Raw genomic sequence first — 46,039 nt, 5'->3', positions numbered from 1 at the left:
AGGCGCGCCCGCCGGCTCGGTCAGCGGTAGCGGTTGAGGGTCAGGGTGTACTCGCGGCCGTCGGTCAGCCGGATCACGACGCCGTTGTGGAGCGTCATGAAGCCCGCGTCGGCCAGCGTCTGGACCTCGCGGACCTCGACCGGCTCGCGGTCGTCGTCGGTCAGCGGCTGCTCGCCGATCGTTTCGGCGGCCTGCTCCAGCGCCAGCTCCTCGGCGGCGACCAGCAGGGCGCGCTCCAGGATCTCCTCGTAGCTCAGCATCTTGCTCACTCCTTCACACAGGGAATGGGGGCGGTGTGTACATAGTCATTGTATGCAGACAGCACTCTTGCGTACAGGTTTTATGTACGATGTGTCCGTGTAGCAGGTCACACAGGATCTGCTATGCCGGCCACCGCTCCCCCAGCCGGCGCGCGTCCAGCTCGGCCGACGCCTCCAGCACCCACGCCGGCGGCGTCGGCCGCCGGTCGGCCGGGCGGGGCCGGTACCGGCCGCCCGGCGCGGTGCGCTCCGCGCCGCACGCCCGGCACCTAGTCGTCAACCACACCAGGCCGCCGCCGTCATGCGTCGACCCGTCGAGCAGCCCTCCGCAGCCGTCACACACGCCCACCGGGCCGGCCTCGGCGGCTGCGGTAAACGCCTTGACGTCGACCACGCCGTCACGCACGAGCCTCGCGTCGATCGCCACCGCTCACTTCCTTGCGGCTCCGATGTGGAGCGGGGCCGGTCGAAGGTCGCCCTTCACCCGGCCCCGCACCCGCTCACTCCTGCGGGCTCGCCGGCAGCGCCAGCAGCTCGGGCAGCGACAGCCGGCCATCCCGGTACGCCGCCGCCACCTCCTCACGGCCGCCCTTCTTGAAGGTCAGCGTCGTCGACGGCGGCGGCGGCTCCGCGACCCGGACGAACTCCAGGATCCGGCCCGTCTCGCCGTCGACCACCGTGCCGTCCGGCTCGACCCGCATCCGGGCGAGCAGCGCCTTCCGCCACCCGGGCCGCACCTGCTCGACCGGCTCCGCGACAACCGTCTGCACCTCAGTCGGGTGCTTCTGCTTGCACCAGTCCAGGAACCCGGCCTCGTCGACCACGAAGCCCGCCTTCGGCTCGGAGAGCGTCACCTGCGCCACCGGCTCGTCGTGGCCCGGCAGCTTCACCTCTATCGTCTTCACGCCGAGCGCGCCGTTCAGCTCGACCAGACGACCATCAGCCTCGGCCCGGGCCGCGTCGTAGACCTTCTTCACTTCGTCCATCAGGGCCTTGAGCACCGCCGCTCGCATCACCGCCTGCTGCACGGTCATCGGCCCGCTCCTGCCGCCTCGGTCTGCCGGCCGTTACCCTGGGCCATTCGCCCGACGTCGCGGGCCTGCTGCGCGCTGGATTCCTCCGAGGCGTCAGGATCGGAAGCCCGTGCCGTCTCGGTCAGCGCGCCGTCGAGCTGCGCGCCCGGGACCTGCGGCGCGTTCCGCGCCGCCGCGATCTCCGCGCCCCGCTCGTTGAAGGCGGGCCGCAGCTTCTGCGTCATGCCGAGGCGCTGCGCCCGCTGCCACAGCACGGCCAGGTCCTCCCGCGAGGCGCACGCCGCGAGCGCCTTCGGCCAGTCCGGGGCCTTCGGCGGCTCGCCGTTCTCCAGCCAGTCGAGCAGCTGGTGGCCCAGCTCCGCGCCCGGCTTGTGGATCACCTGGTCGGCCAGGGCATCGCACCGGCTCTTGGTCACCCGCAGGTAGTGGTCCTGGTCGAGGTCGCCCACCATGTCGAACTCGAACTCCAAGCCGTCGCGCTGGTCGGGCTGCATGCCCAGCTTGGACACCTGCTTCTTGCCGTCGCTGCCCTCGGTGATTTCGTACTTCTGCTTCGACCGCAGGCACACCACGACGTGCCCCGGGAAGCTCATCAGGGCCTCGATGTACGCCCGCTCGATTGGGCGCACGTCCTTCCAGCCGTCCATCGACCTGCCGCCATGGTTGCGGGCGAACAGGTCGACCAGCTCCAGGATGCCGCCCGGCCCGAACCAGTAGTGCGACGCCGAGTCGAGCATGAAGCCGGTGAAGCCGGCCAGCGCCGCCTCATCGATTAGCTCAACGAGCTGCCGCGGGTCGTACTTGACCGGGGAGAACTTCTGGAAGCCGTAGCCGCCGGCCTCCTCGGGCGTCATGTCGCCGACGCCAGGCAGCTCCGGGTTGACCGCGTACTTGTCGGCCGAGTCCCGCTCGGTGTCGACGACCGCGATCCGCTCCAGGCCGTCCCCGATCGTCTTCGAGCCGGTCAGCGTATACAGCAGCTTGAGGCCGGTCAGGGTCTTGCCCGCCCCGCTCGGCCCGGCGAGCGCGACCCGCGCCTTCGCCTTCTTCCGGGTGGCCGGCATGAACCGTGAACTCATCCTTCGTTCCTTTCCACGTGAACGAACCTACATAGACTTTATACGGTCGCGCTGGACGACTGTAGCCGTACACCATGGGGCGACGAAAAAGCGCCCGCGTGGTCCAGGCAGACCAGGCTTCCGACGGCAGCCGGCATGGCGCAGTCGTCGTGCCGGCAGATCACCGGCGTGCCGAACTCGGTGCAGCCGCCCGGCATCCTGTGCCGCCAGTCATCCCCGGCGGCGATCAGCTCGCCGCTGCACGTCTCGCACTGCGCGACGTCGCCTGGCGCGAGGGGCATCCTCATTCTCCGATCACTCTCCTCTCCTGTTCGGGCACAGCCCGCAGGCTTGGGCCGTGCAGCGGGGCCGACCGGTTGCACCCGGGTTGGGCGCATCGGCCGTTGGGCCCCTCGACGTACCGGTGATCGCCGCTCGCGGTACGGCGCCCAACCGGTTCTTGTTCCCTGTATGTCTTGTGTCCGTCTGGCGGACCAACTCGGTCCGCCTCGCGGACTAGAGCTAGTCCGCTCCGCGGACCACTACCAGCCTTCACTGGTCCGCCTCCCGGACCAACAGACCGGGGAGATTCGGACGCGGCTGGTCCGGCACGCGGACCAACCACGCCCAGTTCCGTGAGCCTCCGCAACAGGTCCGGCGGCACCCCCATGCGGTACACCGTCCGGGCCTTCTTGCGCCGGGCGTCCGCAACGGTCGGCCGCTCGCGCCACACCCACTTGTTCTCCGTGCGCTCCTCGCCGTCCTCGCCGTCCTTGCCCTCCAGGACGTTGAGCCACTTCGCGACCGACGACCGCGCGAGCCCGGTCGCCTTCTGCAAGTCGGTCAGGCTTGGCGTGAACTGCGCGGGGATCACCGCTGTGGCCGCGTCGGACCACGTGAGTAGCGTCAGGACGAGCTGTCGGCCGGGAGGGTCGAGCGTGCAGAGCTCGTGCCTCACCGCGCGCTCGACCGTCCACCGGTCCACCATGCAGGCGGCCTCTCTGTGCAGCGCCGCCAGCGCACCGTCGCCCGAGCTGGCGTACGATGCGCGTGCGACCCGTTCTCTGTTCCGGGTTACTCCTCGGCCCCGCCAGATGACCGCCTGGCGGGGTCGACGCGTTTTCCGGCACCCTACACCCGATCTGTACGGTCGCAATCCCTCCGAACATGCTCATTACTAGGCCGCCTCGGTGTCTTCTTCGAGCACGTCCCACGGGTCCCACACGATCTTCCGGCCCGTCTCCTCGGCCCAGGCGTAGATCGTGGCTAGCTTCCACTGTGGGTTGTTGCTGGCACCCCCGTCCTCCTTCGGGAGAATCTGCTTCGACCGCCACTGGTAGGGCGTGTTCTCCTTCACGCCGAACATCCGCACCAGCTCCTTGGGCCCCACCACAACGGGCAGCTCCAGCGGGCCCGGCTTCATCAGGTCGGCCGCGATACGCCGCGTAACCGCTTTGAGTTTCGCCTGGTTCACCTTCACGTTCCCTCTCCTCCCACGGCCTGACGCCATACAACGTCAATGTACGGCACCAGCCGGGGACGATCAGGCCGCCACCTGGGCGACGACGGTGGGACCGCGACGCACCACGTCGCGGGCCATTTCCAGCAGGCGGCATTGTCCGATCAGGTACACCCGACCGTCCGAGAAGATCGAGGCCGGGTCCAGTGGCATTTTGTCCATGACTGGCACGGCGAACTCCTCGGTCAGCGCCAGCGCCACGTTGTCGTGCCGCCATGACGGCACCAGGCCGAACCGCACGCCCGCGCAGGCGAGCCGGACTGCGACACGCCTGCTGGCCATCGCATTGCGCTGCACATTGCCCACCAGCAACACCAGGTCGCACAGCCGCGCCGCGTCAACCTGCGCATCATGCAGCGTCCGATCCAGGTCGACGACCTTCACCTCGGCCGCGATCCGCTCCACCTCGACCGCCGGGTAGTCCGGCGCGTCGACAACCCGCAGCGACGCGACCGGCGTACCGAGCCGATCATCAACGCCGCCGCACCTGACCGCGTCGACCAGCAGCGTGCGCATGCCCTCGTCGGCGGCGACCAGCGCCAGAGCCACCGCCAGGGTGGTCGCCCCGGCGCCACCGTGGCCACCGACCACACCGATCCGCACCTCGGCGGGCCCCCCACTAGCAGCCGCCGTAGCGACGAGGTCCCGGAGGCCATGCGCGGCGCGCGGCAGCGCATAGACGGCCGCGTCCGGGTAATCGGCCTGCCAGGCGTCGATGGCGGCAGCCAGCCGGTCGCCGTACAGCTCAGCCGGCGCGACGACCTCCACCCGCGGGTGTGCCGGCATTCCGGCCATCAACGCCCGACACCGCGCGTCGACTAACACGAGCGGCGAAGTTCGCCACCGGTCGACGGCCGGCTTCCCAACCACAACCTCCAACTCGACGTCCCCGAGGGCATCCAGCACCTCGTCGACGAACTCATGACCCCAGGCCACGAGCAGGGGCTTTCCCATTCATTCCTCCTTTACAAGCAGAGCAAGACGTACATAAACATTGTACACAACGGGGACTAGGGTGTCAATGTTTTATGTACAGCCGGTCGGTCGCTTTGCCCTCTCTGAAGCTCGCCGCTATGCTGGTGTCTCCACGTGAACGCAGCGCAGCCCCGGATTTCGCGATCCGGGGCTGCGCTGTCTTCGTCGGGCCGTCACACGACCGGCAAAAGGTAGTCGACACTCAGCCGCACGGTGTCGTTCGTTGAGATCGACGACGTCGGGTGCATGTCCAGCAGGATCACCTGACCGCTCGTCGACAGCAGCGCAGCACCAGACGTGACCGACGACCGGAACATGAAGTTCTTCGTGATCGACGGCCTGAACGCCCGATTCGACAAGGTCACGATCAAGGTGTCCGTGATGTTGCCCAGCGCGCTCGCCGTGATAGCCGCGCCTGTCCGGGTCAGATTGATGCTCAACTCGATCCGCGAACCGACGATCCGGTACGAGTTACCGGCCGCCGCCCAGCCCGCCTCGTACAACAGGGCCAGCTTGTCAACCACTACCCCCGTGTCGGCCAAGTACGCCGACTGCGGCGGCACCCCCAGGAACCCGACCACGTGGTTGCCGGCCGGCGGCGTCATCAGCACCATCACCCGGGACTTCTTCGGCAATGCTCCCACCAGCGACCCGACCCGCATCGGCACGGTGTCCCCGTCCACCACTACCCGGAAGCCGCTGCCGCTCGCCGCGCCCACCACCGTCGCCGGCCGCAGCCGGCTCGTCAGGCCCATCTGTAACACCCGATCCAGGACCGCCTCGGCGATCGCCTTCACCGGCACCCCCACCAGCGGAGCCCTCACAGCTCACCCCCATCCGTGTTCGGGTACGCCCGCCTCAGCGTGTGCCGCATCTCCCCGCCCGGCACCAGCGGCATCGTCCAACCCGTCTCCAGCCACAGCACCCCGTCCCACCGCACCACGTCGTAGCCGTCGTGCCGCGGATCCGCCGGGGTGCTCAGCTCCACCGACTCGTAAACCGTCTGCTGGATGCCCAGCGTCCGCGCGTACGCCGTCGCCGCCGCCTGCGACGGCAGCTGCGCCTCCACTACCTTCGGCAGCACAAAGCGTCGCCGCGCGATCGAGTGCGGCGCCGACGCCGGCACGTCATACACACCCACGATCGGAGCGGCTCCCGCCCCCGGATCATTGCTAATTACCACGAACCGGTTCGGCGCGGTCAGCAAATCCGACCCGCGCGCCACTGAACCGCGGATCACCCGCTGCGACGCGTCCAAGTCGATCGTCGGTTTCTGGTTGGCCGGCTCGAACGCGCGCATCAGACGCAGCCGACCGGCGTGGTTAAACCACGGCAGGAAGTACCCGCCCTGCCGCGACAGGTCCCGCAGGGCCATCCCCCTGGTGTTGCCCGGCGACCAGGCGCTCACCGACGTCAACTCGGTTGAGTCCACCAGGATCTCACCGATCGGCAGCCCCGCCAGTAGTCGCTGGACCGCCTGGTCCACCAACTGCCCGTTAGCGTCGAACCCCATCTCCAGCTCCTGGTCGACGATGAACATCTCGTCGAACAGGATCAGCGGGGCCGTCGACCCAGCCGACGTCTGCAACTGAGTGGCATCGCCCACCATGTACCTGCCCAGCGGATACGCCCGTGGCCGCCAGCCCCCGATCACCATCGAGATCACCACCCGGTCGGTCAGCGGGTTCAGCCGCTGCGCGTCTGCCACGCCGAGGGTCAACCCCTCCACCCGGCGTGTGATGATCCCCGTCAGGTCATGCGTCAAGCTCGGCGCCGTATCCCGCAGCGGCGTCAACGGGCCCCGCCGGATCTCGGTCCTTCCATCAACCAGGTCGAACCGGTACGACACCGACCTCTGCCCGGCGCCGGCCATCAGGTCAAGCGGGTCAGGCAGCACCGCAGATCCCAACGCCGTCCACCTTCCACGACACGCCGCGCGCGTCGACGAACACTTTTGTGGCCTTCGGCTGCGCCTCGAAGTCCGGCACCACAATCAGCGGTCCGTCGATGTCGCGCCGCACCTCCACCCGCGACACCGTGACGTCATCGCTCACACTGATCTCGAAGTAGCCCGCATGCAGGTCCAACGGCTCCGGGTGGCCCAGGACCGAGGTGCCACCGCTCCACGTCATCCCGTCCAGCGACGTGTAGAACGTCACCCGGCCAAAGCCGCCACCGTTGTCCTGCTCGTAGACAGCCCGGAGCCAGCGCCGCTGGTTGCGCACCATCCCCAACTGGTCGATCGGCACGCAGCTGTAGAACACATCCTTTTCCCACACCTCGAAACATGCGTCCGCGTCCGACCATTGAGCGTTCCAGCCAGACGAACTGAACCGCGGGTTCGTCTTGGAGTAGTGATCCACCCGCACTCTCCACAGGTCGCCGGTGACGCGCAGCTCCACTCGGATGTCGACGTTCGCCATCGGCTCGCGTACTTGGTAACTGTCGAACTCCACCCGAGCCCCGATCGTCCGGTTCCCGGACGTGATGCTGGCTCGCACCCCGGTCATGCCGGCGGCCGGCAGCGTTCCGTCCTTTGCCTGCACCGTCCAGGCCGGCCGGTAGCTGCCCGGCTCGTCCTTCCAGGCCACGGCGCGCACTACCTGGCCGCGGACCTGCAACCGGAACCAGTACCAGGCGCCGGCGACCAGCGGCACCGGATTCATTTGCCAGTCGTGCGCCGTGGTCAGGGTCACGATGGTGCTGAACCCACCCTGGTGCAGCCGCTCCAAAGCGACGCCGAGCGTGCCGTCGGCCCGGAACGCCAAGCGCGCCGCGTAGAGGTTTCCTCCGTCGAGGTAGCGACCGTGCAGGTACGCGTTGATCGGCTGAGTGTCTGGGAGCTTGGTGATCCGCACCCGCGTCAGCACGTCAACGTCCCGCACGGCTGGGCCGGTAACCAGCCGCTTGTCGACCGGCGTCGGCATGATGCCCGCCCCGTCGATGTAGACCCGGTGTGACGCGGATGGCGTCCCCATCAGCCACACGTCGCCGGTGACCTTCGCCGCCCCGGCGGGGGCCGTCGCGGTGTGCGGCAGCCACACCCACGTGTTCGCCGGGACCGCGTTCGCCGGGCTGACGGACGTAGTCAGGTACTGACCGTTCGCGTCGTACCAGTTGATCGACAGGTGGATGTTTCGGGTCACCTCGCACCGAACCCACGCCACCATTCGCCACGTCGCGCCCTCAACCACTCCACTCACGGGCTCGCATTCGACGAACACGTCACTGGCGACGCCGCTCGGGGTCAGCAGCCCCGACGCGTTTCCTTCCTGCCGTTGCGCCGTCGACCGTTCGAACGTTCCACCGTCCGGGGTCCAGCCAGACGTGTCCGTCTCGAAGTACGGGTTCCCGTTCCAGGGCTTGGCCAGTTCGATGACGCCGACGCCGCCGGTCACCGCCACTTCGTCTGATGGGCCCAGCGTCAACACCCACGGCGAGCCTGGCGTATCCGTCGCACCCCACCCGCCCGGGGGCACCTCTCGGGCGAACTGGTCGTCGACGACGAGCGGGTTCCAGGCGACGTCGGCTGGTGTCTGTGCCTCGGCGTGCACGGCCCCGGTGGTGCCCTCCGGGCGAAGGCCCTCGCAGGGCGGCGGTCCCCCGCCGATTGGTGCCGGCGTACCGGTCGCTTCCACCACTGTCACCTGCGCCAGGTGCAGGTGCCCGCGCCTTCGGTTACGGCGCACCGATCCGGACGGCACGAGCAGCGTGGACAGCCACCGGTTGTCGAGTTCGTCGCGCACGCATACGTACGGAACCGTGTCCCAGGCCAGATCGCGCAGGTCGCGAAACCCCTTGTCCAGGGTCTGCGCCGGCACGGCGACGGCGTTGACCAGCAGCGTCCGCGTGAACTCGACACCGCCGCGCTCCAGCGGCCGGAACGCCGCCTGATAGTCCCGGCCGTACATCGACTGGAGCTCGACCTGTCCCGCCTCGGGGAAGCTGAAGTCCTCGCCGCCGCTGCGGTCCCGGTTCGTGACGTACGCCAGGTTCCCGGCAGGGTTGTGGTTGCTGGTCAGGATCAGCACACCGACGTCGACCCGGGTCCCGGTCACGCCGGGCGCGGGGATCGTCGCCGTCACGGGCTCCGACCAGGGGCCGGCGATGCCGATGCGGTGCACCATTCGGATTCGGTACCGCGTCTCGACGCCCACCCGCGCTTCGTAGTCGTCCACCGCTGTGATGTTCGGCGCGGCGACCAGGGCGATTGTCTCCCACTCGTCGGCGTCCATTGTGTCGTCCTGGCGCTGCACCTCGTACGAGCCCCACCCGGCGACGACATCGCTGTTCACCGCGTCCCAGGTCAGCTGGTGGTAGTGGATGCCGGTCGGGACTCCGCCGGATGGCCGGGCGCACTGCTCGTCGACGACGGCTAGCGGCTGCACGGCCGGCTGCACGGTCAGCCCGGTCACATCGTCCATCTCCCGGGCAAGCATCAGCGTCAGATCCGCTGACGGGTCGTCTACGCCGTCGATCCTGGCGAACGCCGTGAACCCGCCGTACGTCGTACCGCTGATGGTGCTCGACGCTGCCCCCCGGTACGGCTCGGCGTCCGCGCCGAGGATTTGCCACGGCACCTCGTCGCCGGCGCTGCTGTCGAACGCCCACCAGGTCACCCCGCCGCCAATGGCCTTCAGCGGCGGGTCCAGCCGCAGGGTGATCTCCTTCCACCCGCCGGCCACCTCCGGCAGAGCGTCGAACTCGTCCACCGTGATGGACGCTCGGGGACCGAGCCTGTTAAGGGGGTCCGCCGGATCGGCCTGGTAAAGCTCCAGCGGGTTTTGCGTGCCGGGCAGGTGCCGGGCGTAGAACCGCACCCAGACGTAGGTGCCGGCCCCGTTGTCGAGGATCCGCTGTACCAGGCCCCCGGACGCGTAGCGGCTGGACATCGTGCCGATCGCTTGCTGGAGATAGGCATGCGACCGGCTGTCGGCGAGGGGCAGCGGCCCGTTCCGGTACATCACGATTGCCGGCAGCTCGTTGACGGTTTCCGCGGTCGGTACGGAGCCCTCGCGGATCGTCTTACGCAGCTGCACCCCGCGCAGACTGGGCAACGGGGCGACGGTCCCGAGCCGGTCGACGGGGATCGGCACGGGAGATGCCACGGACAGCTGCCCGGAGTACGCCTGGCCGACGGTTACCGCGTATCGGACGCCCTCCCGGATGGACACTTCCCACCCGAAGTTCACCATCTGAAGCATCGGGATCTCGTAGTACGGGCCGCTCACCCCGCCAGCGCCGTCGGAGACGTCCAGCCCTCCGCCGCCGGCTCGGTTTTCCACCCCGTAGGTCACCTCTAACGCCAAGTAGTGCAGCTGAAACTGCGTGCCGGCCGGCACCGACCCGGCGACCTGAAGCCGCACGTTGATGTTCATGCCGCCCGGCGCCGCCCATGCCGTCAAGCCCGACGTGGGTGCCATCCCTCCCGCGTACGCGTACGGCATCCGCCACTTCGTCGTCAGCGGGGTCGCCGCCGTGCTCCACCACGGGTTCAGCTCCCCCAGCCGGGACCGGCGTATCTCAGCCACGCTGCTGTGCTGCGTCGGCCCTGTCAGCGTCTCGTCCATCGGCCAGTTGACACCCGCCGACGGCCGCTCCAGCCCGAGGGTTACCGCCGGTGAGAAGTCGGCGAAGGGCCCTGACATCACGTACAGCACCGTCACGTCGAGGATCCGCCGCCGGAGCAGGGCCGCCTGCAGCCTGGGCGAGGACGTCTGGAACCAGAACCGGCAGGCCGCGTTCGGCCCGGTCAGCGTGACGTACTGCGGGTCGGACGGGTTCGCCACCGCGTCCGCCGTCAACGCCGGGGCGCCAACCACCTCCGCGCCGTTCAGCAGCTCGCCTGACGCGCAGGGAATGACCACCGTCCGCACTGGGCCGGTGCCGGCCGCCACCTCCGCCCGGTACAGGTTGACCAGCAGCTCCTTCCGCGTCGGCCGGCCGGGCGGCGGCGACGTCGACCGCAGCCACACCCGATCCACCCTCGTGGACGCTGACCGGAACACGTATCCGACCTCACTGGCGGTGTCCAGCACGAGCGGGTCCTTCACCAGTGGCGCCCACTGCATCCCCAGCACATACGGCCGGTCCGGGTTGTACTCGCCCATCAGATCGTCCTCACCGTCGTGGCCACGGAACGCCGGGCCAACGTCTCCCACACCCCGTCGCCGACCGCGCGACCCGTCCGCCACGCCTCCTGCTCGGTCGGCACGACACCCTCGAACACCACAGAGATCGCCCCGCGGTTGAACACCACCGGCCGGCCGCTGCCGGCCTCGCCGGCAAGCAGCGACAGCAGCCCCGACTCCTCGGCGAGCTGGCGGGCCCGGCGCGGCCGGGTCAGCGGGATAACCACCTCGGCACCGGCCTCACCGACCATGGCCAGCGTCGGCCGGCGCAGGATCGCACCGTTCGCCAGGTGCGGAATCCTCGGCAGGGAGCCAGGCAGCAGCGCGTCGACCCGTGCGATGCCCGCGTTGATCGACCCGATGATGTTGTTCAGCTGCCGCTTGATGGTGCCCGAGATCGCGTCGGCGATGCTGCCCAGCGACGGCACCTTCCGCAGCCCGTCAACGAGCTTCTTGATCAGCCCCGACCCGGCCGACAGGAACCGGCCGGCGTAGCCGGATATCCGGCCGGGGATACCGGCGATGAACGACACGATGCTGTTGAAACCGTTCACCGCCGCTGCTCGTCCGGCGGTCACCGCGCTGGTGAACGTCGACCGCAGCCGGGACGCGAGGCTCGACAGCCCGGAGATCACCCGGCCGGGCAGCGCGACCGCGAAGCCGACCACCGCAGTGACGCCAGCCAGGAACACCTGCCGGCCGAGGTTCCACGCTGCGGCGAACAGGGTGCCCAGCATCGACGGCAGTTTCGCCAGGAACCCAATGATTTGCCCCGGCAGGATCGTGACCGAGTAGAGGATCAGACCGATGCCGACGCCCACGGCCTGCAACGCCATGTTCGCCGCCGCGGTGAACAGGTTCCACAGCATCTGCGGAAGGCTGGACAGGAACGCGCCGATCTTGCCGAGCAGCTCGGCGAACCACGTACCGATCGACTGGAAGAACCCGACCACCGCGTTCCAGGCGGCGGTGAACGCCCCGCCGATGGCGGACCCGACACCGGCCCAATCGATCGCGTTCAGCCAGGCGGCGACCCGGCCCAACCAGTCGGCGACGCCGGACAACGGAGACAGCAGCCACGCCAGCGCGGAGGCGATCGCCGACACCAGCGGGGCGACCGCCTCCGCCGCGAGGAACGCCACCAGCATCGCCACGACCTTGAGCAGCGGCGCGACCAGGGCGACCGCGACGGCCGCCAGCTGCGCCACGAGTTCGATCAGCGGCGTCAGCGCCACGATGATCTCCACCACGGGCGGCAGCAGGGACACCAGCGCCGGGATCAACGGCATCAACGCCTGCACCACCTGGACGATCAGCGGGCCAAGGGCGTCCAGGACGGGGGCGAGCGCGGTGCCGAGAGCCGCGACGATCTCGCCGAGTGGCGGACCGAGCTGCGTGAACAGCTCGGCGAGGAGCCCGGCGATCGGGGCGAGGACCGCGGTGAGCGTCTGCCCGATCTGGAGCAGCACCGGCCCGAGCGCCGTCACGATCGGGCCGAGCAGCGGCCCCAGGGCGGCCAGGGCCTGCGCCAGCGGACCGACCAACATGCTGATGAGCTGGGCGACGACCGGCAGGACCGGAGCGATGGCTACCGCGAGGGACGCGATCACCTGGCCGATCGGGGCCAGCGCCGGGACGAGGGCCTGCAACGCCGGTGCGAGGGCCTGAGCAACAGGCATCAGCGCCGGCACCAGGGTTTCGCCGATGGCACGGAACAGGCCCAGCAGCAGCGGCGACAGGCCCGATGCGACGACCCCCAGCGCCTCGAAGATCCCCGTCAGGGCAGCGCCGCCCTCAGCCGAGGCGAAGAACTCGCGGACTGCGCCGGTGAGCACGACCAGGCTGCCGAGCAGCCCGCCGCTGGCCGACGCGGACGCCGCACTCAGGACCTCGCTGAGGATGCCGCCGACGTTGGCCGCCATCTGCCCCAGCTGCGACAGCACACCCAGCGCAGTCTGGATCGACGCGACGGCCGCCCCGCTCTGCGCCATCGCCGACAGCCACTCGCCGAACTGGGCGGCCGCTCCCCCGGCATCGAGGGACAGCTGCCCGATCGTCGGCAGCGCCACCACGGCCAGGTCGCGGAACCCGGTCAGGAGTGGTTTCAGCGAGACGGTCAGGTTCGCCACTGCCCCCTGCGCGGACATCAGCACACCGCGCAGCACCGACACGGTTGTGCCGTCCCGGGCGAAGGTGAGCGCCTCCCGCGCCGCTCTGCCGTACTCGGCGGCGATGCCGGCCAGGCCCGACCGCAGTGGCCCGGCGAGCACCGAGGCGGTCTGTCTGATTTGGCCGACGATCGGCGCCGCGAACGCGCCCTGCGCCGCGGAGCGGATGCCGTCGAGGGCCGGCTTCACCGCCCGGAACTCGGTGGCCAGCCGCTGCGCCTGGGGAGACAGGTTCTCGATCGCCTTTTGGAAGGCGGCGGCGTCACCGGTCGCCGCTGCCTTGAAGGCGTCGCCGAGTCCGGTGGTGGCCACTCGCAGCGCGCCGATGGCGGCCACACCCACCGCGAGCGCGCCGGGGATGGCGAACGCGGCACCGCCGACCGACGACAGCGCCCCGACGAGGCCGAGCAGTTGGCTGGTCGCGGACGCGGCGACTGTCCCGACTGCGCCGATCTTGAGGGCCTTCGTCAGGCCCCGGCGAAGATCCGGCGCGAACTTCCTGACATCGCCGACAATCTCGATGTACGCACGTCCCAGTGCCACACCCTCAGCGTAAGCCGTTTGATACGGTCACTATCTCTCATTGCGACCGTATAGATTTGGATACGGCGAGCCCTCGCACCAGACACCCCTCGCCCGGCCAGCACCCGCTACCGTAAAGACCTGTCCCCCGACAGTCGATCAACGCTGCCGGGAGGACAACCAGTGCACATCATCAGCCGGGCCGGTTGGGGCGCCCGACCGCCTGAGGGCCGCGACACCACCACCTGGTCGAGGCGGACCCACTTCATGGGCCACTACTCGGCTGCCAGCGCCACCCAGACGCCTCGCCAGATCCAGGACTACCACATGCGGGTCAGGGGCTGGTCCGACGTCGGCTACAACTTCCTCATCAACTCGATCACCGGCGACATCTACGAGGGCCGGGGTTGGCTGACCATCGGCGCGCACTGCGCCGGCCACAACACCGAGGCCATCGGCGTCTGCATCATCGGCTCCGACAAGGCCGGCCGGCAGGACGTCTCCGACGCTGCCCGCCGCGCCTTCAAGTGGCTCTACGAGGAGGCCAACGACCGCAAGGGCAAGCGACTGACCCTGCTGGGCCACCGGGACCGCGGGGCGACCGCCTGCCCCGGCGACGAGATCTACTCGTGGCTCAAGGCGGGCCTGCCCATCGTTGGGCAGCCCCCGAACCCGACGCCGAAGCCGCCGCCCGGCAAGCCCGCTCCGGGTACGCCGATTGCCTTCCCGTTGCCCGCCGGCTGGTACTTCGGTCCGGCGTCTGGCCCGGACTACTCGGTGTCCGGCAAGTACGAGCGCTACTTCCGGGGCCGCACCGACCGGGCCTGGCTCAAGGAGTGGGCCACCCAGCTCGCCCGCCGGGGCTGGTCGATCGGCAAGGGCAAGCGGTGGCTCGGCCGGTACGGCAACGACGGCATCTACGGCCCGGAGTACGCCGCGCTGGCCGTTGCCTTCCAGGGCGACCAGGGCCTCCGCGAGGACGGGCTGATCGGCGTCAACACCTGGAATGCCGCCTTCCGGAACCCGCTCACCTGAGGGAGCTTCGGTGAAGCCCGAGTTGATCGTCGCGCTGCTCGGCGGCGGGTCGATCGCGGGCGCCATCATCGACCGTCTCGTGACGTGGCTGCTCGGCCGGCGCAAGGAGCGCATCACGCTGGCCGACCAGTCCACGCAGATGGCCGAGCGTCTGCTGGTCCGCATGGACGCTCAGCTGGCCGGGGCAGAAACCAAGCTCCAGCTCGCCGAGACGCAGATGGCGGCCGCGAACCTCACCATCGCCCAGCTCCGGGAGGAGCTGGCCCGCACCAAGGGCGAGGTCGCCCAGCTGCGGGCCGAGCTACGCATCCGTGAAGCCGTCGCCGCTGAGCGTGACCGATTGCTGGTCGAGAACGCCCAGCTCAAAGCCAAGGTCATCCAACTTGGAGGGGATCCATGACCGAAACCACCCAGACCCGCCACCCGTGGCGGGCCACCGTCCGCACCACCTTCGCCGCCGTGGTGGCGCTGCTGTCGCTGCTGCCGGTCGTCGCCGTAACCGCCGGCATCGACACCGTGCCCGCCGTCGCGCAGATCATCGGCGTGGCCGCCGCCGTGACCCGGATCCTCGCCCTGCCCAGCGTGGACAACTTCCTCAAGCAGTTCCTGCCATGGCTGGCCAGCGCGCCGGCCGGCGAGGAGCTGCCGGCACTGACGCAGCGGACCGAGCTGCCGCCGCCGCGCACCACCTTCCGGGACAGCGACTTCCGCTGACCCCCGGGTACGACGGAGGGCGACCCCGCTCGGGATCGCCCTCCGCTGCTATCCGCGGCCGGCGCGCTGCATCCCGCCCAGCGCCCGGGCGAACGACTCGTCCGTCTCCTCGTCGGACCACTCGGCGCGGCCTTCCAGCTCCTCGCCGGACGGCAGCGCCTCCAGTGCCTGCCGGAACCGGGTGACGTCCTTCTCCGTGCCGCCCTCCACCCACCAGGCGTAGATCACGTCCAGCAGCGATGGCAGCGGCAGGTCCAGCGGTTCCCGGCCGGTCCGCAGCAGCATCGTCCCGTGGAACTCGGGCCAGCGCTTGACCGCCAGGGTCAGGAGTCGCTGCCCGACCCAGTAGGGCGGCCGGACCACTCCTCACACACATACTCGAAGATCGCCATTGCGTCGGAGAAGTCGAACTCGTCCCCGGTGTCCAGCAGCCGCTTCCGGAAGACCCGCAGGCTGCCCGGGTCCAGGACCTGCTCGAAGAAGTCGAGCACCGCCGCTACCTGGTCCGCCTCCGTGCGGCTCGACGAGGCCGCCGCCATCAGGTACGCCAACTGCGCGTCCTTCGGCGCCCGACAGACCATTTTCACCTTGTCCAGCTTGAACTTGACGTCCGGCAGCTTCTTGCCGTCGCTCGTCGCCTCCGCCGTCTTGGCGCTGGTCGTGAACTCCCTCATCGCTTCCTCCCCTACGAGCGGACGAGTCGGAACCCCGCCGACGCCGCTACCTCTTCCATCGCCTCACGCAGCCACGGCTGCGCCCGCGTGCCCGGGTGGTTCACCAGCGTCGTGAACACCACCTGGCCGCCCGTCTCGAACCGCAGCACGCCGCCCGGCCGCCGGGGCCGGATGACGTGCGCACCCGTGCCGTCATGCACGGCCGCGGCGTACTCGACGTCGTTCACCACGAACCCGTACACCTGGCCGCGGCGCACCCCGACCTCTTCGCGGTGCGCCGACCGGAGCCGGCCGGTGTCCACCGGGCACTTGAGCACCGCCCGGGTTCGCACCTGCCGGGCCACCGACCGGACGAACCGCAGCACCGGCCCGACCGGGCCGGTGAGTAGCTTCCGCATCTCGCCGGCGAACAGGTCGACCCGCGCGTTAACCCGGACCGCCATCAGCGCCGCCGGCTACGTTTCTCCGGCGGCGGCTCCTCGCCATCGACGTCGCCGGCCACCGCGGTGGCCGGCTCGGCGGCCGCCGTCTCCGGCTGGTCGACGTCGCCGCCGTCCAAGACCTCGTACCGGCCGGCGTCGACCAGCGTCGCCAGCCGCGGCGTCCACTCCACGCCGTGCCGCACCTCGCCGTCGGTGACGCCCGGCATCGCCGCCAACGCCCGCACCGTCACCAGCTGGCCGTCCCGCATCGCTCACGCCTCCTCGTCCGCACACACGCACACGTTGGTCATCACCGCGACCAGGACCTCCTGGCCGACACAACCCCCGGACGGGCCGACGCTGGACTGCTCACCGATCCACACCGACTCGACCGTCTCGGCCTTCGGCAGGTCGCACAGCACCTTCCGGCGGATCCGGCCGGCGTCGTCGGCCAGTTCCGCCGCCGATCGCTCGAGTTCGGCGGCGCTCGGCGGGTTCCCGCCGTCGTCGAACGTCGGCGCGCACCGAGCGGAGCCGGCACCCAGCTCCACCGCCCAGAACGCGCCCAGGTCGGCGCCATCGTCGAGCGGCGTGCCCCGCCCATTCGGGAACTCCTCAGCCAGCACCGGGTACGTCCGCACGATGCGCACCCACGCCTGCCCGTCGCAGCACGAGTCGATCGCCACATCCCGGCCGGGCACCACGGCGCACACCGCGGGCGTGCCGCCGAGCGCGCCGGTCAGCGCCCTCTCGACGAGTTCGCGCAGCGTCACCGCGACTGGCCAGGCCACGTCGTCGACGACGGTCAGCTCCGGGTGTGTCATGACGTCCTCTTCCTGCCCCGGTCCAGGTCCGGGGACCACACCACCGAGTCACGGGGCAGCCGGTTCGGGTTCACCACCCGCAGCCACTGGTCGACCTCCGGCAGGCCCGTCATGCCGTCCTTGGCAAGCTGCGCCGGGTCGATGAACGTCGCCTGCACACCCTGCCGCGCGAGCGACTGCACCCGGCGGGGCAGCCGGCACGCGCTGTCACCCGTGAGGGCTTTCGCCACCTCGCAGGCGTACTGACCGGCGGCGATCTGCCCCCCGAGCGGCACCTGCACGCCCCGCCGGTACGTGATCGCCCACGTGCCCGGCTGGTTGTCGGAGAGCGTGAGGTCCTGCGTCCACGGCCAGCAGTCCCCGTCGACGCGCACCAGCCACCGCCGGTCCTGCACCACGTACGCGTCGGCCGGCACCACCACTCCGTCGACCAGTACCTGGGTGACGTCGTGGACCGGGCCGGCCAGCGACACCTCACACGCTGCCGGCACGCATCCACAGTTGCCGTACCAGGCGCAGCCGCACCAGGTGATCGCCAGGCTGCCGTACGGCAGGGTCAGCCACGGCTCCCACCGCAACCAGGCGTCCTGGTCGCGACGGCGACACGGCCGCACCCTCGTCGAACACAGGCCGAACCGGCGGCCGGACAGCGCCCACAGCACCTCGACGGCGAGGTGCGTGGCCGCCATCCTGACCGCCTCGTCGATCGTGTCCCAGCCCTTGCAGGCCGCCGTGTTCAACGGCCAGTTGCACGGGCCGGTCCGCGCCGGCTGCGTCATCGCCGCCTCAGACTGGCGTCGCGACGAACGACTTGAAGCGCTGCGCGCCCGTCGCCGAGTGCGTCACCGTGATGAGGTACGTCCCGGCGGTCGCGTACTGGTGGTTCACCTTCGCCGCCACCGCCGGGCCGGCGGTCGACGCCCCGTCGCCCCAATCCACCGTGTAGGTGCCGTTCGGCGCGGCCGGCACGTACGTCGCGGTGAACTCCGCGGTCATGTTCGTCGCGTCGGTGGCCAGCTTCGCCACGGTGCCGTCCGGCGGCCGCGGGGTCACCCCGCACGTCGGCGCCGGCGGCGGCAGCCGCGTCCAGTCCATGTGGAGCAGGTCGGCATCGCCCATCGGATCTTCCAGCGGCGCGACGCCGGTCGACCGCAGGTAGACGTCGTACGGGCCGACGCCCCACCCCGGGTTCTCGATCGCCTTGCCGGTCAGCGTGAAGTTCGCCGCCCCGTTCTCGATCGTGAAGTCCCCGATCATCCCGTCGATGATCTGCGGCAGCAGGAAGTACCCGAACCGGGGCCGCTGCACCGACCCGGGCGGGCACTTCTTGAGCTGGGTGCCCGACCACAGCTCCAGGGCCACCGCCGAGTCGAGGTTGAGCCGGCTCGTGATGCGCAGGCCGGACGCGTTGCCGTCCTCGTCAAGCACCACCGGCATACCGGTGAACAGCGTGTACAGCTCCGGGTCGACCCGCCCGCAGGTGACCGTCACGTTGTACAGCTTGATCCGGCGGCGGGCCGGCTCGTACACCAGCGGATCGCCGTTGGCGTCCTTCTGCTCGATCTCCTCGCCCTCGTCGACCTCACCGGCGTACTCGACGCTGATGAAGCCCTTCGACGTGACGTGGATTGGCCAACCTCCGGCGCCCAGCACCGGGTCGCCGCACACCCCGAGCTTCGTGGCCCGGACCATCTTCCCCTTCACGGGGGTGTCGCACACCGCGGACATCGGCACATCCTCGACAGGAGAGTCCCATGCCCGGCCCGCAGCCAGCGGCGAATACCCCGCCAGCGTAGCCGAGAGTGCGCCGGCCCCAGGGGACACAGCGCCCCTCTCGGCCTCGTCTGCGGGCGGCGCCTGCACGGCAAAATGCATGCCGAGCATGATCCTGACGGTTTGATCCGGCCCCACCTGGACGGCTTCAACCGTCCCGGCCCGCCTCTACATTCGGGAAGGGGTTTGGCTTCAGCGTGGATGCAGCAGGGCGGGCGGGGGCCACATGCGCAGGCGTGCGGTTGTGACGGAGGTATCCGTTCCGGTGACCATGATCAACGACGCACCAATTCGCCCACCGCAGGCGACGAGGTGCTGCCCTGTGGTCAAGTCGGGGAAGGTGAGGTAGATCCAGTCGCTGGATTCGCCGTCGACGAGCATGGCGCGGGTGCCGGCGGGCTCGTGCGGAAGGTCGACTTCGAGGCGCTCGAAGAACTCGGGTGGAGGATGTCCAGCGCCCCAGGGACGCGCGTCCAGCCGTCCGAGTTGCCCAAGCTGGTAGTTGGTAAGGCTTTGACGTAGCCGGGTGCCGAGTGAGGTGCCGTCGGTGTCGTCCCTTCCCGTGGTGACCTCGATGCTGGTGTCATCGTCCAACTCGTGGACGAGCCGCACCTCGGCGTATCGGAGATCACCTTGGTCGCCAGCGGTCTCCCAGCTGCGGCCCACGAGGCGACTGCGGTAGAGCGGAGCCTCCAGCGTGGCGAACCTGACCCCGAGCCAGCGGTAGATCTCCTCGAGCGTCGGCTGTGTCAGCCAACCCCGATCGTGCTGGTCCAACTGTCCATGTACGCGCATGCTGGAGGCTCCCTCGATCTCTACTTGACGCCATCTACCGCTGAGGCATCTCCCTCAGCGCGATCGTTACAGATAGGCGCTGGCCTCAGGTCCATGGGAGTAGCAGATGGTGCCGTTGGACAGGGTAGCGATGCTACCCGGCAGGACATCGGCGTAGGCCCAGCCGGGGCCGCTTGAGGTGAAGGGGTGGGTCTTCACCCAGAAGTGCGTTGGCGTGGACGGATCATCCCAGGGCTTGGTGCTCGCACCGTAGTTGTCGACGACGCCGACGCGCCACCTCGTGAAAATCGCCCCCGGCCAGTTCGCGTGGATGGAGTAGCCGGTGTAGATGGAGGAGTAGTGCTTCTTCGTGTCCACGGCGGTGAAGTACACCCATGACTTTCCGCATTCACCGGCGACCTCGTTTTGGGTAGTGATCTCCCCCTTCTTTACGGCGTACTCGACACCGTTGGAGTCGAGGCGAACTTCGTAGCCGTTCGCCTCGGCGATCTCGTTGTCCACGCCGATTCGCTTCATGGGCGAGACGATGTAGGTGCCCGCCGGGTCGGGCTGCGGGGTGGGCTTCGCCGCGTGAGCGGCGGCTGGCGACAGGCCGGCTGCGATCCCCAGGGCACCGATCGCCACGACGGCGCGTAAACTTGCTCTGAAACGCATAGGTCCTCCTTCTGGACGGAGCTGGACTTGCGGCGGAAATCAGTGGCTGCGGTGCCGAATCACCGCAGCCACTGCCATTTCCGTGCACGTCGTTCCTATCAGACCATCGATCAGGCCCGCTTCAGCCAGAGTGGATATCCCGGCGATCCGGCGTGCGGCCGCGACGATGAAGATCACTCACCGTGAGCGGCAAGGCCGTCCGACCTTGCCCGTCCGCAACCCTCCGGTCACGCTATGCGATCAAGCGAACCCCCTCACCGGAAGCCTGTGATCTGAGTCACGGCCTTTCGATGGTCGTCCTTCGCGTTTCTGAGCGATAGGCAGCTGCACGCGATCGGGGTAGCCGCGCTGCCCACGGCTGCCTCGGCGGATCCCACGCTGCGCAGCCGGGCCAGAAAGCTTGGAGCCAGAGGTCTGGCGCCTACCCCAACCAGGATCGATGCCATCGCTAAATGACCTTCTCGCGATCGTGCTGGCGAGCGACACGGACGACGGCGGAATCTTGAGCCGTCGGGGTGAGGTGGGAGTCAGCCGAGCACAAGATCCCGGATCAACGCCTCGATGCGGGGCGCGTCGGCGTGCGGCACCCGGAACGCGATCGTCGTCGCGCCGGCCACCACCGCGACCGCGGTGTGCAGCCCGTCCCGCTGCGCGGCCACCGACTGGACGGCCTTCATGGCGAGCATCTGCCGGCTGCGCTCCTTGAACCGGGGCCGCAATGCCGGCACGAGCAGTGCCAACCCGACCGTGTAGACCGCGAGGATCACCAGCAGGACGTTGGCCACCATCGTGCGGCCGGGCTGGCTCCACTCGATCCGGTCCGGCCAGATCGCGACCCGCGCGTTCCGCCCGGCGACGTGGCTCTCGAACCGCGCCAACGGCTCCATGCCTTCCCTCCACAGTGAACAGGGCCGCACCCAACGTGAGTGCGGCCCCGATCCTAGAACGGCCGGCAGGGTGCCGGCGGCCCCGTCACAGCTTGCGGCCGTCGATCACCTCCAGGTCCATGCTCAGCTCAGCGGCCTTTGCCCTCAGCTCCGGCTCTACCTCGTCGAAGGCAGGGCCATCGAGCACGTAGGCGCTGCGGTTGTCGCCCTTCACCGTTGTCACCATCACCGCCCGGTCGACGTCGAGGACCACACCGGACCGCATGCAGGTGATCGCCCGCATCACGCCGTGCCGCAGGATTTCGCGGTTGACGAACCGCTCTCGCTCCTCGTCGGTGTCGGCCATCAGCGCCCGAAGGATGTCGTTCGACATCAGTGCCTCCCGGTAGGGGTCAGCCACGGGCCCGCAGGCCCGGCGCGGCGAGCGCGGCAGCCGACGCACAGCGGCTGCTCGCACATACCCACGGTTACGTCGATGTGCTGCGGCGTCAACGCCTGGCAGCCGGCGCACCGCAGCTGGAGCGTCCGGGGCAGCTTCATCCCCAGCAGCAGCATGTCGCGGGGCACCAGGGTCTCCCTCGGCGTGCCGCCACCGATCGGGATGATGACCAGGTTGACGCACGGCGGGAAGTCCCGCACCATCTGGGCGTCCGCGATCTCGACCAGCCGCCCGAACAGCAGCACCTGGTCCCGGCGTTGCAACTCGTCGACCCGGATCGGCTGCCCGTGTGGCTTCGTCGGCCCCCTCATGTCACCTTTCCTCTCGCGCGAGCCAGCACCAGCGGGCCTCGACGTCCACCACCAGTTGCGGCGTCAGGCCGGTCCATACGCCGTCCGGCAGCGTCGCCAGGTGGTGCCACCGGCCGTGGTGCGCCGCCCAGACGTGCAGCGTCTCCATCTGGTGCTCCCACAGGTACGCCCAGCACTCGTCGTCAAACCGCTCGTCGTTACGCATCAGCCCGACGACCGCCCGGCCGCACATCGAGTCGTGCAGGCCGCGGCCAACGCCGGCCACGTACCGCCAGCGCATCCGCCCCACGTCGACGACGTCCGCCGGCCACTCGGTGGCCGCCAGTACCGACCAGTCCCGGCGCAGCAGCGCCGTCACCATCCGCTCCGTGTCCCGCTGGAACCGGCCGTCCCACATCGCCCGCAGCTGCGGGAGCGTCCAGGTCGGCTGGCCCTCCAACTCGACGGGCCGCGCCCGGTACCAGCCGGCCCCCGGGGCGAACCTGCCCACCAACGCCCTCATCGCGCTCCCTCCTTGACGTGCTCGCGCACGGCCTCCATGTACTTGCGGCGGTCGGACGCCCGCCACTGCGTCGAATAGCCCGCCTTCTGCACCGTCAGCACCTCGTCGAGCGGCAGGGTCGGCAGCTCGTGCACCGACCAGGACGCCCACGGCTGCCACCGCTTCGGCCCGACCTCGGGAAACACCCCGAGGTAGACCTGCAGCCGGTTACCGCCGAACAGGTACGCCCACTCCCGGTCGCCGGCGTTGGCCGTGGCGAGGTGCCCGGCCTCCGGCTCCGGGCCGCCGTGACTGAGCACGCCGACGAGGTGCCCGGCGGTGCCGGTGCCTGGCACGGCGTACAGCCGCGACCAGTCGGAGCGCAGCAGCTCGTCGACGGCCGCCCGCACGTCGTGCCCCATCAGGTCGTGCACCAGCACGGACAGGGCGGGCACGATCATCGTCGGGCAGGCGTCGTGCTGGACGTGCCTCGCCCGGTAGAACCCGCCGGCACCCTCGGTGCCGATGAGCGCTCTCAGACCCACGTTGACCTCCACGTGAACTTGGGTCGAACCGATACCTTGCTCTGTCCGGCCGCAATCGTCAATAGCGGCCGTACAACGAGAGTCCATCTAGGAGCTCCGCACCGGGGCCGGGCGTCCCGCCCAGCCCCGTCTACGCAGCCACTAGCCGCGGTCGGGCAGCGTCACCACTCCGATCCACTCGGGCAGGCCGTCACCCGCGCGGAAGACCTGCACGGACCGGCCGGCGACGTTGAAGCCGTTGTCCAGCAACGTCTCCACCGCCCGGCGAACCAGTTCCACGCCGCCATGCCCGCGCAGCTCGATGTACGCCTGGACGCGCTCCGGCTCCCCCACCGATTCCTCGTGGGTCGGCCGCGCGTCACACTCGTCGCCTGGCTCGTCTCCGTGCAGGCAACCCGGCCCGTGTAGGTCCGGGTCCCCGATGTGATTCCCGCAGTGGATGCAGCGATCCTCATCGTCGTAGCAGCTGCCGTACGGCTTGCACTCCACGACAGCCCGCCTGCCGGCCTGAATCGTGCGCTTGCCCATGTTGACCTCCACGTGAACTGGGCTTTGTGTACATAAACATTGTATGTGGCTGAGCCTTGAGCGTACAGTTTTTATGTACACACAGGCTGTGTAGCAGGTCACACAACCGCAGGTCAGAACAGTCGGCCCTGCCGGTACGCCGCCTCGGCGTCGAACGTCGATGAGGCCGGCGGCACAGGTGGCGGCGGGGGCGGCGGCTTCGGCTTCGCCTTGCGCATGTGCCGCTCCAACGCGCTCTCCGGCGTCGGCAGGTCCAGCAGGTGCCGCACGGCCGCGATCTGCCGGGCCATCCGCCACGCCCGCCACACCTCGTCGATCGCGATCTGCCGGTGCTCCAGGGCCTCGTGCATCCACTGGTCCAGCAGCCCGTCGCCGCAGCCGACGACCACCCGCCAGCCCAGCCCCCACAGGTGCAGGTTGACCGCGCACAGGGCCGCCGCCAGCGGGTCGATGTCGTTCGCCCACCACTCGCACGTGGTCGGGTCGCGCCCAGCCTCCCGCATTCCCATCGCTGCACCGAGCAGCATCGTGCCCGTGCCGGCGCACGGTTCCAGGATCCGCGCGCCCTCTTCCGGCGCCGCCATCCGGCCGATCATTGCGGTCAGGTCCACTGGCGTCAGGAACTGGCCGATGCCCTTCCGCCCACCATGGCTCTTCATCGTCTGGAGCAGCATGCCCAGCAAGTCCATCTCGCCCCAGGCATCCGGACCGCACCGCGCGAACAGGCCCTTGCGCAACGCCGCTTGGCCGACCGCCTGCACCGCCCGGAGCACCGTGTCGTCCTGATCCTCATCGGTCCACGACCACAGGTGCTTCGTCCGCGGGTTCAGGTCCGGCCGCAGTACCGCGAATTCGCACCACAGCCGCTGCATCAGCAGCCCGAACCCCTCGTGGTCGAGGCGCTCGATTGTCTCGCCCAGCGCGGCGAGCTGGTCGACGTTCTCGGCTTCCCGGGCGACCAACGCCAGGGCGGCCACCACCGACATCGGCACCTCGACCCGCGAGCCGCCGTACCGGCTGTGCCACGCAAGGTCGACCGCCTCTGCGATCACCCGCGCGTGCTCCCTCGGGCCGCCGGGCCACACGGCGTTCGCGCGCCGCGCCCCCGTCGTTGTCGTCATCTGTCCTCCACGTGAACTGCCGCCGGCCTCCCGCCGGCGGGAATGGCAGCGCCCCCGCAGCCGTGCGGCTGCGGGGGCGCTCCGGGGGCCCATCAGCAGATGTGGGACTCACCCAAGGCGACTGCCGCCGCCGCTCGCCGTGCCTTACCGGCTGCGGCCAATGCCCCGCGAGCGGCGAAAACCGCATAAACCGCGTCGTCGAACGCGGCACCGACAGCACCGTGCGCAGCGGCAGCCGTACCGGTGGCGCTCGGCACGGTGGTTTGCGCCTCATGCAGAAGGCCCGGAGTCAGCGCGGTCGCGATCCGATGAACGCGCAGGGCCTCGCGGGCCTCGATGAACCGCTGGTCTGCTTCGACGAGCGCTGCCGCCAGGTTCCACACGTCGCTGCCGTCCGCGCCGACTTCCAGGCCGTACGCCGCAGCAACGTCTTCGATCTGCCGCTTGGTGATCTCCACATGAACTCCCCTGTCTCAATAGGGCGCGCGCCGGCCGCAGAAGCCCCGGCCGGCGCGCATCGGCTTACTCAACCCGCCCGGTTGACCTTCACGCTTTCGGCGACGAGCGCCAGTGCGGTCCGCCGTTCGGCCACCTTCGAAAGCGCCGCGTCGACCGTCGCCGCCTTGCTGCTCACGGCGGCCAGCAAGTCACCGCGCACGGTCGTCCGCAGGTCACCCACCTTCGCGGCGGCCACCGCGTTCTCCGTCGCTGCGGTGAGCTCGGCGGCGTTCCGCTCCAGCTCACGCTCGGCCTCGACTACTCGCACCGCCAGCTGGGTAATTAGCCCGGCCCGGTCAGCCCCCTCGGCCTCGACACCGAACTCCACGAGCAGCTCCTGAACCCGCTTCTCCATCTCAAACTCTCCTTTAGGGGTAGTGCGTCATGTACATATTCATTGTATGCATCAGACACTCCTTGCGTACATATTTTCTGTACGTAATGGCTGTGGAGCGAGTCACACGAAAGCGCCGCCCCGCCCGGTCCATGGGGAGGAGACCAGGCGGGGCGGCGCGGCCCGAGGCGTGGGTCTACCGGCCGGCACCGCTCCGCGATGCACGCGACAGCCGGGACGCCTTCACCGATCGCTGGGAGGGACCATCCGCCGGCTCCGCGTCCACCTCGGGCACGTCTGCCCCGGCGACAGCCGACGTGCTCTTCTCGCCGGCCTCCGCCGGCTCGCCCTTCGGCTCCGTCGCTTCCGGCTCCGCCTTCGTCTCGACAGCCGACTGCGCGTTCGCCTCAGCCGGCGGCAGGCTCGGTTGCACCACCCGGATGCTGCCGCCGCCGAGCACCTGCTCCGCCAGGTCGTCCGGCACCTCGAAGGCCAGCCCAAGCGGGCCGTCCGTCCGCGTCTGCACCTCGGCGTGCCGCTCCTCACCGGCCGCGTCAAGCAGTGCCCGCGCGAGGACCTGCTCGTCCTCGCGGTCGTTCGGGTAGATCAGGGCCATGTCTCCTCCTATGCCGGCACGCCCGGCAGCATCACCTTCACGGCCGCCACACCACAGCTCCACCCCACCGTGTAGAACCGCTCGGCGACCGCGAACACCTCGTTGTCCTTGCGGTCCAGCGCCTCCGGCAGCGTCGGCAGGAACACCGCGCTGCGTCGCACCATCACCGGACCCGTCGCGTACAGCCACGCCTCACCTGCTCCCGGCGCGACCCCGCCGGGCCCGACGCCGGACGTCTCCGCGAACACCACCGGGTTGCCCAGCGGCCCGATCAACCGCGGACCATCGGTCCGGGTCAGCTGCTTCACCGCCCACCAGCCGGCCGTCCACCGAGGAGCCCACAGCACCCCGAGCACGCCCGCCCGGCGAGAGATATGCGCCTCCAGCCGACCCACGCCTTCCTCCAGCGGCACCGGCGTCACATCAGACCCGGCGAGGACGGGCGTGCCGGCCGCCGCCAGGTGCACGGCGTTGCCGGCTCCCCCCGCCCAGGCGTAGTGCTCCAGCGACTGCTGCTCCACCAGGCCGATCGCCCGCCGCGCCCGCTCCAGCAGATCGGGCCGCGCCACGGACCGGTCCGTCAGGCCCGTGTACAGCCGGATTACCCCCGGCCGCGTGATCGGCACCCCGTCCGGCAGCGCCATCGGGACCCGGTTCGGGTCCGACGCCGCCGCCGCATTCGTCGGCGCCGGCACGTCGGCGCACTGTGGCTCCCACTCCACGCCGGCCTGGAACTCGCGCTGGTCCGCCGGATCCACCACAGCCGCCGCGGAGAACAGCCCGTACCGGTACGGTGCCGTCGCCGGGGCGTCGATGTACACCAAGGGCTGAGTCACCCGTCACCTCCTCGGGGCGGGGGCCGCGCCCATCGCTGGACGCGGCCCCACCGAAACGGGTAGCTCAGGCCGCCGCGCAGTCGAACGCGACGGTTGACCCGGTGACGCCGGTCGGGCACAGCGGCACTGTGATCTTGTAGGACACGTAGCACCGCTTCACCAGCAGCGTCGCCTGCTCGGTGAACAGCGCGATGTACTCGTTGTCCCGCAGCTTCATGCTGTCGTAGACCGCCGACAAATCGATGATCGGCTTCGTGCCCTTCACCCACGCACCCGGCGCGTAGATCAGCAGGTCCACGCTGTTTGGCCACTGGCCAGGCGGGGTGGTGCCACCGAACCCGGCGCCGCCCGCGTGAACGTAGCCGTCTTGCCAGTCGTAGACGAACTGGGGGCGCAGGTTCCGGCGTGTGAACCACGCCGTGATCTGCTCGTCGGTCACGTCGAAGTAGTTCACCCCGGCGCGACGGGCCATGTCCGCGCGGATCCACTCGAGCAGCCAGATCGGCGCAACACACTCCAGCAGCCGCCGGCGGCCCATCCGGTACCGGTACCGGTAGTCCGTCGACGCGAGCGAGGCCGCGCCGAGCAGCGCGGTCGTTGTCTCGTCACCGTCGATGTCACCGCCGAGGGTAAGGCTGAACTGCGTCGACTGCGCGGGCGCGGTGGCCATCCGTTGCAACATCCGCGCGTTGATCTTGTGCTCGTGGGCGGTCATCGCGCGGCGTACCACGTCACGGGTCAGCTCCGGCCACACCGCGTTCTGCACAATGTCCTGCTCGATCTGCACCCCGTCGACCTCAAGGCGCGTTTCGACGAAGTCGACCTTCGGCACCCGATAGCTCGGCTTGTCCGTACCGGCGACCGAGTCGGCCTCCGTCTGCACGAAACCGGTCGCCGAGTACAGCGTCGCGAAGTCCAGGTTCGCTGGCACCTTGATACCGCCGCCGCGCGGGATCGAGATGCCGGGCAGGTCGAGAATGCCCTCCGTTGTCTCCAGCCCTTCACACAGCTCCCACAGCGTCTCCGACGGGGCACCCCAGCCGCCCGCCGCCACGAGGTTCCCGCCAGCCAGCCGCGACTCGCTGCCCGCCAGGTCGATCAATCCAAGGTCGACCAGGCCGCTGCCTCCGGCCACGAGGGCCTGGTCGACGGGCAGCTCCACCCGGGCGACGTTCTGCTTGATGCGCGTCTGCACCTGCCCGCCGACGCCGCGCGGAAACCCAGCGAACTTGTCGTCGAACGCCGCCGCAACCTCGGCGACCGACGAGAACACGTGCCCGTGCGGCACGTTCGGCACATCCGCTGCCGCCTTGATGACCGCCGACCGGCCACCCTGCGTCACCTTCGGCTTCGGCTGCCGGCGCGCTGCCCGTCGCGCCAGCGACGCCACGACCGGCGTCGGCTGCTGCGCTACCGGCTGCACCTCGGCCGGAACTTCCTCGCCCGGAACATCCTCACCTTGGCCGCCATCTCCGGGCTCACCTTCACCGCCGTCTTCGTCCGAGCCCTCCGGGCTACCGTGAACCGCAGCATCCAGTTCGTCCAGCTCCGACGCGACCGCCGCCGCATCCTGCTTGATTTGCTGCTGTTGGGCGCGTACCGACGTGACGAACGTAGCCAGCTCCCGCAACCAAGCCAGGCCAGCGCCGTCCAGGTCCGGATCGTCGCGGAGGAGGTCGAACGCCTCCACAGCCTGGTTCTCCAGCTGGTTCAGGGCGTCGAGGTCGAGCCCGTCCAGGCTCGATGGGATCTCAAACTCCACCGTCGGCTCCTCAGCACGGTAGGGACCTCGTCCCGACCGGCCCGCAGCCAGCATCGGTGGTTCAGCGCACAGCCTAACGCAGCCCGCACCGGCCCCCATCCCTCACTGGGTGCGCCGTACCCAGCACCCGCGCACCGACCGTACGGCGCACATCCGCCGCTGCCGATGAGCGGAAGTATGGTGCCAACGACGCGGATCGCAGCAGGTGAGGATGCCAAGCGCACCCCGCGTTGAGGATGACTCAGGCGAAGTCTTGCAGGACACCGCTGGGTCGTGCCTTCTACAGCTCAGTACATGCCCGGCCCGCATGGGGCGGCACGCTTGATTCGCTTCGGACAGGCCGTCCTCGTCCGGGCCGTCCGCCCAATCGTCGTCGTTGTTTCTCACGCATGCCGCACCGGACCGGATTGGCCCGGTGCGGCATGTGCCCCCGCGTCGCCTGTCCGATCGTGGCGCTCACGGCCACGGGCATAAGGCACCAATCCCGCGCAGGCCTGCCGCCGACAAAGCGCCACTCCGCGCAGCACTTGGCGCAGTCGATTCGCACGTCGTGCTTCCGGAAGCCCGGAACGTTGTCATGCTCTTCGATGATTTTTGTACACCCGCCAGGCATGACGAGCAAATTTCTCTCATCCGCCTCTGCCCCTTCACGAAGATTGCCATCGATAGACATCATCGTTCGGGATGGTCACTGTTCCCCCAGATCCTCGGAGGCCCCCATGCGAGTACGCCGAGCCATCCCGTTCCACTCCGTCTGGCATCGGCGCCTGGCCGCGGTGGCGGCTGCCGTCACCGCTGGCCTCGGCCTGGTGGCGGTCGAGCACCAGCCTGCCATGGCCACACCGCCTGGCATCCCGTCCAAGTCGACCGCCCAGTCGCAGCTCAACGCCCTGACGGTCAGGACCGAAGGTTCGATGACGGGGTACTCCCGGGATCTGTTCCCGCACTGGATCACAATCAGCGGCACCTGCAACACCCGGGAGACGGTGCTTAAGCGTGACGGCACGTCCGTGGTGGTCGACAGCAACTGCGCCGCGGTGTCCGGCCGCTGGTACAGCCCCTACGACGGCGCCACCTGGTATGCGGCAGCCGACGTCGACATCGACCACGTGGTGCCGCTTGCGGAGGCGTGGCGGTCCGGCGCCAGTAGCTGGACCACCAGTCGCCGCCAGAGCTTCGCTAACGACCTGACCCGCCCACAGCTGATCGCCGTGACGGACAACGTCAACCAGGCCAAGGGCGATCAGGACCCGTCCACCTGGCAGCCTCCCTTGTCGTCGTACCGGTGCACCTACAGCAAGGTGTGGATCACCGTGAAGTACAGCTGGGGGCTGAGCCTGCAATCCTCGGAGAAGTCCGCCCTGCAAAGCCTGCTCAACACCTGCAGCTCCTGACGGGCGCCTCCACACCAGGCGCATCAAGCCGGACACCCGATTTCTAGACGATCAGCGTGCCGCCCTGACGGGCGAGCGCCTCGGGCGCTGAAGATCTCCAACGAGGAGGCGCGTATTCGGGTGCGTGCCGCTCATAGCGGCTACGAACACGCCGCAGTCGATTGGGTGCCTCTTCGACCTTCTCTGGTGCGTGCGTTCGTCAGGGCGACGCGATCCACGTACAGCAACAAGGTCGGCTCCACGCTCGCGGTCAACCATCGTACCTGGATCGAACAGTCACGATTGGGCTTGCTGGAGGCATGGCGGTTCCGAAACGCTCTGAACGACTAACGCCCCGGGAAACGTCGTGCGTACGAGGCGCGAGCGCGATAGCTCGGCGGGCAGAGAAGGAAAACCATGCACAGCGAGCCTGATCGCAGCATGCCCCAGCAAGATGGCACGCTCACTTTCGTCGCGATCCGATCACTACGCAGAGTTATCCGGTGCCAATACGGCGGCGGTTGCTCGTGCCACGTGGCGTCGGCGCGCGGTTGGTGCTTGTGGCGCTGGTTGCCAGGACGGAATGTCGTCGCGAAGGCAGAAGAACGGAGGCAGCGCGGTGCTTGTGGGGGCGAGATGGCCGCGCCCGACGAGTTCCGCGACGGTGCCTTGGTCGAGGATCTCGACTGGGCATGCCGTGCATTCACCGGGTTGGCTGCACCCCGGCTCGGCTGCCAAGAGCTGCCGGATGTGGACGAAGGCATCCTGAGGGAAATCAGCTTGGACGAGGTACCAATGGCCGGTCTGGTCGGCTGGGTCGAGCAACGCGACCACACCGGGCTTCATGGGTCGGTACACGCGGTCGCCGTCGTGTCGGATAGCGAAGACCTGGTCAAGTAGGTCCACAGAGTCCCGTGTCGGGCGGGTGGTGGTGAGCCAGGCGGCGGCTTCGGTGGGGAGGCCAGGGCCCCACAGATACTCCGTAGGTAGTCGGGTGTTCTCGTATCGACTGTTGAAGTAGTGGAGGTCGGGGTCCTCCAGGCGGGTTCCCGGATTGAAGAAGCCGCGGACGATCGCGCACTGTTCGATGTCGTCGAGAGAAACCAGGTCGACGGTGAGGTGATCGGCTGGAGCGAGGGTCATCCTGCCGTTGGCGTTCCAGCCTATGAACAGCACGTCGCGCTCGGCCGGCGCGGGGTAGAGACGGCCGCCCGGGGTGGGTACTCCCCAAAGCTGGTTGATGAACTCGGCCAGGTCGCGCAACGTCATCGCGCAGTCGACTGGAGTAAGCAGGTGCGTCGACGAGGGGTGGGCGACGGAGTTGCGTAGCTTCGCGAGCAGTTGCTCGATGTGGCGATTGCGTTGCCCGCGAAGCAGTCCAGCGGCCCGTGCCCATTTGCGCAAGCCATCGAGCATGCCGTTGAACTCGACGGTTGCTGGACCGCACCCTACACGCAGCCGGTAACGGCGGGCCGGGGAGAAGCGCCTGGCCGCCTTGGATACGTCTTCGTACCCACCGATGGCGATCGTATTCTCGCGGCCATCGCGGCCCACGAAGGTGCATGAGCCGTCATGGAAGTCGATGAACCGATCCCGCAGAGCCTGCTCGATGACCAGCAGCGCGTGGTCGTTGACCAGAGTGTAAATCTCGTAGCACAGCACCCCGTACGCGTGGACGTTGCGCAGTCGTTCGAAGGCATCGCGCGTGCCCTGTGCCACGGCGTCCGCCAGGTCAATCTGGGCAACCGTTTCCTGTTGGTAGGCGGCGGCGGACTCCGGAGTCAGCATGCGATCTAGGCCGAGACCCAGCGGGGTAAAACGCTGGCTACGTTCGTCGGTATCGCGTAACTGAGCCAGGGAAAGGATTTGCATATCGGCCTGGTCTACGAGTCGTCGATGGCGTACGCCACGCCCGGACCTCATGCCGAGCCGGATAGGATATCGCAGCCGATGCCCGGCTGCCGCCCGATTCTCCGCGACCGTTCCTCAAGTTCCGTGCACGGCCTTGCCGCCGGCCGCGCGTCACCGATCCCAGCCTGCTGTCCATGATGGCGGTACGCGGAGGTGTCGATGAGGGGATGCCACCACGGCCCACATGCCGGCCAGGTAGACGCCGCCGGCCCGCTCGGTCAGCAGGATCCTGCCGTCGGGCGTTACAGGAGGACGAGGACGTCGACCGGCATGCGGTGTGGTGCGGGTTCGGTCACGGGAGCTTTCCAATCGAGTTGAGAGTCGGTTGTGGGGCGGGGAACACCTCGTCGAGGGTGGCTCGGATGCGGGTGCCGACGGCGGTCAGATCCGTGACCTCTTCGGGTGTCAACGGGGGTACGGGGTGGGCGGTCGCGGCGATCTGCGCCGCACTGCGAAACCGATGAGGGCGATGGCGGCCGGTGCGGTGGTGAGCGCGTATCGGATGGCCACCCGGGCGAGGTCGTTGGCGTGTGGCCGTAGCGGTCATAGGGTCCCGGACGATCGCTTCTACCAGGCTCGCGATGCGTTGTTGCTGGTCGGGCGCGATTCGGCTGCCAGCACTTCCGCGAGTGCCCGCGCTGCCGGTGCCGAGCGGGTGTTCGCGGGGATGCTGCGGTAGAGGTCAGCGGCGCGGCGGTGGGTGAGGCCGGTGCGGTAGCGGACGGGGATGCTCGTGAGTGTTGCGGTGGCGGCTTGGCAGGCGTCGAGGGTGTGTCCGTCGCGGTGTTGGCAGGTTGCGGCGTCAAGGTGTAGCAGGGTGCGGGTGAGTGTGCTGGTGGGGGCGGACAGGGCAAGGGCGTGGTCCTGGCTTTCCCGGGCACGGCGGGTTTCGCCGAGGGCGGTCAGTGCGTGAGAGAGGTGGACGTGGTGCTTCTGTTCGCAGTGGCCGAACCAGGTGTCGGCACGTTCGGTCTCGGGAAGCGCGTCGGCGAGGCGGTCGGCTGCGCGTAGAGCTGCGGCGGCTTCGTTGCGGCGACCGGCCAGGGCGTGCGCGCGGCCGGTGACGGCGGCGGCGAGGGTGGCGGCTGCGGTGGGTGCTGTTCCGGCTATCTGTCTGGCTTGCTCGGCGAGTTCCGCTGCCGCTTGGGGAGCGCCGAAGTTCAGAGGCACCATCGCCTTGCGGGCGAGGATCCAGGCGTGCAGTGATCGGTCGCTGGCTTCTTCGGCGGAGCGTGCGGCGATGGAGAACCAGCTGAATGCTTCCCGTCGGTTGCCGAGGTCGTGGAGGACGACGGCGGCCATGCCGCCGAGTTGCCCCATGATCCGGGTCAGCGCGATGCGGGTGGACGCCGGTTGGGGGCGCTGTAGCAGGGGGACGACGTCGGCGAAGTCGGCGATCAGGTCAGCCAGGACGTCGGTGGGCGCTCGGCCGCCGTAGCCATAGCTGTGCTGTTCGGTCGCTGCTTCGAGGTGTGCGAGGTCGGCTGGGCCGCTGGCTGTTAGGGCGTTGTCGGCTTTGGCCAGCACGTCGGCGAGGTGGTTGAGCGGGGTGGCGGTCAGGCCTGCCGCAAGGGTGGTTCGCAATAGGTTTCGTCGATGCATGGATTCATCCTCCCTCGCGGGTTGCGGCTCGACGGCGGTGTCGTTCTCCCAGGATCGCGCGGTCAGGCCCAGCATGGCACCGGGGATGCGCAGTCCGTCGGCGATGCGTTCGATGGTGTCGATGCCGGTGATCCGCGCTTCGCCCCGCGCAACCAGGCTGATCCGTTCGGCCTTGAGTCCGGTGGCGGCGGCAATGGCGTTGTAGCTCAGCCCTGCCGCCTTCGCGGCAGCGAAGACGGTGCTGAAGGTGCGGGTACGCAGGGCGTGCACCACGACCGGGTCGCGGAGCAGCCGGCGAGGTAACACGCGAACTGGCTCCACACGACTCCTCAGGGACGCGCAGGTCGGTCGATGGAATATATCGCCCAACGGACCTCCGCGTGACCCCCCGTAGTGGTGCCCCCAGCGTGGGGTTACGGACCTTCGGTCGAGTGGGTTGTAGTGAGCCTGTCCTTGCAATCCGAGCAGGAAGGCAGATCCATGGCCCTCGACAACATCCCCACGGCCTCCACCGCCGGCCAGGCCGCCGGCCCGTCCGACAAGGTCCGCGCGTTCTCCAGCGTCGCGGAGGCGACGCTCGCGCTGGGCTGCAAGACCTACACCGGCACCATCGCCCAGGGCGGCGGTGACATCCCCACCGCGAGGTCGGCGAAGTAGACCGGCACCGTTCCTGACCGGAGCGGATCGAGACGGCTGCCGGCTCGCGGACCCCGCCGCAGGCCGGCAGCCCTCCATTCTGGGAGGCACCCTTGACGTCACTTCCCCCCGCATTGCGGATTGCGGAGGACATGCGGTTTCGTCACGAGCACTTCGGCGCCCTCGCATGGACCACCACCCAGCCCCGCCGCTTCGTGGAGTTGCCGAGCGCGGCGGCCATGGTCACGCTGCTGGCCCGCGAGCCGCTGGCCCCGCAGTTCCCGCCGCTGGCGCAGACCGCCCTCGGTGACCGTTTCGGCCTCGACCAGGCCCACTGGATCACCGTTGTCGGTGACCTGCACTCCGCGGGTGTGCTCGCGGCGGCTGACGGCCCGGTCGCCGAGCCGGTGACCGACGCGCGTGTCCATGCGGTCGCGGACGAGGCCGAGGCGGCGCGGCCCCGGGCGGCGGTGCTCAAGCCGTTCTGGGTGCACCTGCAGCCGTTCACGGTTTGCAACCAGCGGTGCATCACCTGCTACTGCTCCGGTGGCCCGAGAGCGGATCGGTTCCTGCTGTCCCTGGACCAGTGGCACGAGATCATCCGCCGGCTCGACGACTACGGCGTGCCGGACATCTACATCACCGGCGGGGAGAGCCTGCTCCTGCCGGGGTTCTTCGAGTTGGCGGCTGACATCGTCGGCCGTGGGTTGGGCTTCGGGGTGTCGACCAACGCCACGGTGCTCCACGCGGGCAGGTTGGAGCGGCTGCGCGAGCTGGGTGTTTCGCCGGTGCAGGTGTCGCTGGACGGCGGCCAGGCCGCCACGCACGAGTTGATCCGGGGTGCGCCCGGCTCTTGGCCCAAGACCCTGGCGGGTATCCGCGCGATCGGCGAGTTCGCCGAGGTCGTCATCAACACCGTGGTCAACCGCATGAACCTGCGCGAGCTGGAACAGGTCGTCCAGGTTGGGCTGGGGCTCGGCGTACGCCGGTTCAAGTTCTTCCCGCAGAAGCCTGTCGGGCGGTCCAACCCAGCGGTGACGTTGGACGACAGCACGATCCTGGGGGTGCTGCTGCCCGAGTGCGAGCGCCTGTCCCGGGTCCACGGCGTGGAAATCGAGACAATCAACCCGGCGCAGGGGTGCGGCAGCGGCAGCATCGGCTTCGCCGTCGACCAGCGCGGTGACATCTACCCGTGCATCTTCGGGGTGGAGAACCTGTCCCTGCGGGTCGGCAATCTCCTCACCGACGACCTGGACGCGATGTGGTTTGGCTCGGGCGTGCTGGACCAGTTCCGCGGCGAGTCGACAACCCCGTGCCGGCGATGCGAGGTGCCATGCCTGCGGTGAACGACGCGGGCCGGCGGGTGTTGGTGTGGGCGCCGGCACTGTACGAGTCCGGGTTCAAGCAGCGCCACGTCGACGGGGACGCCCTCGCGGTGCAGGCGTCCCTGCGCACGGCCGGCTACGACAGCGTCCTGCTGGACGCCTACTACCGAGGGCGTCCGGCCTCGACGCTGGCCGACACTCTCGCTGATGCCGCCGGCATCACAGGGTTCGACGTGCTCGTGGTGCACCTGTTCACCAGCGATGCGTACGGGCCCCGGCTGCACCGCATCGCCGACGAGCTGGTGGCCGCACGGCTGCGGCACCCCCGGTTGACCGTCATCGGCTTCGGTCCCCTGGCGGTGTCCGCCGCAGGGGAGCTGATGGCGCACGGGGCGGTGGACCACGTCGTCGCAGGTCCGGCCACCGTGGCGCCCAGCCCGTTCGTCGCGGATCTCCTCGTGCACCTGCGGGAGATCTTGGTGGTCCACACGTCGCTGCGGTCGCTCACCGCCGAGGATCTGCCGTACGGCGCCGACGCGGTGGTGTCGGTGGCAGCCAGCCGAGGCTGCCGATCCCGCTGCACGTTCTGCGCCTACAACGCCGACCTGCCCGGCGGCGGCTGGCGGGACATGCCGATGGCCCCGGTGGTGGCCGACATCGTCCACCTGCACCAGATGACCGGGGCGACGGCCTTCGCGTTCAGTGACTCTGACTTCGGTGGCACCTGCCGCGAGTGCGCCCGCCGGGCTGTCGAGTTGCGCGACGGCCTGCGGGCGGCGGGTCTTGCCGGCACGCTCACGCTCGCGATCAGCGTGCGCGCGGAAACCCTCGACGCGGCCACGGTCGGCGTCCTGGCCGAGGCCGGGGTGCGCAGCATTCTCATCGGCGTGGAGTCGTTCAACCCGGACACTCTGCACCGGGTCTACGGCAAACGTCAGGATCTCGCGCACCTGCGGGAGGTGGTGGCCGCCGCCGATGCCGTCGGGGTGACGACGGTGGCCAGCTACATCCTGTGGCATCCCTGGCAGACCCTCGACGGGCTCCGAGCCGAGCTGGCTGCCCTGGATTGCTTCGGGCGCCACCGGGTCCCGCAGTTCATGGCCCGCAGCCGGCTGGAGGTCATTCCAGGCACGGTCATCGAGCGGCAGATCGCCGCCGACAGGCTGCTCATCACCGCGCCGTTCCACCGGGGGTTCACGATCGCGGATCCGGCCGCCGCCGCCGTGGCCGACGCACTGACCGACTGGTTCGCCACTACGGCGGTGCCGGTGCTCGCCGGCCTGCACGAAGCCGATCCTGGCAGCCTGGACCGGCTCGCCGAGCTCAAGATCGCTGAGTGGGACTGGCTCACCGGCACCGTCACCAATCGGGAGGCCGCCTGCCATGGGTGATCTGCTGCTCGGCATCCACAGCGGAGCCAACGCCACCGCCGCCATCGCCGTCGACGGCCATCTCGCGCACTGCGTGCAAGAGGAACGGCTGACCGGGATCAAGGGCTACATGGGCTTCCCGCACCAGGCCGTCGCCGCCTGCCTGCACGCGGTCGGCGCCGATCCCGGCGACGTCGCCGAGGTCGTCTACGGCAGCCGCTCCGGGCCCGTGGACCATTGCCCCCGAGAGGAATGGCTGTCCCGGCTCGCCGGCTTCCACCAGCAGCCGGCCCTGGCGGACGCGGAGGCGGCGCTGGTGGCCGCGGCACCCGGCGCGCTGCCGCAACGGGTGACCGCCATGCTGCGCCAGGGCGGCATCACCGCCGCCCGGGTCACCTACGTCGACCACCACACCACGCACGCCGCCGCCGCGTACTACGGGCTGCGGATCGACCACGACCGCCCCTACCTTGTGCTGACCTGCGATGGATTCGGGGACGGCGCCTGCGCGACCGTCTCGACCTGGACGGCCGGGCACCGCACCGAGATCGCCCGCACCGACATGCGCGACTCCATCGGCCTACTGTGGTTCTGGTTCACCCACTCTGCCGGGTTCACCCCACACGAAGACGAGTACAAGCTCATGGGGATGGCCCCCTACGCCCGTCCCGACCGGGCCCGGCAGGTCGCCGACATCCTGCACGAGCACCTCGGCCTCGACGCCAGCGGGCTGCGGCTGCGCCGAACCACCGCGCTCAGCATCGAACGCGCCTGGCCCGACATCGAGCGCCGGCTACGTGGCCGGCGCTTCGACGACCTCTTCGCCGGCCTGCAACTGTTCACCGAAGACCTGCTCACCCGCTGGGCACGCGCCGCCGTCACCGCCACCGGCATCCGTGACATCCTCGCCGGCGGCGGCGTGTTCATGAACATCAAGGTCAACCAGCGCATCGCCGACCTGGACTGCGTGGACACCTTCGCCGCGTTCCCCTCCTGCGGCGACGAAAGCCTCCCGCTGGGCGCCCTCTACCACCACCTTGCCGCCACCCAGGGCCACCAGAACGTCGAGCCGCTGGCCGACTGCTACCTCGGCGACGACATCACCCCCGCCGACGCCCGCCAAGCGGTCGCCGGCACCGGCCTTCACCTGCGCGAGCCCGACCGCATCGACGACGTCGCAGCCGGGCTACTGGCCGACGGGGAAATCGTCGCCCGCTGCGCCGGCCGCATGGAGTACGGTGCCCGCGCCCTCGGCAACCGCTCCATCCTCGCGAACCCGTCCGACGCCGACGTGCCACGGCGGCTGAACCGGCTCATCAAACAGCGAGACTTCTGGATGCCGTTCGCGCCCGCGATGCTCGCCAGTCACCAACACCGCTACATCCGCAACCCCCGCCGGCTGCGCAGCCCATACATGATGCTCGGCTTCGACACCCAACCCGACGCCGCAACCGCCATGATCGCCGCCATCCACCCGGCCGACCTGAGCTGCCGACCACAGATCATCGACGACGACAGCCGCACCGGACTCGCCGCGATCCTGCACGCCTACCACGCCCGCACCGGCCACGCTGTGCTGCTCAACACCTCGCTGAACCTGCACGGCCACCCGATCGCGCGCACCGCCGCCGACGCCGTCAACGTGCTTCTGCGCTCCGACCTGGCCTACCTCCAGCTCGGGCCCTACCTGGTCACGAAGCCCGCACCGACATGCTGAGGCTCATCGCGATGTCCACGGCCTGATCGGCGGTGATGATCGCGTCGCGTAGCTCCACATCGCGGGGATCGAACGCTGTCAGGACACTTCCGCGCAGGTCGGCGCGGGTGAAATCGGCCTCCCGCAGGCTCGCACCCGACAGGTCCACATCACGCAGGACGGTCCCCTGACACCGCGCACCACTGAGGTTCGCCCCACGCATCCGCACCCGGGCGAACTCGGCGGTGCTCAGGTCGGCGCCCAACATTTCGACGTCCGACCAGTCGCCACCCTCGACCTCCAGGCCCGACAGGTCACACCGGTCGAACACCGACGCGGTCACGGTGCAGTCCGTCAGCGAGGCGTCCCACCAGGTGCAGCCGGCGAACCGGCACTCCATGAAGCTGCAGCCGGCCAGCGTCGCACAGTTGAAACGGACCGCACTGAACGTGCACGCCTCGAAGACACACCCCTCCAGCGTCGCCTCACACAGGTCCACCTCGCGGATCGCGGCCCGCTCATACCGCAGGCCCACAAACCGCGGCGACCCCCCTGAATCCAATTCCGGTGATGGCCAGTCAGCGCTGGTGACGGGCCGCCGCGACTCTGACGCACGCCGCCCCGTCCTCACGAGTCCTCATCCTCAACCCGAATTCCCGCCGCCTGCGCGAGACCGTAGGACAAGCTGATCAAATCCGTGTGATGAACGACAGCGCCTTTCCAGCTGGTGAGGTCGCCGACGCCGGCCAGGTTGCAGCCACGAAAGCGGGTGCCCTCCATGGAGGCATGGTGGAACACCGCACTGGTCAAGTCGCAATCCCGGAACACGACCCCCCGCAGGTCCGCGTTGGTGAAGTCAGCGCTGTGAAGGTTGCATCCCACGAATGTCACCGCGTCGAACGTGGTCATCCGCCACGCCGACAGATCCGCACGACATTCCGTCACCGCGACGTCCCGCAACACACCATCGGCCCAGGTCACACCCGTCATCCGGCACTGCGCCAAACGGACCCGCGTCATGCTGCCACCATCAGCGCGCACATTCGCCAGGCTGGAATCGGTCACCAAGCAATCGGTCAGCGTCACCTGGTCCAGCCGGGACGCGGACAGATCCGCGCCTCGGAGCCGACACTGCGTGAACGTCACGGACGACGCATCCTGATCGACCAGATTCGAGCTGTAGAAAGCCAGAGCCTCCAGCTCCGACTCCGGCTCCAGCTCGGCACCCTCAAACAGCGTCACCTCGGCCGGCGGCACCGGGCTTCGGGGCTCCCTCGCCTTCCGCGTTGCAGTCGAGCGGACAGCGGATCCACGCCGGGCGGCCATAGCCTTCACCCTAATGGCCCTGCCGTTTCGGCATCGACCGACACAGCCGCATCGGCGTGTCTCAGGTGTCGATGGCCGGCGGCAGAGCGGCCCGAAAGAACACCTTCGGGCCGCTCCTCGACTTGATTCTGCGCCTGAGGGCCAGCTGTCGAGCTGAGGGATCACGTCCAGCTAGAGGTAGTTGCCGGCAGACCAGGCTCGGCGCTGAGACCGTGGCTTCCGACTGTTACCAAGCGTTGGTTCGGAGCCCTTCGGTGAAGGCGCTCCACGCAGCCCTTGGGAAGATCAGCACCGGCCCGGTCGGGTCCTTGCTGTCGCGCACGCCGACGCCGCCCGGCAGTGTGTCGGCGACCTCGACGCAGTCTCCCTGGTTGCCGCTACGACTGCTCTTGCGCCAGCGGGCCGTCGTCATATCAGCCACGGGTAAATGCCTCCATCGTTGCAGTGATGAACGTCCTCGACGACTGCTCGTCGAGTGCTCGTGAGGTCACGTCGTTCCAGGCCAGGTCGTAGGCCGCGACCTCGGTTGGCTTATTCAGGTAGAGCGCGCCGGTGAGGCTGTCGACGTAGACCAGCGGTGGCTCCAACGGTTCCGAGCTGCCCGGCAGGGCCGGGAACTCCAGGATGGTAAACGCCGAGGTCATGCCACCGTGCACGCCCGCCTCGAACGGGAGAACCCTGAGCGACACGCTGGGCGACTGGGTCACGTCGAGCAGGTGCTGGAGCTGAGCAGCCATGATCTTGGGGCCGCCAACGGCTCGACGCAGGACTGCCTCGCTCAGGACAACCGAGAGGTGTGGAGGGCGGGGGTTGGCCAGCAGGCGTTGGCGTTCCATGCGGAAGTCGACCTGGCGGTCCACCTCTTGCGCGTCGATGAGACCCTGCGGCACGCCCGTCACCTCTCGGGCGTACTCGCGGGTCTGGAGTAGTCCGGGCACCGACTCCGGTTCGTACTTTCGGATGCGCTCGGCGCTGTTTTCGAGCCGTACGAAGAGACCGAACCAGCTCGGCAGGCTGGTGTTTGTGTAGTCGTGCCACCAGGCGCTCGCGCCGCTGGTGCGGGTTTCGGCGGTGAGTGCAAGCAGTTCAGAGCGGTCTTCGGGGCTGGCCTGGTAGAGGTCGCACATCGCCTTGACCTCGATGTCGCGGAACTTGATCCGGTGGTCGCCGGCCTCGATCCGGTGGATCGTCGCTGGGCTGCGTTGAAGGAGTGCGGCTGCCTTCTCCTGACTCAGCCCGGCCTCCTTGCGGAGTGTGGTCAGCTTGCGCCCGATCCGGCGCCTCAACAGTGCGGCCGATCCATCCTCGGACACGGACCCTCCTATCACCATTTTGCCAAGTATCAGCATACAAACGAGAGGCCACTCGGCCATAGGACGCATCTTGCCGAGCTGACCAGGAACAACATCCCGCGAGTTGCTCCAAAGTGCAATGACCTTCGGGATTTCCTACACCATGATGTCTTGCATTCTGCTTCCTGTCATCACACGATGACCGGTAGCACGTCGTTGCCGGAAGATCACTTTCGGCAAACCAGCAGCGCCTGCACCAGTGCGGTCCAGCGGAAACACATTCCGCCGCGGCGTTTCGCACCAGGCGCGGAAGCGGGTGCAGGGTCCGCGCCGTCCCCCCGTGCGGGGCGGGCTCTGCACCCCCTAGTCGGGGTGCGCGGTCGGTGCCGGGGAGGGCCCGGCCGCGCATCTCACCGATGGAGGTGACGGCATGGCCCGCATCAAGTGGTTCGTCCCGCGTGACGGGCAGCCGTATCAGCCGTTCGGCCTCGACCCCACGGGCCCGGCCACGCTCTACGCCCACCGTGGCGGATCGACGCTCAGCAGCCAACGCGGCGATGACACCGCGTTGCCCACAGACGTTGCCCAGCGCAATCAAGCCTTCTGGACAAGCCTCGACACAAGCCTCGACCAGCCGGCGCCGAGCAAGCCGCGCCGCCGACGCTGGGACCGATGGAGGACACGGTCGTGAACCGCGCCCAGCCTCTCCCGCAGATCACACCCGGCACCGTGCTGCGACTCGACCCGCCGACTGGTCCTACGGCCGCAAGCTCCTACGGCAGCTCGGGCTTCCCACCCCCCGTTGAACCCATCGACCCAGAAAGGCCAGCCACGGTGAACACAACCCCTGGCGTAGGCAACAAAAGCGCTCGGTCCGCCCACCACGAAACCGCTCCATCCCACGAGCCCGCCCGCACGGTCGGCACCGCCCCTGGCACCGCGCCCCTGATCGCCAACGACTTCTACTTCCTCGCGCACAACGATCAGACCGGCCAAGCCCGACTGTTCAGCACCGCGCTGTCATACGGTCTGGCCGCCGGACTGCTCGCGGAGCTGTATGTCGCCGGACGTATCGACTTCAACCAGGGCCACATCACGGTCCGACGCAACGGTCCGACGCCGACGGACTGGCTGCAACACAGAATCCTCGACCGGATGCTCACCGAGCGGCGGCACACCGCGACTCGGGTGTGGCTGTCATATCTCGCCACCACCGCCAACGAGCAGGTCATCCAACGCATGCAGCAGGCCGGTTTGCTCCAAGAGCAGACGGTCGGGCCACGGTGGCGACGGCGCACCGTGCATGTGCCGACGGATATCAATGTCGCCGCTTGGCCCTGGGCTCGGCTGTCTCAGCAGCTGCGTAATCGCCACCGGCTTGACGAGCGGGACATCATCCTGGCCGGCCTGGTGCTGCACACCCAGATGGACACGGCGCTGCTCGACGGAGCCCCTCAGGCAGCCCGGCAGTACCTGCTCTGGCTGGTCGAGCATGCCTGGCCGCAGATGCGTGAACTGCTCGCCGACCTTGGCGGTGCTGTCGGCACCGCCGTTCTGAGCCACCGCACCTCCTGACTGTTGTCCCCGTTCCCTCGGAAAGAGAGTCCATGTCTCACTCGCAACCCGACACCATCTCGGCAGCCCTGGCGCGCGGCCGACTCGGGATTTCGTCGGTCGTGTCCTTCGTCATCGCTGCCGCCGCGCCCCTGACCGTGGTCGCTGGTGGTGCGACGACCGGGTACGCGGTCACTGGCGTCACGGGTATACCGCTGGCGTACCTGGTGGTCGCGGTCGTGCTCGCGCTGTTCGCGGTGGGCTACGTGGCCATGTCCCGGCGGATCATCAACGCGGGCGCGTTCTACACCTACGTCAGCCGGGGGCTCGGCCGGCCGGCCGGGGCCGGGGCGGCGATGGTGGCGCTGCTGGCGTACAACGCGATGCAGATCGGGTTGTACGGCGGGGCGGGTGCCGTCCTCGCTCAGTTCCTCGACGGGTACGGCGTCGACGCGCCGTGGTGGGTGTGGGCGCTGGTCGCGTGGGCCGTCGTCGCGGTCCTCGGGGTCCTGCGGATCGACCTCAACGGCCGGGTACTCGCCGTCGTGCTGATCGCGGAGTGCGTCGTCGCGCTGGTCTTCGACGCCGTCATGGTCAGCCACCCCGCAGACGGCGGCGTCAGCTTCGACACCCTCGCCCCGTCGCATGTGTTCGCCGCCGGCATCGGCGCCGCGCTGGTCACCGCGATCACCGGGTTCGTCGGATTCGAGGGCACGGTGGTTTTCTCGGAGGAAACGCGGGACCCGCGGCGCACCATCGCCTGGGCCACCTACATCGCGCTGGCGGTCACGGGCCTGCTCTACGGCTTCTCCGCCTGGGCAATGTCGGTGGCCACTGGGCCCGACCGCATCGTCGAGGCCGCCCGCGCCGACGGCACCGACCTCATCTTCACCCTGGTCTCACCGCACCTGACCGACAGCGTCATCACCGTCGCCCGGGTCCTGTTCATCACCAGTCTGTTCGCGGCCCTGCTCAGCTTCCATCACACCGTGGCGCGCTACCTGTTCGCCCTCGGCCGGGAGCGGGTATTGCCCCCTGCGTTTGGCCGCACCAGCCGCCGCACCGGCGCACCCAAGATCGGCTCCCTCGTCCAAAGTGGCCTCGCCGCCGCCGTCCTCATCGCCTACGCGTTGGCCGAGGCGGACCCGATCGTGCACCTGTTCTTCTGGGTGACCGTGACAGGCGGCCTCGGTGTCCTGATCCTGATGACCCTCACGTCCGTCGCTGTCGTCGGGTTCTTCGCCCGCATCGTCCACGCCGAAGGGCTCTGGCGCTCCACGATCGCACCGAACGTCGCCGCCGTCGCGCTGGGCGGGATCCTCGCGATCACCCTCGGCGAGTTCGACACGTTGCTCGGTGTCGCACCGGACTCGCCGCTGCGGTGGGCGTTTCCCGCCTCGTACGGCGTCGCCGGGCTGCTCGGCATCGTATGGGCGCTGATCCTGCGCGCCACCCGCCCCCACGTCTACGACGCGATCGGGCTGGGCGCGGATCGCGACACCACAGCCCTGCGCACGCCCGACCTCGTCCGCCACCCGGCCTGAACAGGGAGATGCCGTGACCAGCACCAGCTACACCGTCACCGTCCGGCAGGCGACCGCCGACGACGCGGGCCCACTCATCGCCGTACTCGCCGACGCCTTCCACGACGGGCCCGTCGCCGAATGGCTCGTCCCCGAGCCCCGGGATCGTCGGGCCATCTACTACCGCTACTTCAAGGACGCCCTCTACCACGGCCTGGAGCACGGCGAGGTGTACACGACGGCCGACCTGTCCGCCGTCGCGATCTGGTACCCCCGCCTCGAACCCATCCGAGACAGCTCACACGAGCGGCAGACCACCCTGGAGACCATCGCCGGCGTATACGCGCCGAAGTTCACGCTGCTGGAAGCGATGTTCGACGCCTTCCACCCCGACGAACCGCACCACTACCTCGCGTACGTCGCGGTCGACCCGCAGCAGCAGGGCCGCGGTATCGGCGCGGCCCTGCTGGCGGATCACCACCGCCTCCTCGACCGACTCGGCCTGCCGGCGTACCTGGAGGCCAGCAACACACGCAACCGCCAGCTCTACCTCCGGCTCGGGTACACGGCCGGCCCGCCGCTGATCCTGCCGACGGAAGGCCTACCGATCTGGCGGATGTGGCGGGGCAGGCAGACTCCCGTCGGCCGGTCACCGTTCCCAACCGCCCCGCTGCCACGGCGGCGGGCCCGGTGAACGCCCTGACCGCCGCCGTCCGGCCCGCGCAACCCGGTGACGTGGCTGCCATCGCCGCGCTGCTCGCCGACGCCGTCGCAGAGGATCCGGTCGCCGAATGGCTGGTTCCAGACCCGACCGAACGGCAGACCATCTTCCACGGGCTGCTGGCCATGGACGTCGACCACGCCGTCGAGTGGGGCAACGTCGACGTCCTACTGGACATGACCGCGGTCGCCGTGTGGCGCCGCCACCCCACGACGGAGGCAGTCCCGCTGTCCGACTATCACCTGGACACCTTCACCGGCCGTGCCCTACCGCGATTCCGTCAACTCCACGCCCTGATTGGCAGCTACCGGTCCGACGCCCCGCACCACTGGCTGTCCTGGCTGTACGTCACTCCCGATCGCCGGCGACGCGGCACGGCCGCGCGGCTGCTCACCCACCACCACGAACGGGTCGACCAGCTCGGCTACCCGATCTACACCGTGGTCACCACCGAAGCAGCACGGGATTTCCTAGACGGCCAGGGCTACCACCCGGGCCTGCCGCTGCACCTGCCCAGCGGGCCCCGACTCTGGCCGCTGGTCCGCAACGGCCGTCCCGCCCGACCGAGCAACGGCCCTCGGGACGCCTGACCACCCGGGGCGGTGGCCGTCTCAACGGCGCGGCGGCCACCGTCCACGGTCCGGTCCTGCCCTGCCCCCGAACTCAGCGAGGGATCCACAGACCCATGGTCATACCGACCGTCCGCCGCCTGGCCGCCAGCGTCCTCGGGACCGTCCTGCTCGCCGGCTGCCAGCCAGCACCCACCGACCCGACGCCGCCGCCCTCCACACCCC

General features: G+C 69.3%; 50 protein-coding genes. 13 read left to right on the top strand and 37 right to left on the bottom strand.

The features are described from left to right. Window positions 1–20 precede the first annotated feature (20 nt). The 10 genes from E1182_RS07135 to E1182_RS07085 all read right to left on the bottom strand — a co-directional run bounded on the left by E1182_RS07135 (window position 21) and on the right by E1182_RS07085 (window position 13,688). Window positions 21–260 carry a hypothetical protein gene (locus E1182_RS07135; protein WP_132262197.1) on the bottom strand — a complete coding sequence of 80 codons (240 nt, stop codon included), beginning with the start codon at window positions 258–260 and terminating at the stop codon, window positions 21–23. Window positions 261–381: 121 nt separating this feature from the next. After that, window positions 382–687: a hypothetical protein gene (locus E1182_RS07130; RefSeq protein WP_132262195.1), complete on the bottom strand. Its 306-nt coding sequence runs from the start codon at window positions 685–687 to the stop codon at window positions 382–384. 73 nt (window positions 688–760) lie between these two features. Next, window positions 761–1,294 (bottom strand): hypothetical protein, encoded by a 534-nt coding sequence (locus E1182_RS07125; RefSeq protein WP_132262193.1) that lies wholly within the window; start codon window positions 1,292–1,294, stop codon window positions 761–763. Next, entirely contained in the window at window positions 1,291–2,373 is a 1,083-nt protein-coding gene (locus E1182_RS07120; protein WP_132262191.1) for an AAA family ATPase, read from the bottom strand. The genes E1182_RS07125 and E1182_RS07120 overlap by 4 nt, the downstream gene beginning before the upstream one ends. Window positions 2,374–3,529: 1,156 nt before the next feature. Further along, the gene (locus tag E1182_RS07115) at window positions 3,530–3,832 is read right to left on the bottom strand and encodes a hypothetical protein (protein ID WP_132262189.1); all 303 of its coding nucleotides are present in this window, start codon (window positions 3,830–3,832) and stop codon (window positions 3,530–3,532) included. 63 nt (window positions 3,833–3,895) lie between these two features. After that, the gene (locus E1182_RS07110; RefSeq protein WP_132262187.1) at window positions 3,896–4,777 is read right to left on the bottom strand and encodes a hypothetical protein; all 882 of its coding nucleotides are present in this window, start codon (window positions 4,775–4,777) and stop codon (window positions 3,896–3,898) included. 242 nt (window positions 4,778–5,019) lie between these two features. Next, window positions 5,020–5,649, bottom strand: coding sequence for a hypothetical protein (locus E1182_RS07105; RefSeq protein ID WP_132262185.1), 630 nt, complete (start codon window positions 5,647–5,649; stop codon window positions 5,020–5,022). A gap of 17 nt (window positions 5,650–5,666) precedes the next feature. Further along, window positions 5,667–6,611 carry a hypothetical protein gene (locus E1182_RS07100; protein ID WP_243706076.1) on the bottom strand — a complete coding sequence of 315 codons (945 nt, stop codon included), beginning with the start codon at window positions 6,609–6,611 and terminating at the stop codon, window positions 5,667–5,669. A 121-nt stretch (window positions 6,612–6,732) separates the two neighbouring features. Continuing rightward, entirely contained in the window at window positions 6,733–10,956 is a 4,224-nt protein-coding gene (locus E1182_RS07095; RefSeq protein ID WP_165942542.1) for a hypothetical protein, read from the bottom strand. Beyond that, on the bottom strand, window positions 10,956–13,688 hold the full coding sequence (locus E1182_RS07085; protein WP_132262178.1) for a hypothetical protein: 2,733 nt from the start codon (window positions 13,686–13,688) through the stop codon (window positions 10,956–10,958). The genes E1182_RS07095 and E1182_RS07085 overlap by 1 nt, the downstream gene beginning before the upstream one ends. A gap of 162 nt (window positions 13,689–13,850) precedes the next feature. Here E1182_RS07085 and E1182_RS07080 point away from each other — a divergent pair, with 162 nt between their 5' ends. Genes E1182_RS07080 through E1182_RS31600 form a run of 3 tightly spaced genes read left to right on the top strand, consistent with a single transcriptional unit; the run spans window position 13,851 to window position 15,416 of the window. After that, the gene (locus E1182_RS07080) at window positions 13,851–14,702 is read left to right on the top strand and encodes an N-acetylmuramoyl-L-alanine amidase (protein ID WP_132262176.1); all 852 of its coding nucleotides are present in this window, start codon (window positions 13,851–13,853) and stop codon (window positions 14,700–14,702) included. A gap of 10 nt (window positions 14,703–14,712) precedes the next feature. Further along, complete coding sequence (locus tag E1182_RS07075; RefSeq protein ID WP_132262174.1) at window positions 14,713–15,102, top strand: hypothetical protein; 390 nt, start codon at window positions 14,713–14,715, stop codon at window positions 15,100–15,102. Continuing rightward, window positions 15,099–15,416 carry a hypothetical protein gene (locus E1182_RS31600; protein ID WP_207921298.1) on the top strand — a complete coding sequence of 106 codons (318 nt, stop codon included), beginning with the start codon at window positions 15,099–15,101 and terminating at the stop codon, window positions 15,414–15,416. The genes E1182_RS07075 and E1182_RS31600 overlap by 4 nt, the downstream gene beginning before the upstream one ends. A 48-nt stretch (window positions 15,417–15,464) precedes the next feature. Here E1182_RS31600 and E1182_RS07065 read toward each other — a convergent pair whose 3' ends face one another. The 21 genes from E1182_RS07065 to E1182_RS06965 all read right to left on the bottom strand — a co-directional run bounded on the left by E1182_RS07065 (window position 15,465) and on the right by E1182_RS06965 (window position 28,970). Then, window positions 15,465–15,779 (bottom strand): hypothetical protein, encoded by a 315-nt coding sequence (locus tag E1182_RS07065; RefSeq protein WP_132262171.1) that lies wholly within the window; start codon window positions 15,777–15,779, stop codon window positions 15,465–15,467. Further along, window positions 15,740–16,090, bottom strand: coding sequence for a hypothetical protein (locus E1182_RS07060; RefSeq protein WP_132262168.1), 351 nt, complete (start codon window positions 16,088–16,090; stop codon window positions 15,740–15,742). The genes E1182_RS07065 and E1182_RS07060 overlap by 40 nt, the downstream gene beginning before the upstream one ends. A gap of 11 nt (window positions 16,091–16,101) precedes the next feature. Further along, window positions 16,102–16,533: a hypothetical protein gene (locus E1182_RS07055; protein ID WP_207921297.1), complete on the bottom strand. Its 432-nt coding sequence runs from the start codon at window positions 16,531–16,533 to the stop codon at window positions 16,102–16,104. After that, window positions 16,533–16,781 (bottom strand): hypothetical protein, encoded by a 249-nt coding sequence (locus tag E1182_RS07050; protein WP_132262165.1) that lies wholly within the window; start codon window positions 16,779–16,781, stop codon window positions 16,533–16,535. Before E1182_RS07050 ends, E1182_RS07055 begins: the two co-directional genes overlap by 1 nt. 3 nt (window positions 16,782–16,784) lie before the next feature. Further along, on the bottom strand, window positions 16,785–17,336 hold the full coding sequence (locus E1182_RS07045; RefSeq protein WP_132262163.1) for a hypothetical protein: 552 nt from the start codon (window positions 17,334–17,336) through the stop codon (window positions 16,785–16,787). Next, window positions 17,333–18,115: a hypothetical protein gene (locus E1182_RS07040; RefSeq protein WP_132262160.1), complete on the bottom strand. Its 783-nt coding sequence runs from the start codon at window positions 18,113–18,115 to the stop codon at window positions 17,333–17,335. Before E1182_RS07040 ends, E1182_RS07045 begins: the two co-directional genes overlap by 4 nt. A 7-nt stretch (window positions 18,116–18,122) precedes the next feature. Beyond that, complete coding sequence (locus E1182_RS07035; RefSeq protein ID WP_165942541.1) at window positions 18,123–19,064, bottom strand: PKD domain-containing protein; 942 nt, start codon at window positions 19,062–19,064, stop codon at window positions 18,123–18,125. A 237-nt stretch (window positions 19,065–19,301) separates the two neighbouring features. Beyond that, a complete protein-coding gene (locus E1182_RS07030; protein WP_132262155.1) occupies window positions 19,302–19,886 on the bottom strand; it encodes a hypothetical protein in 585 nt (194 codons plus the stop codon). Window positions 19,887–19,970: 84 nt separating this feature from the next. Then, entirely contained in the window at window positions 19,971–20,558 is a 588-nt protein-coding gene (locus E1182_RS07025; RefSeq protein WP_132262153.1) for a hypothetical protein, read from the bottom strand. Window positions 20,559–21,085: 527 nt separating this feature from the next. Then, window positions 21,086–21,445, bottom strand: a complete 360-nt coding sequence (locus tag E1182_RS07020; protein WP_132262151.1) for a hypothetical protein — start codon at window positions 21,443–21,445, stop codon at window positions 21,086–21,088. A gap of 85 nt (window positions 21,446–21,530) precedes the next feature. Next, window positions 21,531–21,791, bottom strand: coding sequence for a hypothetical protein (locus E1182_RS07015; protein ID WP_132262149.1), 261 nt, complete (start codon window positions 21,789–21,791; stop codon window positions 21,531–21,533). A gap of 26 nt (window positions 21,792–21,817) precedes the next feature. Next, window positions 21,818–22,195 carry a hypothetical protein gene (locus E1182_RS07010; protein WP_132262147.1) on the bottom strand — a complete coding sequence of 126 codons (378 nt, stop codon included), beginning with the start codon at window positions 22,193–22,195 and terminating at the stop codon, window positions 21,818–21,820. A gap of 1 nt (window position 22,196) precedes the next feature. Then, a complete protein-coding gene (locus tag E1182_RS07005) occupies window positions 22,197–22,697 on the bottom strand; it encodes a hypothetical protein (RefSeq protein WP_132262144.1) in 501 nt (166 codons plus the stop codon). Next, window positions 22,694–23,221, bottom strand: a complete 528-nt coding sequence (locus tag E1182_RS07000; RefSeq protein WP_132262142.1) for a hypothetical protein — start codon at window positions 23,219–23,221, stop codon at window positions 22,694–22,696. Before E1182_RS07000 ends, E1182_RS07005 begins: the two co-directional genes overlap by 4 nt. 141 nt (window positions 23,222–23,362) lie before the next feature. Then, window positions 23,363–23,749 (bottom strand): hypothetical protein, encoded by a 387-nt coding sequence (locus E1182_RS06995; RefSeq protein ID WP_132262139.1) that lies wholly within the window; start codon window positions 23,747–23,749, stop codon window positions 23,363–23,365. A 113-nt stretch (window positions 23,750–23,862) separates the two neighbouring features. After that, window positions 23,863–24,870, bottom strand: a complete 1,008-nt coding sequence (locus E1182_RS06990) for an N-6 DNA methylase (RefSeq protein ID WP_165942540.1) — start codon at window positions 24,868–24,870, stop codon at window positions 23,863–23,865. A gap of 92 nt (window positions 24,871–24,962) precedes the next feature. Beyond that, window positions 24,963–25,328: a hypothetical protein gene (locus E1182_RS06985; RefSeq protein ID WP_132262134.1), complete on the bottom strand. Its 366-nt coding sequence runs from the start codon at window positions 25,326–25,328 to the stop codon at window positions 24,963–24,965. A gap of 68 nt (window positions 25,329–25,396) precedes the next feature. Next, window positions 25,397–25,723, bottom strand: a complete 327-nt coding sequence (locus E1182_RS06980) for a hypothetical protein (RefSeq protein WP_132262131.1) — start codon at window positions 25,721–25,723, stop codon at window positions 25,397–25,399. Window positions 25,724–25,898: 175 nt separating this feature from the next. Continuing rightward, window positions 25,899–26,318, bottom strand: coding sequence for a hypothetical protein (locus E1182_RS06975; RefSeq protein ID WP_132262129.1), 420 nt, complete (start codon window positions 26,316–26,318; stop codon window positions 25,899–25,901). A gap of 8 nt (window positions 26,319–26,326) precedes the next feature. Next, window positions 26,327–27,154, bottom strand: coding sequence for a hypothetical protein (locus E1182_RS06970; protein ID WP_243706075.1), 828 nt, complete (start codon window positions 27,152–27,154; stop codon window positions 26,327–26,329). A 64-nt stretch (window positions 27,155–27,218) separates the two neighbouring features. Then, entirely contained in the window at window positions 27,219–28,970 is a 1,752-nt protein-coding gene (locus tag E1182_RS06965) for a major capsid protein (protein WP_132262127.1), read from the bottom strand. Window positions 28,971–29,635: 665 nt separating this feature from the next. Here E1182_RS06965 and E1182_RS06960 point away from each other — a divergent pair. After that, entirely contained in the window at window positions 29,636–30,310 is a 675-nt protein-coding gene (locus E1182_RS06960; RefSeq protein ID WP_132262201.1) for an HNH endonuclease family protein, read from the top strand. Between the two features lie 465 nt (window positions 30,311–30,775). Here E1182_RS06960 and E1182_RS06955 read toward each other — a convergent pair whose 3' ends face one another. Together E1182_RS06955 and E1182_RS06945 are read right to left on the bottom strand one after the other, a co-directional pair. Continuing rightward, the gene (locus E1182_RS06955) at window positions 30,776–32,077 is read right to left on the bottom strand and encodes a hypothetical protein (RefSeq protein ID WP_132262124.1); all 1,302 of its coding nucleotides are present in this window, start codon (window positions 32,075–32,077) and stop codon (window positions 30,776–30,778) included. Between the two features lie 690 nt (window positions 32,078–32,767). Next, entirely contained in the window at window positions 32,768–34,075 is a 1,308-nt protein-coding gene (locus E1182_RS06945) for a helix-turn-helix transcriptional regulator (protein WP_243706074.1), read from the bottom strand. A gap of 207 nt (window positions 34,076–34,282) precedes the next feature. On the opposite strand from E1182_RS06945, the gene E1182_RS30935 reads away from it, so the two are divergent. From E1182_RS30935 to E1182_RS06930, 4 genes are all read left to right on the top strand, one after another. Then, window positions 34,283–34,459, top strand: a complete 177-nt coding sequence (locus tag E1182_RS30935; protein WP_165942539.1) for a hypothetical protein — start codon at window positions 34,283–34,285, stop codon at window positions 34,457–34,459. A 131-nt stretch (window positions 34,460–34,590) separates the two neighbouring features. Then, window positions 34,591–35,784, top strand: coding sequence for a radical SAM protein (locus E1182_RS06940; RefSeq protein WP_132262119.1), 1,194 nt, complete (start codon window positions 34,591–34,593; stop codon window positions 35,782–35,784). Next, window positions 35,772–37,154 carry a radical SAM protein gene (locus E1182_RS06935; protein ID WP_165942538.1) on the top strand — a complete coding sequence of 461 codons (1,383 nt, stop codon included), beginning with the start codon at window positions 35,772–35,774 and terminating at the stop codon, window positions 37,152–37,154. The genes E1182_RS06940 and E1182_RS06935 overlap by 13 nt, the downstream gene beginning before the upstream one ends. Beyond that, complete coding sequence (locus E1182_RS06930; RefSeq protein WP_132262114.1) at window positions 37,147–38,850, top strand: carbamoyltransferase C-terminal domain-containing protein; 1,704 nt, start codon at window positions 37,147–37,149, stop codon at window positions 38,848–38,850. The genes E1182_RS06935 and E1182_RS06930 overlap by 8 nt, the downstream gene beginning before the upstream one ends. On the opposite strand, the gene E1182_RS06925 is transcribed toward E1182_RS06930, so the two are convergent. The 4 genes from E1182_RS06925 to E1182_RS06910 form a co-directional block, all read right to left on the bottom strand. Beyond that, the gene (locus E1182_RS06925) at window positions 38,825–39,460 is read right to left on the bottom strand and encodes a pentapeptide repeat-containing protein (RefSeq protein WP_132262112.1); all 636 of its coding nucleotides are present in this window, start codon (window positions 39,458–39,460) and stop codon (window positions 38,825–38,827) included. The genes E1182_RS06930 and E1182_RS06925 overlap by 26 nt on opposite strands. Beyond that, entirely contained in the window at window positions 39,457–40,155 is a 699-nt protein-coding gene (locus E1182_RS06920) for a pentapeptide repeat-containing protein (protein WP_132262109.1), read from the bottom strand. Before E1182_RS06920 ends, E1182_RS06925 begins: the two co-directional genes overlap by 4 nt. Window positions 40,156–40,381: 226 nt before the next feature. Then, complete coding sequence (locus tag E1182_RS06915) at window positions 40,382–40,567, bottom strand: DUF397 domain-containing protein (protein ID WP_132262199.1); 186 nt, start codon at window positions 40,565–40,567, stop codon at window positions 40,382–40,384. A gap of 1 nt (window position 40,568) precedes the next feature. Continuing rightward, complete coding sequence (locus E1182_RS06910) at window positions 40,569–41,486, bottom strand: helix-turn-helix transcriptional regulator (RefSeq protein WP_243706077.1); 918 nt, start codon at window positions 41,484–41,486, stop codon at window positions 40,569–40,571. A 391-nt stretch (window positions 41,487–41,877) separates the two neighbouring features. Between E1182_RS06910 and E1182_RS06905 the strand changes: the two genes are divergently transcribed. Genes E1182_RS06905 through E1182_RS06885 form a run of 5 tightly spaced genes read left to right on the top strand, consistent with a single transcriptional unit; the run spans window position 41,878 to window position 45,835 of the window. Continuing rightward, window positions 41,878–42,138 (top strand): hypothetical protein, encoded by a 261-nt coding sequence (locus E1182_RS06905; RefSeq protein ID WP_132262104.1) that lies wholly within the window; start codon window positions 41,878–41,880, stop codon window positions 42,136–42,138. Further along, window positions 42,120–43,022 carry a GPP34 family phosphoprotein gene (locus E1182_RS06900; RefSeq protein WP_132262102.1) on the top strand — a complete coding sequence of 301 codons (903 nt, stop codon included), beginning with the start codon at window positions 42,120–42,122 and terminating at the stop codon, window positions 43,020–43,022. The genes E1182_RS06905 and E1182_RS06900 overlap by 19 nt, the downstream gene beginning before the upstream one ends. A gap of 32 nt (window positions 43,023–43,054) precedes the next feature. Beyond that, the gene (locus E1182_RS06895) at window positions 43,055–44,545 is read left to right on the top strand and encodes an APC family permease (RefSeq protein WP_132262100.1); all 1,491 of its coding nucleotides are present in this window, start codon (window positions 43,055–43,057) and stop codon (window positions 44,543–44,545) included. Between the two features lie 13 nt (window positions 44,546–44,558). Continuing rightward, window positions 44,559–45,218 carry a GNAT family N-acetyltransferase gene (locus E1182_RS06890; RefSeq protein WP_132262098.1) on the top strand — a complete coding sequence of 220 codons (660 nt, stop codon included), beginning with the start codon at window positions 44,559–44,561 and terminating at the stop codon, window positions 45,216–45,218. Next, window positions 45,215–45,835 carry a GNAT family N-acetyltransferase gene (locus E1182_RS06885; protein ID WP_132262096.1) on the top strand — a complete coding sequence of 207 codons (621 nt, stop codon included), beginning with the start codon at window positions 45,215–45,217 and terminating at the stop codon, window positions 45,833–45,835. Before E1182_RS06890 ends, E1182_RS06885 begins: the two co-directional genes overlap by 4 nt. Window positions 45,836–46,039 lie beyond the last annotated feature (204 nt).

It is taken from the genome of Micromonospora sp. KC721, from assembly GCF_004348355.1.
GTDB lineage: Bacteria > Actinomycetota > Actinomycetes > Mycobacteriales > Micromonosporaceae > Micromonospora.
The sequence above is the reverse complement of the archived record's forward strand: the minus strand, read 5'-3'. Positions and strand labels throughout refer to the sequence as shown.

Excerpts from the sequence above, each read along its gene's own strand:
- E1182_RS06905 (WP_132262104.1), top strand. The coding sequence starts at position 41,878 with ATGGCCCGCATCAAGTGGTTCGTCCCGCGTGACGGGCAGCCGTATCAG.
- E1182_RS06920 (WP_132262109.1), bottom strand. The coding sequence starts at position 40,155 with ATGGCCGCCCGGCGTGGATCCGCTGTCCGCTCGACTGCAACGCGGAAG.
- E1182_RS07050 (WP_132262165.1), bottom strand. The coding sequence starts at position 16,781 with ATGCGGGACGGCCAGCTGGTGACGGTGCGGGCGTTGGCGGCGATGCCG.
- E1182_RS07060 (WP_132262168.1), bottom strand. The coding sequence starts at position 16,090 with ATGAGGGAGTTCACGACCAGCGCCAAGACGGCGGAGGCGACGAGCGAC.
- E1182_RS07055 (WP_207921297.1), bottom strand. The coding sequence starts at position 16,533 with ATGGCGGTCCGGGTTAACGCGCGGGTCGACCTGTTCGCCGGCGAGATG.
- E1182_RS06955 (WP_132262124.1), bottom strand. The coding sequence starts at position 32,077 with ATGCTGACTCCGGAGTCCGCCGCCGCCTACCAACAGGAAACGGTTGCC.
- E1182_RS07025 (WP_132262153.1), bottom strand. The coding sequence starts at position 20,558 with ATGCGTTTCAGAGCAAGTTTACGCGCCGTCGTGGCGATCGGTGCCCTG.
- E1182_RS06895 (WP_132262100.1), top strand. The coding sequence starts at position 43,055 with ATGTCTCACTCGCAACCCGACACCATCTCGGCAGCCCTGGCGCGCGGC.
- E1182_RS07125 (WP_132262193.1), bottom strand. The coding sequence starts at position 1,294 with ATGACCGTGCAGCAGGCGGTGATGCGAGCGGCGGTGCTCAAGGCCCTG.
- E1182_RS07010 (WP_132262147.1), bottom strand. The coding sequence starts at position 22,195 with ATGAGGGGGCCGACGAAGCCACACGGGCAGCCGATCCGGGTCGACGAG.
- E1182_RS07005 (WP_132262144.1), bottom strand. The coding sequence starts at position 22,697 with ATGAGGGCGTTGGTGGGCAGGTTCGCCCCGGGGGCCGGCTGGTACCGG.
- E1182_RS31600 (WP_207921298.1), top strand. The coding sequence starts at position 15,099 with ATGACCGAAACCACCCAGACCCGCCACCCGTGGCGGGCCACCGTCCGC.
- E1182_RS06960 (WP_132262201.1), top strand. The coding sequence starts at position 29,636 with ATGCGAGTACGCCGAGCCATCCCGTTCCACTCCGTCTGGCATCGGCGC.
- E1182_RS07020 (WP_132262151.1), bottom strand. The coding sequence starts at position 21,445 with ATGGAGCCGTTGGCGCGGTTCGAGAGCCACGTCGCCGGGCGGAACGCG.
- E1182_RS07040 (WP_132262160.1), bottom strand. The coding sequence starts at position 18,115 with ATGACGCAGCCGGCGCGGACCGGCCCGTGCAACTGGCCGTTGAACACG.
- E1182_RS07045 (WP_132262163.1), bottom strand. The coding sequence starts at position 17,336 with ATGACACACCCGGAGCTGACCGTCGTCGACGACGTGGCCTGGCCAGTC.
- E1182_RS06935 (WP_165942538.1), top strand. The coding sequence starts at position 35,772 with ATGCCTGCGGTGAACGACGCGGGCCGGCGGGTGTTGGTGTGGGCGCCG.
- E1182_RS30935 (WP_165942539.1), top strand. The coding sequence starts at position 34,283 with ATGGCCCTCGACAACATCCCCACGGCCTCCACCGCCGGCCAGGCCGCC.
- E1182_RS06990 (WP_165942540.1), bottom strand. The coding sequence starts at position 24,870 with ATGACGACAACGACGGGGGCGCGGCGCGCGAACGCCGTGTGGCCCGGC.
- E1182_RS06930 (WP_132262114.1), top strand. The coding sequence starts at position 37,147 with ATGGGTGATCTGCTGCTCGGCATCCACAGCGGAGCCAACGCCACCGCC.
- E1182_RS06940 (WP_132262119.1), top strand. The coding sequence starts at position 34,591 with ATGCGGTTTCGTCACGAGCACTTCGGCGCCCTCGCATGGACCACCACC.
- E1182_RS06965 (WP_132262127.1), bottom strand. The coding sequence starts at position 28,970 with ATGCTGGCTGCGGGCCGGTCGGGACGAGGTCCCTACCGTGCTGAGGAG.
- E1182_RS06995 (WP_132262139.1), bottom strand. The coding sequence starts at position 23,749 with ATGGGCAAGCGCACGATTCAGGCCGGCAGGCGGGCTGTCGTGGAGTGC.
- E1182_RS06915 (WP_132262199.1), bottom strand. The coding sequence starts at position 40,567 with ATGACGACGGCCCGCTGGCGCAAGAGCAGTCGTAGCGGCAACCAGGGA.
- E1182_RS07095 (WP_165942542.1), bottom strand. The coding sequence starts at position 10,956 with ATGGGCGAGTACAACCCGGACCGGCCGTATGTGCTGGGGATGCAGTGG.
- E1182_RS07120 (WP_132262191.1), bottom strand. The coding sequence starts at position 2,373 with ATGAGTTCACGGTTCATGCCGGCCACCCGGAAGAAGGCGAAGGCGCGG.
- E1182_RS07015 (WP_132262149.1), bottom strand. The coding sequence starts at position 21,791 with ATGGCCGACACCGACGAGGAGCGAGAGCGGTTCGTCAACCGCGAAATC.
- E1182_RS06975 (WP_132262129.1), bottom strand. The coding sequence starts at position 26,318 with ATGGCCCTGATCTACCCGAACGACCGCGAGGACGAGCAGGTCCTCGCG.
- E1182_RS06910 (WP_243706077.1), bottom strand. The coding sequence starts at position 41,486 with ATGGTGATAGGAGGGTCCGTGTCCGAGGATGGATCGGCCGCACTGTTG.
- E1182_RS07035 (WP_165942541.1), bottom strand. The coding sequence starts at position 19,064 with ATGTCCGCGGTGTGCGACACCCCCGTGAAGGGGAAGATGGTCCGGGCC.
- E1182_RS06900 (WP_132262102.1), top strand. The coding sequence starts at position 42,120 with ATGGAGGACACGGTCGTGAACCGCGCCCAGCCTCTCCCGCAGATCACA.
- E1182_RS06980 (WP_132262131.1), bottom strand. The coding sequence starts at position 25,723 with ATGGAGAAGCGGGTTCAGGAGCTGCTCGTGGAGTTCGGTGTCGAGGCC.
- E1182_RS07135 (WP_132262197.1), bottom strand. The coding sequence starts at position 260 with ATGCTGAGCTACGAGGAGATCCTGGAGCGCGCCCTGCTGGTCGCCGCC.